This is a genomic window from Kitasatospora sp. NPDC085879 (assembly GCF_040686255.1).
Taxonomy (GTDB): domain Bacteria; phylum Actinomycetota; class Actinomycetes; order Streptomycetales; family Streptomycetaceae; genus Kitasatospora.
The window spans coordinates 1-57,671 of sequence record NZ_JBFBJZ010000006.1 but is presented as its reverse complement, the minus strand read 5'-3'; the positions used below and the strand labels follow the sequence as shown (position 1 = coordinate 57,671).

Genomic DNA, 57,671 nt, shown 5'->3' with positions numbered 1-57,671 from the left:
CGCCGACCTCGTCCGCGATGCGGCGGAACTCGGCGAAGTCCAGCTGGCGCGGGTAGGCGGACCAGCCGGCGATGATCAGCTTGGGCTGGTGCTCCTTGGCGAGGCGCTCGACCTCGGCCATGTCGACCTGGCCGGTCTTCTCGTCCACGTGGTACGCGGCCACGTTGTAGAGCTTGCCGGAGAAGTTGATCTTCATGCCGTGGGTGAGGTGGCCGCCGTGCGCCAGGCTCAGGCCCAGGATGGTGTCACCCGGCTGGATCAGCGCGAACATCGCCGCGGCGTTCGCCTGCGCGCCGGAGTGCGGCTGCACGTTGGCGTGCTCGGCCCCGAACAGCGCCTTCACCCGGTCGATGGCGATCTGCTCGGCGACGTCGACGTGCTCGCAGCCGCCGTAGTAGCGCTTGCCGGGGTAGCCCTCGGCGTACTTGTTGGTCAGGACCGAACCCTGGGCCTCCATGACCGCCACCGGGGCGAAGTTCTCGGAGGCGATCATTTCGAGGGTGGTCTGCTGGCGGTGCAGCTCGGCGTCGACCGCGGCCGCGATCTCCGGGTCGAGCGCGTGCAGGGACTGGTTCAGAACCGTCATGAGGTGGGGTCTCCCCGTCGAGCGAAGGGCTGGGGCGGGGCGGCCGCAGCGCTGCGGCCGCCCCGAGGAGCGGGCGGTCAGCCGCCGATGAACGCGGTGTACGCCTCGGCGTCGAGCAGCTCGTCGGTGGCCTCGACGCGGACCTTGAACAGCCAGCCATCCTCGAACGGGGAGCTGTTCACCAGCGCGTTGTCGTCGAGGACGGCCTGGTTGACCTCCACGACCTCGCCGGTGACGGGCGAGAACAGGTCGCTGACCGACTTGGTGGACTCGAGCTCGCCACAGGTCTCACCGGCGGTGACGGTGTCACCGACCTCCGGGAGCTGGACGTAGACGATGTCACCGAGGGCGTCGGCCGCGTGCGCGGTGATGCCGACCGTCGACACCCCGTCCTCGGCGGCGGTCAGCCACTCGTGCTCCTTGGTGTAGTGCAGGTGCGTGGGGTTGCTCATGGCGTCATTCTCCAGGATCGCAAGAGAGAGGGGCGCGGCCGTCCGCTGAGCGGACCGCTGGGAAAAGGGCGTGAGAAGAGGATTCTGGGGCGTTCAGCGGGCGCGCTTGTAGAACGGCAGCGCCACGACCTCGACCGGCTCGGCCTTGCCGCGCACGTCGACCGCGACGGCGGTGCCCGGCTCGGCGTGCGCCGCGTCCAGGTAGGCGATGGCGATCGGCTTCCCGAGGGTGGGGGAGGGCGCGCCCGAGGTGATCCGGCCGATCGGGTTGCCCCCGGCGTCGACCACCGCGTACTCGGCGCGCGGCACCCGCTTGCCCTCGGACACCAGGCCGACCAGCTTGCGCGGCGGCGCGGACTCGGCCTCGGCGGCCGCCTGCTCCAGCGCCTTGCGGCCCACGAAGGCGCCCTCGTTGGTGGTCTTGTCGAAGCGGACCACCCGGCCGAGGCCGGCGTCGAACGGGGTCAGGTCGGTGGACAGCTCGTGGCCGTACAGCGGCATGCCCGCCTCCAGGCGCAGCGTGTCGCGGCAGGACAGGCCGCAGGGCACCAGGCCCTTGTCCGCGCCGGCCTCGGTCAGTGCCTGCCACAGGTGCTCGGCGTCGGCCGGGGCGCAGAAGACCTCGAAGCCGTCCTCGCCGGTGTAGCCGGTGCGGGCCAGCCAGACCTGCCGGCCGGCGACGGTGGCGGGCAGCAGCGCGTAGTACTTCAGGCCGGGCAGGTCGGCGTCGGTGAGGGAGGCGAGGATGCCGTTGGCCTCCGGGCCCTGGACGGCGATCAGCGCGTAGGCGTCGCGGTCGTCGCGGACGACCGCGTCGAAGCCGGCGGCGCGCTCGGTCAGCGCGTCCAGCACGACCTGGGCGTTGGAGGCGTTGGCGACCACCATGTACTCGTCCTCCGCGGTGCGGTAGACGATCAGGTCGTCGAGGATGCCGCCGTCCTCGCGGCAGATCATCGTGTAGCGGGCGCGCAGCACGCCCAGCGCCGAGATGAAGCCGACCAGCGCGTGGTCCAGCATCTCGCCGGCCTGCGGGCCGGAGACGGTGAGCTCGCCCATGTGCGAGAGGTCGAACAGGCCCGCCTTCGTGCGGACGGCGAGGTGCTCCTCGCGCTCGCTGCCGTAGCGCAGCGGCATGTCCCAGCCGGCGAAGTCGGTCATGGTGGCACCGAGCGAGCGGTGCAGCGCGTCGAGCGCGGTGAGGCGGAGGGACATGACGGCAGGACTCCTTGGCTGCAGGCAGACGCATGGGCGACCCTCCCGCCCGGAAGAGGGCAGGGTGGGCTGGTGGAGTCTCCCCGTCTGTCGTCAACAACCTGAGAGCTTCACCGCCACCCCAAGGATGGCGGCTTGCACCGTGGGTGGGCGCACGGCGCGGCCGTGTCCACTTTCCAGATGTGCCTCGCCCGTGCGGTATGGGTGCCTGAGAGATTCCGGGGAGGACTTGCTCCTTCGGCGCCGGCCTCGCCCCTGGGGGCGTTCCGGACTCTCCCGCGCGGGTTCGAGCGGCCAGTATGAACTTGTCGGAGGGTCGAGCGCGCTCATCATGGCATGCCGCCGGGCCTGATGGGAGAGGGGGCGGCCCGCTAGGCTCTGTACAGGGGACGAGCGAAGGGGCGGTACATGGGGTATCCGGCGGGCGAGGCACAGGCGTGGGCCGCACCCGGCACGCCGCCGGAGGGCGGCAACTGGCCGGCCAACGAACTGGAGCAGGTGCTCACCGCCGCGCTCGGCGACCCCGGCGCCACGCCGCGGGTGATCGAGGTGCTCGCCCGCAGCCAGGTGTGGATCCCGCTGCCGGCCGGCGCCGACCCGCAGGGCACCTCGCTGGACCTGCCGACCATCGAACTCGCCGGCGCACCGTACGTGCCGGTGTTCTCCTCGCAGGAGCAGTTCCTGCAGCACGCCCCCGGCATGGCCTTCGCCGTCGCCCCGGTGTGGGAGTTCGCCCGCGGCCTGCCGCTGGGTATCGGCATCGCCGTCAACCCGGAGGCGCCGGTGGGCATCCCGGTGCCGCCGGAGGGCGTCGGCGAACTGCGCCGCGGCCCGCAGGGCGACCGGGTGCACGGCGAGGCCGTCTCCGAGGGCGCCGCGGTCGCGCTGCGTGAGCCCGAGCCGCACCAGGAGCCGTACGCCTTCCTCGCCGCGGCCACCGCCGAACTCGCCCAACTGCCCGGCGTCCTGACGGCCCGTCGGGCGCTCGCCCGGGTGGAGGCGGACGCCCCGCAGCTGTACGTCGGCGTGCAGCTCGACCCGGCCTGGCCGGCCGATCCGACGCAGGTCAACGAGGCCCTCGGCCGGGCGCTCGGAACCGCGCCGCCACCGTGGGGCGTCCACCTGGTGCTGCTGGACCTGGCCGACGACCCCGTCGTGGAGTGGCTGCTGTCCCGCGTGGCCCCGTTCTACGTCCGGGCGTGACCTCCCGCCGGGGCGGCCCGCCCGCGCGGGCCGGCGGGGGACGCGCAGAGCGGCGCGGCGAGGGGTATCCGGCATGACGCCTGTCGGCCGCGCGCAATAGGGTGCTGCCCGGCAGTGGGCACGAGCGGCGGAAGACGGAACAAGACGGGGCACGGCGACGTGAGCGAGCGGAGCGAGGCGGGCGCATGAGCGCGGCAGCGGCAGGCGGTGGGCCCGGCCCGTGGGGCCAGGCCCCCGTGGCACGGCCGGTCGGTGACCCGGGCGCCATCGAGCGCGCCCTCGGCGCGGTCGCCCCGGAGCGCTACGACGCCTACGAGGACCTGCTGCGGGCGCTCGCCCAGGGGCAGGTCTGGATGCTGCTCTGGCACGGCACCCCCGGCAGCCCGGACGCCCAGTACGGGAACATGGACATCGGCGGGCACGGCTACGCCCCCGCCGTCACCTCCGCCGAGCAGCTCGCCGCCAGCGGCTGGGCCCGCGCCCACGAGGTCGTCTCCGGCGCCGAGATCGCCGCCGCGCTGTTCCGCACCCGCTGGGGCCTGTGGCTGAATCCGCACGCACCGGGCGGCGGCGTCGGCATCCCGTGGGCGGACCTGAGACGCATCGCGGTGGGTCTGGACCGGCTGCCGGCCGGGCCGCTGCGGATCTCCGAGCCCCGGCTGAACGCGCCGCAGTTCTACGGCCTGCTGGAGCAGCAGGCGGCGCAGATCCGCCCGCTGCGCTCGCTCCGCCAGGCGTGGGTGCAGCCCGCGCTGGGCGAGGCGTACCTGGCGGTCGGCCTGGACCTGTACGACACCTCGCCGCCGTCGGTGGAGGCCGCCCGCGCCCTGGTGCAGCGGGCCGCCCAGCTGGCCCCGGAGGGGCTGGCGGTGTCGACGGTCGCGCTGGCCGACGAGTTCGACCCGGTGGCGATGTGGATGCGGGCGAACGCCCGCCCGTTCTTCGACCGCGACACCCAGTACGGGCGTCCGCAGGGTACGGCCCCCTACCCGGCTTTTGGTTACTCTCCGCAGTCGGCGCCGGGGCAGCAGCCCTGGCCCCAGCAGCCCTGGCCCGGCTACCCCGGCCGTTGATCAACTCCTTTTTTCCTCCTTTTTGCACAATCGGGTGGCGGTGATCCGCCAGTGGCGGGTCATGCCCAGGTGATGGCGGTTTCCCGCCGTTGGCGGGCTTCCGTCAGTACCCGTCTTGACAGGCTTGTTTCAGCCGTGTGAAGAGCCGTATTCGGGGCCGCGCAGGCCTGCATGCCGGCAGATCACAGTTAGGCATCCTTCGGTTGCCCCCTCTGGCGGAACGTCGCTCCGATGACAGAGAGTGCTGCCCAACGCAGTGCGCGAGCCGACCCCCACAAAGGTGATCGCGTCCTGGTCCGCCGAACCGCGCGATGTGCATGCCGCGCACCCCGGCACCACGTAGGACCCGCAGTACCCCCGCAAATGCCGCGAACCGTCGCCCCGGCCCCGTGCCGGACGGCAGGCTCCGGTACCTCGAAACGAACTCTGCACCGCCGCACCGGCGTACGGAACCACCGCACCGCTCTGCACCGCACCTGTCGCGAATTCCGGACCGTCCGGGGTCCGGGCCCTGATCGGGCCCGGGTCGCCCCGCCGGACCGGGCCGTGGGCCGGCCACCGTCGGCGAGGGGAACGAACTGACTCATGACCACACCCACCGAGACCACCGGCTCCGCCCGGCCGGAGGCAGTAACTGCCGCACCGGCCAAGCGCATTCAGGGCCGCTCGCCGGGCCGGATCGCCTGGGACCGGCTCAAGCGCGACAAGGTCGCCCTCGCGGGCGGCACCGTGGTGCTGCTGCTGATCCTCGCCGCGATCTTCGCGCCGGTGCTGACGGCACTGTTCGGCCACCCGGTCGACGAGCCCCACCCGGACCAGATCAACCCGGACCTCGGCCTCCCCAGGGGCGCGTACGGCGGCATGAGCGGTGACTTCCTGCTCGGCGTCGACCCGACCTTCGGCCGCGACGTCTTCAGCCGGATCCTCTACGGCGCCCAGATCTCGCTCACCGTGGCCTTCCTGGCCGCCGCCGTCTCCGTGGTGATCGGCGTGGTGCTCGGCGCCGCGGCCGGCTACTTCGGCGGCTGGGTCGACGCGGCGATCAGCCGGGTGATGGACGTCCTGCTGGCCTTCCCGCAGCTGCTGTTCTCCATCGCGCTCGTCTCGGTGATGCCGAACTCGCTGCTGGGCCTCGGCGGCACCGCCCTGCGCATGGGCATCCTGGTGCTGGTCATCGGCTTCTTCGGCTGGCCGTACATCGGCCGCATCGTCCGCGGCCAGGCCCTGTCGCTGCGCGAGCGGGAGTTCGTGGACGCCGCCCGCAGCCTCGGCGCCGGCAGCATCCACATCCTCTTCCGTGAGCTGCTGCCGAACCTGGTCGCGCCGATCCTCGTCTACACGACGCTGATCATCCCCACCAACATCCTCAGCGAGGCGGCGCTCAGCTTCCTGGGCGCGGGCGTGAAGCCGCCGACGCCGTCCTGGGGCCAGATGCTCTCCGAGGCGACCCGGATCTACCAGGCCGACCCGACCTACATGGTCGTCCCCGGTCTCGCGATCTTCGTCACGGTGCTCGCGTTCAACCTGTTCGGCGACGGCCTCCGGGACGCGCTCGACCCCAAGGGCAACTAGCCCTCCCTCCCCCCACAGACCAGGCAGGTCCCTCTCAGCCTGCCCACCCCCGGCGGACCGTTCGTGCCCGCACATCACCAGGAGGACTCCGTACCCATGAAGCGCAACAGGACACTTGCCGCAGCCTCCCTCGTGGCTGCGCTCGCCCTGACCACCGCGGCCTGCGGCGGCACCAAGGGCGGTGGCACGAGCGACAGCGCGGGCAAGACCTCGGCCAGTGGCTTCAACGCCGCCGTTGACAAGGTGCTGAACCCCTCCGACAAGAAGGGCGGCACGCTCAACCTCTGGACGAGCACCGACGTCGACTCCCTCGACCCGGGCCGCGCCTACTACGCCTCGGTGTGGAACTTCGAGCGCTACTACGCCCGCACCCTCCTGGCCTTCGACGGCAAGCCGGGCAAGGACGGCCTCAAGCTCGTTCCGGACCTCGCGGCGAACCAGCCGGCCGTGTCCTCCGACGGCAAGACCTACACCTTCCACCTGAAGCAGGGTCTGAAGTTCGAGGACGGCTCGCCGATCACCTCGAAGGACATCAAGTACGGCATCGAGCGCATCTTCGCGCAGGACGTCGTCTCCGGTGGCCCGACCTACCTGATCCAGTCCCTGGACCAGGGCCAGGACTACAAGGGTCCCTACACCGACACCGACCCCAACAAGCTGGGTCTGAAGTCGGTCGAGACCCCCACCGACACCACCATCGTCTTCAAGCTGGCGAAGGCGGACTCGTCCTTCCCGTTCCTGCTCGCCATGGGCTCGGCCTCGCCCGTCCCGCAGAAGCTGGACACCGGCGCGAAGTACGGTGACAAGCCGGTCTCCTCCGGCCCCTACAAGTTCGCCAAGGTCGAGCCGGGCAAGGGCTACGAGCTCGTCCGCAACGAGAACTGGGACCCGGCCACCGACCCGTTCCGCAAGGCGCTGCCGGACAGCGTCAAGCTGACCGTCACCTCCAACGCCGACGACATGGACGCCCGCCTGCTGGCCGGCTCCGTCGACATCGACTTCGGCCAGACCGGTCTCTCCCAGGCCGCCCAGGTCAAGGTCCTGCAGGACGAGAAGCTGAAGGCCAACACGGACGACCCGTACAACGGCTTCATCCGCTTCATCGCGCTGAACCAGAAGGTCGCGCCCTTCGACAACATCCACTGCCGCAAGGCGGTGCTGTTCGCGGCCGACACCACCGCGCTGCAGACCGCCCGCGGCGGTTCGGTCGCCGGCTCCACCTACGGCAACATGCTGCCCCCGAACATCCTCGGCTCGGACGACTACGACCCGTTCGGTCTGACCAAGGGGAAGCCGGACCTGGAGAAGGCCAAGGCCGAGCTCAAGGAGTGCGGCAAGGCGGACGGCTTCACCACCACGATCGCCGTCCGTGGCAACAAGGCCAAGGAGGTCAACTCGGCCGTCGCGCTGCAGACCGCCCTCAAGGCCATCAACGTGACCGTCAACGTCGACCAGTACGACGGCAAGCTGCTCGCCTCCGTCGCCGGTGCGCCGGACGTCGTCCACCAGAAGGGCTACGGCCTGATCGTGGCCGGCTGGGGCGCCGACTACCCGAACGGCGCGGGCTACATGCAGCCCCTGATGGACAGCCGCTTCATCACCAAGAACGGCAACAGCAACTACCCGGAGACCTCGGACCCGGCGATCGACAAGCTCTTCGACGAGGCCGCCGCCCAGACGGACCCGGCCAAGGCCGCCGACCTCTACAAGCAGATCAACCACAAGGTCGTCGACACCGCGGTGTGGCTGCCGATCGTGGCTGACAAGGCCCTCAACTACCGCAACCCGCGCCTGACCAACGTCTTCATCAACGACGCGTTCGGTGAGGTCGACTTCCAGGCCCTGGGCGTCTCCGACGGCAAGTGACCTGCCCCGCCCGCACCCGTAGTTCGCACAGCTAGTCCGAAGGGCAGGTGAAGGCTCCGCCCGGGTCGGCCGGCGTCCCCACAGGGACGCGGCCGGCCCGGGGCGGGGCCGACCGCAGTGCTCGTATATCTCATCCGACGGCTCGTCAATGTCGTCGCCATGCTGCTGGTGGTCTCCGCGGTCACCTTCGGCATCTTCTTCATGGTGCCGAAACTGACCGGGACCGACCCCGCGCTGCTCTACGTCGGCAAGATCGCCGACAAGGTGGCCGTCGAGGGTATCCGACACAAGATGGGCCTCGACAAGTCCATCGTCGAGCAGTACTTCCTGTTCCTGAAGGGCCTGTTCGTCGGGCGCGACTACAGCACAGGCGTGGACATCACCCACTGCTCCGCGCCGTGCTTCGGTTACTCCTTCAAGACCGAGCAGGAGGTGTGGCCCGTCCTTCTCGACCGGCTGGGCGTCACCGCCTCGCTCGCCGCGGGCGCGGCCACCCTGTGGCTGGTGTTCGGCACCGCGACCGGTGTCGTCTCCGCCCTGCGCCGCCGCACCCTGCTCGACCGCTTCACCATGACGACCGCCCTGGCCGGCGTCTCGCTGCCGATCTACTTCACCGGCATGCTCGCCAGCGCGATCTTCGTGTACCAGCTCGGCTGGTTCCCGCACGACTACGTGAACCTGGGCGACGACCCGGTCGCGTGGTTCCAGAACCTGGTGCTGCCGTGGGTCACCCTGGCGTTCCTCTACGCCGCGACCTACGCCCGCCTCACCCGCGCCACCCTGCTCGAGGTGCTCGGCGAGGACTACATCCGCACCGCCCGGGCCAAGGGCCTCGGCGAGCGGACGGTCATCGGCAAGCACGCCATGCGCTCCACCCTCACCCCGATCCTCACCGTCTTCGGCATGGACCTGGGAGCCCTGATCGGCGGCGCGGTGCTCACCGAGTCGACCTTCAACTTCCGTGGGCTCGGCTACGAGGCGGTCTCCGCGGTCAGCTCCAGCGACCTTCCGGTGATCATGGGTGTCACGCTCTTCGCCGGCTTCTTCATCATCATCGCCAACCTGATGGTTGACGTGCTGTACGCCGTTGTCGATCCTCGGGTGAGGCTGGCATGAGCAAGACCCTGAACACCACCAAGCCCTCCGCCTACCTCTCGGTGCGCGACCTGCGGGTGCACTTCCCCACCGAGGACGGACTGGTCAAGTCGGTCGACGGCCTGACCTTCGACCTGGAGAAGGGCAAGACCCTCGGCATCGTCGGCGAGTCCGGCTCCGGGAAGTCCGTCACCTCGCTGTCGATCATGGGCCTGCACCGCATGGGCACCAAGCGCGGCGCCCCGCGGATCACCGGCGAGGTCTGGCTGGACGGCGAGGAGCTCGTCGCCGCCGACCCCGAGCGGGTCCGCAAGCTCCGCGGCCAGAAGATGGCGATGATCTTCCAGGACCCGCTGACCGCGATGCACCCGTACTACTCGGTCGGCGCGCAGATCATCGAGGGCTACCGGGCGCACCACCCGGGCGCCAGCAAGAAGCAGGCGCGCACCCGCGCCATCGAGATGCTCGACCGGGTCGGCATCCCGCAGCCGGACAAGCGGGTGGACGCCTACCCGCACGAGTTCTCCGGCGGCATGCGCCAGCGCGCCATGATCGCGATGGCGCTGGTCAACGACCCGTCGCTGCTGATCGCCGACGAGCCCACCACCGCCCTGGACGTCACCGTCCAGGCGCAGATCCTGGACCTCATCCGGGACCTGCAGAAGGAGTTCGGCTCGGCGGTCATCATCATCACGCACGACCTCGGCGTGGTGGCCGAACTCGCCGACGACATCCTGGTGATGTACGGCGGCAAGTCCGTCGAGCGCGGCCCCGCCGCGTCTCTCTTCGAGGCACCCGAGCACCCCTACACCTGGGGTCTGCTCGGCTCGATGCCCCGGCTCGACCGGGAGCTCCAGGACCGGCTGATCCCGGTCAAGGGCACCCCGCCGAGCCTGATCAACGTGCCGTCCGGCTGCGCCTTCCACCCGCGCTGCCCGTACGCCGAGCTGACCGGCGGGCGCTCCTCCTCCGAGGTGCCCGTGCTGGCCGAGGCCGCCCCCCGGCACCTCGCGGCCTGCCACCTGCCGATCGCCGAACGGCAGCGGATCTTCGCCGAAGAGATCGCGCCCCGGCTGTGACCCGGCCGCCAGTACCACACTCAGGAGACAACCGATGACGGACTCGAAGACGGCGGCGATCCCCGCACCCGCGCCCGCCTCCGACCGTCAGCCCCTGCTCAAGGTGACCGGGCTGACCAAGCACTTCCCGATCACCAAGGGGCTGCTGCGCCGCCAGGCCGGCGCCGTGCGCGCCGTGGACGGCCTCGACTTCGAGGTCAGGGCCGGCGAGACCCTCGGCGTGGTCGGCGAGTCCGGCTGCGGCAAGTCCACCATGGGCCGCCTGGTGACCCGCCTGGACGAGCCGACCGGTGGAAAGATCGAGTTCGAGGGCCACGACATCACGCACCTCGGGGTCTCGGCGATGCGCCCGCTGCGCCGGGACATCCAGATGATCTTCCAGGACCCGTACTCGTCGCTGAACCCGCGGCACACCGTCGGCACCATCGTCGGCGCGCCGTTCCGGCTGCAGAAGGTGGCGACCGAGGGCGGCGTCAAGAAGGCCGTCCAGGAGCTGCTGGAGCTCTGCGGTCTGAGCCCGGAGCACTACAACCGCTACCCGCACGAGTTCTCCGGCGGCCAGCGCCAGCGCATCGGCATCGCCCGCGCGCTGGCACTCAAGCCGAAGATGATCGTCGCGGACGAGCCGGTCTCCGCGCTGGACGTGTCGATCCAGGCGCAGGTGGTCAACCTGCTGGACGACCTGCAGAACGAGCTGGGCCTGACCTACCTGATCATCGCGCACGACCTGTCGGTCGTCCGGCACGTGTCGGACCGCGTCGCGGTGATGTACCTCGGCAAGATCGTCGAGATCGCGGACCGGGACTCGCTGTACAGCGCGCCCATGCACCCGTACACCAACGCGCTGATGTCCGCGGTGCCGACGCCGGACCCGCGCCGCAAGGAGCGCCGCGAGCGCATCCTGCTCACCGGTGACGTGCCCTCGCCGCTCAACCCGCCGAGCGGCTGCCGCTTCCGCACCCGCTGCTGGAAGGCGCAGGACGTCTGCGCCACCCAGGAGCCGCCGCTGGTCGCGGCGCGGTCGGGCCACCAGGTGGCCTGCCACTTCCCGGAGAACGACGGGGACCAGCAGATCGGTCTGACGAAGCCGGGCATCCACGCCCAGCGGACCTTCGACCACCGCTGACCCGCACGGTCCACCGCCCGGCCCGGGTGCCTGTCTCAGGCACCCGGGCCGAGCCGTGCCAGGGCTCCGATCACCGCGGCCCAGTGCGCCCGCTGCCGCTCCCGCTCCTCGGCGTCGACGAGCCACTCCTGGTGGAAGCGGAGCACCGCGCCGCGCGGCACGGGGGAGACGGTCAGCTGCAGCACGGTGTCGGCGGCGCGCCCGGGCGGCCGCCAGGTGAGCCGCAGCCGGGATCCCGGGTGGTGGCTGCGCACCTCGCCGGTCGTGCCGTCCGCCGTCGCGTACCCGGTGCCGGGCCCGCCGAGCGGGTGGGCGCCCTCGCCGAGCCAGAGCGCCGTGCCCTCGGGTGAGGTGACGAGCCGCCAGAGTTCCTCGGGCGGGAGCGGCAGGGTGCGCGAGACGCCGATCTGCCAGCCGGTGTCGCGGGTGAGTCCGGTGGGCATCAGGCGCCTCCTGCGTCGGCCTGCCGGGCGCGCAGCGCCCGGACCTTCTGGCGGTTTCCGCAGCGCTCCATCGAGCACCAGCGCCGCCGGCCGGGCCGCGAGGTGTCGACGAAGTGCAACTGGCAGTCGTGGGCCCCGCAGGCCCGGATCCGGTCCGCGTACGGGCCGGTGAACAGTGCGACGGCGTCCCGGGCCACGGCGGAGAGCACCGCGGTGGCGGTGGTGGGCGCGGGGGCGGCGCGCCGCCCGTCCGGGCCGATCCGGGGGACGGGCGGGGGCGCGGCGGCGGCCCGGTTGACGGCCTCGTAGTCCCCGGGCGCGCCCGGGGCGCCGTCCGTCCGGGCCTCGGTGAGTCGCCAGAGTGCGTCGCGCAGCTCCCGTGCGGCGGCCACCTCCGCCGGGCCGACCGCGACCTCGCCGGTGTCCAGCCGGCAGGCGGCGATCCAGTCCGCGAGGTCGGCCGGCCGGTGCAGCACCTCGTAGCGGGCGTAGGCGCCGGGCCCGCCGGTGGGCAGCAGCTCCAGGCAGAGCGCGCCCGGGTCGAAGCGGTAGGCGGTGCCTTCGGGGGAGTGCAGCACGAGTCCGGTTGCGGCGTCGTCCATGTAACCACTATAACCGGTTGTATGACTCTCGACTGGAAGATCGTCGTGGACTGCGCGGACCCGCACCGGCAGACCGCGTTCTGGAGCGAGGCCCTCGGCTACCTCGTCGAGGACAACAGCGTGCTGGTGGAGCGGCTGATCGGCCAGCGGGTGCTGCCCGCCGAGGCCTGGACCGAGGTCGGCGGCCGCAAGGCCTTCCGGACGATGGCCGCCGTCCGCCACCCCGACGACCCGTTCGACCCGGACACCGGCATCGGTCACGGCCGGCGGCTGCTCTTCCAGGCCGTCCCCGAGCCCAAGACCGTCAAGAACCGGCTCCACCTCGACCTGCACGCCGGGCCCGAGCGCCGCGAGGCCGAGGTGGACCGGCTGGTCGCCCTCGGCGCCACCGTGCTCGCCCGGATCGACGAGCCCGGCAGCCGGCACGTCACCCTGGCCGACCCCGAGGGCAACGAGTTCTGCGTCCAGTGAGCGGCGGCGACGCGGCGGACTTCGCCGCCTTCGAACGGCGCGGCTGGGCCGCCCGCAGCACCACCTACGGCGAGGGCTTCGGCGCGATGACCGCGGGGGTGCACCCGGCCCTGCTCGACGCGGTCGGCGCCGCCCCGGGCACCCGGCTGCTGGAGGTCGGCTGCGGCACCGGCCGGCTCGCCGCCCTGGCACTGGAGCGCGGCGCCGAGGTGACCGCCACCGACGCCGTCCCGGAGATGGTCCGGGCCGCCGCCGCGGCGCTGCCCGGCGCCCGGGTCGAACAGGCCGCGCTGCCCGGACTCCCGTACCCGGACGGCCGGTTCGACGCCGTGGTCGGCGCCTTCGTGATCAACCACGTGCCCGACCCGCCGGCCGCCGCGGCCGACCTCCACCGGGTGCTCGCCCCCGGTGGCCGGCTCGCCCTCTCCTGCTGGGACGCGCTCGCCGCCAACCGGGCGCAGGGCCTGGTCTTCGACGCCGTCCGCGCGGTCGGCGGCCCGGCACCGACCGGGCTGCCCGGCGCCCCCTTCACCCGGTACGCCTCCCCGGAGGGCCTCGGCGCGCTGCTCGGCGCGGCCGGCTTCACCGGCGTGCGCGTCGAGCGGGCCCGCTGGCGGCACCGGGTGGAGCCCGCCGCCTGGTGGCGGCACGTCCTCGGCGGCACCGTGCTCACCGCCGCCCTGATCGAGGGCCGCCCGGCCGAGGAGGTGGCGCGGATCCGCGCCGAGTACCTGCGCCTGGCCGCTCCGTACACCGCCGACGGCCTGCCCGTCGCCGCCCTCGTCGCCACCGGCGCCCGCGGCTGACCGACCGCGGGCGGCGCCGGGTCCTTCGTCCGGACCAGTGCCGCCCGGCCTGCTGTTGCGGGTGCCGCGGAGGCTGCGTTCACTGACGGTGTTCGGATCCGATCGACAACGGCGCCTGCCCGGGCGGCCGGGGGAGGTGGGCCTGATGCTCTCCGCACGCAGCCTGTTCCAGGAGATCCACGACAACGACGACTCGTTCCGGCTGTTCTGCAGCATCGCCGCCAAGGGCGAGGACCAGGGCGGCTGGGAGAACGGGCGGATCTCCTCGCTGGTCACCGACCAGGTCCTCGCCCCGAAGATCGCCCGGCACGGCGCGGACGAGGACAAGCACGGGCGGATCTTCAACGCCCTGCTGCACAAGCGCGGACTGACGCCGGTCGACGTCCCCGACGACACCGACTACACGATGATGCTGGAGCGCCAGGGCATCGGCCTCGCCCACACCCGGCTGCGCCGGGACGAGCCGCTCACCGAGCAGGACGTCATCACCTACCTCGCGCACAGCCGGGTCACCGAGCAGCGCGCCGCCGAGCAGATGCAGCTGTTGAAGAAGGTGTTCGGCGACCACCCGGTGGTCGGCCGCGCGGTCCGGATGATCTCCAGCGACGAGGACAACCACCTCGCCTTCTGCCACGAGGAGCTGCTCCGCCTCGCCGCCCAGGGCCACGGCCGGGCGATCCTGGACACCCTGCAGGAGAGCGCCCGCGCCGAGATCCGCACCTACCGCGACGTCAGCCTCGCCGTGATGGCGCACATGGGCGCGATCCTGCGCTGGCCGCGCGCCAAGTCGGCGGCGCTCGCGGCCGGCATCCACGCCGTCTACCTCTACGAACGGGCCGTCGGCTGGCGGCGGATGACCACGCTGGCGATGCCGGAGCGGCTCAACGCCCTCGGCGGGCCGGCCCCGCAGGAGTCCTTCGCCTGACGCACCGGCCCGTCCGACGGGCCGTCACCGCCCGACGGCGGGGTGTCGCGATCCGCGCCGAGCGGCCGGAGGTGCACCCCGCCGTCGGCGTTCCCGCGCCGGACGGCACGCGTGCGCCCGGGCGCCCGGTGATCCGCCGACCGGGCGTACGCCCCCCAGGGTGGTGCAAGATCGGACAATCCGACCAGGGAGGATGGGGCGGTGAGTTCGCAAATCTTCCCCTCGGCGCTGCAGCAGGCCCTGGACCTGGTCGGCATCTTCGTCTTCGCCCTGTCCGGCGGCCTGCTGGCCGTCCGCAAGAACATGGACATCTTCGGCATCTGCGTCCTCGCCGAGGCGACCGCCCTCGGCGGCGGCATCATGCGCGACCTGGTCATCGGGGCCACCCCGGTGGCGGCCTTCAGCAACCTCGGCTACTTCTCCACCCCGCTCGCCGCCGGGCTCGTCGTCTTCTTCCTGCACCCGCAGGTCGAGCGGATCAACACCGCCGTGCAGACCCTGGACGCCGCCGGCCTCGGACTGTTCTGCGTCACCGGCACCATCAAGGCGCACGACTACGGCCTCGGCTTCGTCGCCTCCGTCGCCCTCGGCATGCTCACCGCCGCCGGCGGCGGCGTCATCCGCGACCTGCTCGCCCTCGAACCGCCCTCCCTGCTGCGCTGGGACCGCGAGATCTACGCCGTGCCCGCCCTGGTCGGCGCCACCGTCGTCGCCCTGCTCATCGCCGGCGACCGGCTCTCCCCGCTCAACGCCACCGCCGCCGCACTCAGCGCCTTCGCCATCCGGATGCTCGCGCTCAAGTACGGCTGGCGCGCTCCACGTGCCTGGCACCGCAACGATTCTCGCACCAGCGAGGAGTAGGCGAACCGCCGTACGCCAGCGAGATCGCCTCCGCCGTGCACAGCAGCTCCGGCAGCAGCTTGCTCAGATCCGCCTCCGGCGCGAGCCGGGCCGGCGCGGAGATCGTGCACACCGCGATCGACCGGCCCTCGGCGCCCACGATCGGCGCGGCCAGGCAGTCCACCGACTCCCGGTACCCGCCCTGGCCCGCCGCCCAGCCCCGCCGCCGCACCGCCGCCAGCTCCGCCCGCAGCCCCTCGGCCGGCGCCGCGCCCGGCCCGCCGTCCAGGTCCTCCAGAAAGGCCGTCAGCTGCTCCTCCGGCAGATCGGCCAGCAGCACCTTCCCGGCCGGGCCGGCCGCCGCCGGAACCCGGGTGCCGATCCGGCCGGCCGCCTCCGGCGCCCCGCTCGGCGGGGCCGGGTACCGGCCCTCCACCCGGTCCAGGTACAGCACCGAACCGTCCTCCAGCACCGCCAGCTGCACCGTGTGCCCGTACCGTTCGCACAGCGAGGCCAGGTACGGCGCGGCGACCTGCCGGATGTCGATGCACTCCAGCGCCTGCTGCGCCAGCCCGAACAGCCGCCCGCCCAGGCGGTAGCGGTGGTCCGGCTGGCGGTGCACGAAGCCGTGCTCCTGGAGGGTCCGCAGCAGCCGCAGCGCCGTCGACTTGTGCACGCCGATCCGGGCCGCCGCCTGCTCCAGCGAGGCAGGGCCCTCGCCGAGCGAGGCGAGGATCGTCAGCGCCCGGTCCACCGTCTGCGACATCCGTCCACCCCTCGACACGCGGCAGTGAGCCAGGAGGCTAACGGCGCGTTGCACACCCTGCAATGGCCAAATCGTGACCCCGGCCGACCTCCCGCCCGGCGCACCCGGTGACGGCCCCTACACTGGGAGCCGCCATGCCATACCTCGACCACGCGGCCACCACGCCGATGCTGCCCGAGGCGGTCGCCGCCATGACCGCCCACCTCGGCGTCACGGGCAACGCCTCCTCGCTGCACGCGGCCGGCCGCCGCGCCCGCCGGGTGGTCGAGGAGTCCCGCGAGTCCCTCGCCGAGTCCCTCGGCGCCCGCCCCAGCGAGATCGTCCTCACCGGCGGCGGCACCGAGTCGGACAACCTCGCCGTCAAGGGCCTCTACTGGGCCCGCCGCGACGCCGACCCGGCCCGCCGCCGCATCCTGTGCAGCCCCGTCGAGCACCACGCCGTCCTCGACGCCGTCCACTGGCTCTCCGAGCACGAGGGCGCCGAGGTCGACTACCTGCCCGTCGACCACCACGGGCGGGTCCACCCGGACGCGCTGCGCGAGGCGATCGGGCGCAACCCCGCCGACGTCGCCCTGATCACCGTCATGTGGGCCAACAACGAGGTCGGCACCCTACAGCCCGTTCTCGAACTCGCCGCGATCGCGCGCGAGTTCGACATCCCCATGCACGCCGACGCGGTCCAGGCGCTCGGCCAGGTCCCGGTCTCCTTCGCCGACTCCGGGCTCACCGCGCTCACCGTCACCGGACACAAGATCGGCGGCCCCTACGGCGTCGGCGCCCTGCTGCTCGCCCGCAACGCCGCCCCCGTCCCGCTGCTGCACGGCGGCGGCCAGGAACGCGACGTCCGCTCCGGCACCCTCGACGTGCCCGCCGCGGCCGGCTTCGCCGCCGCGGCCGCCCTCGCCGTCGAACGGCGCACCGAGTTCGCCACCGGCGTCGGCGCCCTCCGCGACGAACTCCTCGCCGCCGTCACCGCGGCCGTCCCCGACGCCGTCCTCAACGGCGACCCCGACCCGGCCGGACGACTCCCCGCCAACGCCCACTTCTCCTTCCCGGGCTGCGAGGGCGACGCCCTGCTCATGCTGCTCGACGCCCGGGGCGTCGAATGCTCGACCGGCTCCGCCTGTTCGGCCGGTGTCCCGCAGCCCAGCCACGTCCTGCTCGCCATGGGCGCCGACCCGCTGCTCGCCCGCGCCAGCCTGCGCTTCTCGCTCGGACACACCTCCACCCGCGAGGACGTCGCCGCCCTCACCGAGGCCATCACCCCGGCGGTGGAGCGCGCCCGCAACGCGGGGCTGGCCACGGCGCGTCGCTGAGCGTTCCCTCCGGGGGAGGCACGTCAGGGAGGTGCCCCCACGCGCCCCCGATGTGCTGCACCTCCGAGTTGCGCCCGGGTGACCCCGTACGCTTGGGGCATCATGAGTGACTTCGCCGGTGTCCCGAACGCCCCCCGCCTCCGTGTGCTCGCCGCCATGTCCGGCGGTGTGGACTCCGCCGTCGCCGCGGCCCGTGCGGCCGAGGCCGGCCACGACGTGACCGGCGTGCACCTGGCGCTGTCGTCGAACCCGCAGTCGTTCCGGACCGGCGCCCGCGGCTGCTGCACCATCGAGGACTCCCGCGACGCCCGCCGTGCCGCGGACGTCATCGGCATCCCGTTCTACGTCTGGGACCTCGCCGAGCGCTTCCGCGAGGACGTCATCGACGACTTCGTCGCCGAGTACGCGGCGGGCCGCACCCCCAACCCCTGCCTGCGCTGCAACGAGAAGATCAAGTTCGCCGCGCTGCTGGACAAGGCGGTCGCCCTCGGCTTCGACGCGGTCTGCACCGGCCACTACGCCCGGATCGTCGACCTCCCCCAGGGCGGCCGCGAGCTGCACCGCGCGGTGGACGCCGCGAAGGACCAGTCGTACGTCCTCGGGGTGCTGGACGCCGACCAGCTGGCGCACTCGCTGTTCCCGCTCGGCGACACCACCAAGGACGAGATCCGGCTGGAGGCCGAGCGCCGCGGGCTGGCCGTGGCGAAGAAGCCGGACAGCCACGACATCTGCTTCATCGCCGACGGCGACACCCAGGGCTTCCTGGCCAAGCACCTCGGCACCGCCACCGGCGACATCGTGGACACCGACGGCACCAAGCTGGGCGAGCACGAGGGCGCGTACGGCTTCACCATCGGCCAGCGCAAGGGCCTGCGGATCGGCCGCCCCGCCGCGGACGGCAAGCCGCGGTACGTGCTGGACATCTCGCCGGTGACCAACACCGTCACCGTCGGGCCGGCCGAGGGCCTGGACGTGCTGGCGCTGACCGCCGTCAAGCCGCGCTGGTGCGGCGAGCCCGCAGCGGGGGAGGGCCGGTACACCGCGCAGCTGCGCGCGCACGGCGAGGAGGTGCCCGTCACCGCCGAGCTCGACGGCGAGGTGCTGCGCGTCCGGCTGGACGCCCCGGCCCGCGGCATCGCCCCCGGCCAGGCCGTGGTGCTCTACGACGGCACCCGGGTGGTCGGCTCGGCGACCATCGCCGCCACCGAGCGCCGCCCCGTCACCGTCTGAGCGCCGCCCGGGCGCGGTCCGGCGCCCGGAATCGCGGTGAAGCCGATCGTCCGCCCGTGGTAGACCTGGGGCCCTATGAACATCACCGTCTTCTGCTCCGCGTACTCGCTCGACGAGCGCTACACCGCACCCGCCGCCGACTTCGCCCGGCTGCTCGGCGAGCGCGGCCACACCCTGGTCTGGGGCGGTTCGCACGCCGGCCTGATGGGCCTGCTGGCCGACGGCGTGAAGGAGGCAGGCGGCCGGCTCGTCGGCATCTCCGTCGAACTGCTCGCGCACAAGGCCTACGAGGGCGCGGACGAGCTCGTCACCGCACCCGACCTGGCCGTCCGCAAGGCCCAGCTGCTGGAGCGGGCGGACGCCGTGGTCGTCCTGGTCGGCGGGCTCGGCACCCTGGACGAGGTCACCGAGGTGCTGGAGCTCAAGAAGCACGCGCTGCACGACAAGCCGGTGGTGTTCCTCGACACCGAGGGCTTCTACGCGGGCCTGCGCACCCAGCTGGAGCGGATGGAGACCGAGGGCTTCCTGCCGCGTCCGCTGGACGAGCTCGTCGTGTTCGCCACCACCCCGGCCGAGGCCTTCGCCGCCCTCGACCGCCTCGGCCGATAGGACCGCCCCCATGGGAACCCACCTGATCACCGGCGCCGGCTCCGGCATCGGCGCCGTCGTCGCCGAGAAGCTGCTCGCCCGCGGCGAGGACGTCCTGCTGCTGGCCCGCGACGCCCGGCGCGCCGCCGAGCTGCGCGGGCGCCACCCCGGCGCCGCCACCCTGGTCGGCGACCTCGCCGACCCGGCGAAGCTCTCCTGGGCGTTCGGCCACCAGAGCCTGCCCGTCGAACTCGACTCGCTGCTGCACATCGCCGGCGTGGTCGAGCTCGGTCGGGTCGGCGACCTCCCGGTCAAGGCCTGGCAGGAGCAGCTGAACGTCAACGCGGTCGCGCCCGCCGAGATCACCCGGCTGCTGCTGCCGTCGCTGCGACTGGCCCGCGGCCACGTGGTCTTCGTCAACTCCGGCGCCGGGCTGCGCGCGGACGCCGACTGGAGCGCCTACGCGGCCAGCAAGTTCGCCGTCCGGGCGCTCGCCGACGCGCTGCGCGCCGAGGAGCACGGCAACGGCGTCCGGGTCACCACCGTCTACCCCGGCCGCACCGCCACCGCGATGCAGGAGAAGGTGCACCGCCAGGAGGGCCGCGAGTACGACCCCGCGCAGTGGATCGCCCCCGAGTCGGTCGCCACCGCGATCCTCACCGCGATCGACCTCCCGCGGGACGCCGAACTCACCGAGATCACCGTCCGCCCGGGCCGGTAGCCGCAGGGGCCGCCCGGGCTGACTAGGCTCGGGCGGTGTGAGCACTGAATTCCCCTTCCCCGAGCTGTCCGGCGCCGCCACGGGTGTCGGGTCGATGCCCGGCACCGACGCCCGCGAGGCGGCCCGGACGGCGGTCGGCGCCCTGGAGCGGCTGCCCCACCTGCCGGAGCTGCCGGCCCGTGGGCCCGGCGCCGACATGATCGGCCGCGGGGCCGGCCTGCTGACCGAGTTGTTCGCGCAGGTCGAGCCGAGCGGCTGGCGGTTCGCCGACCGGCCCGGCCGCGACACCCGGCGCGCCCACTCCTGGCTCGGCGAGGACCTGGACGCCCTGGAGGAGTTCACCCAGGACTACCGGGGCCCGCTCAAGCTGCAGGCCGTCGGCCCGTGGACCCTCGCCGCCTCGATCGAGCTCAGGCACGGCGAGAAGGCACTGGCCGACCCCGGCGCCTGCCGGGACATCGCCGAGTCGCTCACCGAGGGCCTGCGCCGCCACCTCGCGGACGTCCGCCGTCGGATGCCCGGCGCACAGCCGGTGCTCCAACTGGACGAGCCCTCGCTGCCCGCCGTGCTGGCCGGCGCGGTGAAGACCGCCAGCGGCTTCCAGCGGCTGCGCTCGGTGGACCGCCAGGTCGCCGAGGAGGCGCTGCGTTCGGTGATCCGCGCCCTGGACGTCCCCGTCGTCGTGCACAGCTGCGCCCCCGGCGTGCCGCTGCCGCTGCTGCGCCGGGCCGGCGTTGCCGGAGTGTCGCTGGACTTCTCGCTGCTGACGGAGCGTGAGGACGACGACCTCGGCGAGGCCGTCGAGGCGGGCACGGTGATCCTCGCCGGTGTCGTGCCCTCCACCGACCGGGTGGTGTCCGACCCGGCCGGTAGTGTCCAGGGTGTCAGGACGCTGTGGAAGCGGCTCGGCCTGGGCCCGGAGCTGCTGGCCCGGCGCGTGGTCGTGACACCGACCTGCGGGCTGGCGGGGGCGTCCCCCGCGTACGCGCGCCGGGCGCTGTCGCACAGCGTCAGGGCGGCACAGAGCCTGGTGGACAACCCGGAGTGAGACGGTAGGAGGCGCACGGTGGCGGCGGTCGAGGGCTGGGAGGACGTTCCCGCGGAGGTCCGGAGGCGGCACGCGGAGCTGGCGGCCGAGATCGAGGACCACCGCGTCCGCTACTACGAGCAGGACGCGCCGGTCGTCAGCGACGCCGAGTTCGACGCCCTGATGCGCGAGTTGGAGGCGATCGAGGCCGGGCACCCGGTGCTGCGCACCCCCGAGTCGCCCACCCAGAAGGTGGGCGGCGCGGTCACCGAGCTGTTCGCATCGGTCGAGCACCGGGAGCGCCTGCTCAGCCTCGACAACGCGATGGACGACGAGGAGCTCGCCGCCTGGGCCGAGCGCGTCGCCCGCGAACTCGACGGCGTCGACTACCACTACCTGTGCGAGCTGAAGGTGGACGGCCTGGCCGTCAACCTCACCTACGAGAACGGCCGGCTCGTCCAGGCCGCCACCCGCGGCGACGGCCGGGTCGGCGAGGACATCACCCCCAACGTCCGCACCATCAAGGAGATCCCGCACCAGCTGCAGGGCGAGGACATCCCCGAGCTGGTCGAGATCCGCGGCGAGGTGTACTTCCCGACCGAGGCCTTCGAGGCGCTGAACGCCTCGTTCGCCGCCGAGAACGAGCGCCGCCGGCAGGAGAACGAGGAGCGTGCCAAGGAGGGCCGGCGTCCGCACGCGCTGATCCGGCTGTTCATGAACCCGCGGAACGCCGCGGCCGGCTCGCTCCGCCAGAAGGACCCGCACGTCACCGCCTCCCGCCCGCTGCACATGGTGGTGCACGGCATCGGCGCCCGGGTCGGCTTCGACATCGACTGCCAGTCGCACGCCTACGACCTGCTGCGCGCGTGGGGCCTGCCCACCGCCCGGCACAACCGGGTGGTCGGCACCCTCGACGAGGTCCGCGCCTTCGTCAAGCAGTACGGCGAGCAGCGGCACTCCGTCGAGCACGAGATCGACGGCGTGGTCGTCAAGGTCGACGAGATCGCCCTGCAGGGCCGGCTCGGCGCCACCTCGAAGTCCCCGCGCTGGGCGATCGCCTGGAAGTACCCGCCGGAGGAGGTCACCGCCAAGCTGGCCAGCATCAAGGTCGGCATCGGCCGCACCGGCCGGGCCACCCCGTACGCGGTGCTGGCCGAGCCGGTGAAGGTGGCCGGCTCGATGGTGCAGTACGCCACCCTGCACAACCAGCAGGTCGTCAAGGCCAAGGGCGTGCTGCTCGGCGACACCGTGGTGCTGCGCAAGGCCGGCGACGTCATCCCGGAGATCCTCGGCCCGGTCGAGGACCTGCGGGACGGCACCGAGCAGGAGTTCGTGATGCCGACGCACTGCCACGAGTGCGGCACCGAACTGCGCCCGATGTCCGAGGGCGACATCGACCTGCGCTGCCCCAACGCCCGGTACTGCCCCGCCCAGGTGCGCGAGCGCCTGGCGTACCTCGGCGGCCGCGAGTCGCTGGACATCGAGGGCCTCGGCTACGTCGCCGCCACCGCGCTCACCCAGCCGCTGGAGCCCGCCGAGCCGCCTGTCAAGAACGAGGGGGACATCTTCGGCCTGTCCGAGGACCAGCTGCTACCGATCAAGGTGCTGGTGCGCGACCCCAAGACCGGCATGCCCAAGCCGGACGACCGCACCGGCAAGGAGAAGGTGGTGACCTTCTTCGCCACCACCAAGGGCGAGCCGAAGAAGTCGCTGGCCGCCCTGCTGGAGAACCTCGCCGCGGCAACCGACCGCCCGCTGTGGCGGTACCTGAACGGCCTGTCGATCCGCCATGTCGGCCCGGTCGCCGCCCAGGCGCTGGCCCGCGAGTTCCGCGACCTGGACCGGATCTTCGAGGCCACCGAGGAGGAGCTGGCCGCCGCCGAGGGCGTCGGCCCGATCATCGCCCGCGCCGTCAAGGAGTGGCACGCCGAGGAGTGGCACCGGGAGATCCTGGAGAAGTGGCGGGCCGCCGGTGTGCGGTTCACCGAGGCCGGCACCGAGGAGGAGGGCGAGCGGCCGCTGGAGGGCCTGACGGTGGTGGTCACCGGCACCCTCGCCGGCCACACCCGGGACGGCGCCAAGGAGGCGCTGACCTCGCGCGGCGCCAAGGTGACCGGCTCGGTCTCCAAGAAGACGCACTTCGTGGTGGTCGGCGACAACCCCGGTTCCAAGTACGACAAGGCCGTCCAGCTGGGCGTGCCCGTCCTGGACGACGCCGGGTTCGCCGTCCTGCTGGAGCGGGGCGCCGACGCCGCCCGGGCCCACCTCGGCCTGGACACGGCGGAGGAGTCCGCGCCGGCGGCCGAGGAGCCCGTCGAGGAGCCCGCCGAGGGCTGACGGCCCGATCCTGTTATCGTCCTGACACCGCGTCACGGGGTGTACCGGTCGGAAATCGGGCATTGTGTCACTGTCCGGCATCGGTCTGCCGGTGGCGCGCCCAGGGTTGTCCGAAAGTCCGCCCTGTCGGCGGACTCCGGCTTACCCTTGGCGCAACAGAGTGTCAGCAGGGGTGAGTGGCGGCGGCTTCGGCCGCCGCTCGTGGGGCGCCCCGATACCTGACGTCCACCGGCACCGCACGGTGCCTCACCGTAAGGCGGCCTGACGGGGCGGGCCCGACGGAGGACAGGGCATATGGATCGTACGACCGGCGGTGCGCCCACACGCCCGCCGCAGGGGGTGGCAGGGGCGGTCCTGCTGCTCGGCGTGCTGCTGGCCGGGGCCGCGCCGCTCATCCCGCTGGCCGTGCTGGTCTACCGGTACGAACCGGAGCTGCTGCCGCTGTTCGCCGTCCCGCTCGCGGTGCTGGTCGCCGCCTGGCGGATCGCCCGGGACCGGGCGCGCGACCAGCTCACCGACCCGCTCACCGACCTGCCGAACCGTCAGGCCCTGCTCCTCGCCGCCCAGGACGCCATCGCCCGGCACGACGGCGAGGAGGCCTACAGCGTCGGCGTCGTGCTGCTCGACCTCGACCGTTTCCGGTCGCTCAACGACGCGCTCGGCCACACCGCCGGCGACCGGCTGCTGGTGCACATCGCCCGCCGGCTCCACCGGGCGCTGCGCACCGGCCACTCCCGGCAGTCGACCGCGCCCGACCACACCGACGAGGTGGCCGCGGCGCTGCCCACCCCGCTGCACCGCGGCGGCCGGCCCGTGGTCGCCCGGATGGGCGGCGACGAGTTCGCCGTCCTGCTGCCCGGCGTCGGCCGCCCGGAGACCCTGGAGCGGATCGCCAAGGCGCTGATCGCCGAACTGGCCGCCCCGATCCGGCTGGACGGCCTGCTGCTCGTCCTGGAGGCCAGCGCCGGCGTCTGCGTCTACCCGGCGCACGCCCGGGACGCCGAATCGCTTCTGCGCCGCGCCGACGTCGCCATGGGCCACGCCCAGCGCGGCCGCAGCGGCGTCGAGGTCTACCACGAGGCCCAGGACACCGACACCCCGTACCGGATCGGCCTGCTCGGCGACCTGCGGCGCGCCCTGGAGACCGGCGAGGTGCAGCTGCACTACCAGCCGAAGGTCGCCTTCGACGGCCGGGTGGTCGGCCTGGAGGCGCTGCTGCGCTGGGAGCGACCCGGCCAGGGCCGCGTCCCCCCGGACGAGTTCATCGGCCTCGCCGAGTCCAGCGGCCTGATGCCGCGGCTCACCGACTACGTGCTGGAGGCGGCGGTCGGCCAGCTCGCCGCCTGGCGCGACCAGGGCCTGCAGGTGCCGGTCGCCGTCAACGTCTCCCCGCGGGACGTCCTCAACCCGGGCTTCGCCACCCGGGTCGCCGGCCATCTCACCCGGCACCGGGTGCCCGCGCACGCCCTCCAGCTGGAGATCACCGAGCGGCTGCTGCTCGACGACTCGCGGCGCGCCGCCGACACCCTGGCCGAACTGCGCCGCTACGGCGTCGGCATGTCCCTGGACGACTTCGGCACCGGGCACTCCTCGATGGCCCGGCTGCGCAGCCTTCCGGTGGGCGAGCTGAAGATCGACCGCTCGTTCGTCTCCCGGATGGTCGCCGACGACCACGACGCCGCGGTGGTCCGCTGCTCGGTCGAGCTCGCGCACTCGCTGGGGCTGACCGTCGTCGCCGAGGGCGTCGAGGACGACGAGACCTGGGAGCGGCTGCACAGCATGGGCGTGGACGCCGTCCAGGGCTGGCTGGTCTCCGCGGCGCTGCCCGCCGACCAGGCCACCGCCTGGCTGATGGTCCGGCAGACCGGCACCGCCCGGGTCGAGCGGCTCGCGCCGCAGCAGCAGCCGCTGGCCCCGCCCGTCCCGCAGCCCCGCTCGCTGCCCACCGTCGCGGCCCAGGCCGAGCTGCCCGCGCCCACGACGCCGCTGCCCGCCCCGACGACCCAGCAGTAGCCCGCCCGGCGGCGGGCGGCGACCTCGGGCCCCGACGGGGCGGCGGGGCGATCCTGCCGGGCCCGCGGTGGCGGGCGGTGCGGGTTCCTTCGCAGGCGGCCCTTGTTGCGGATGCGGTGGTTCCGGTTGAGTGTGACCCTCTGAGCACACACCGGACCGTCGAAGGAGAGAGCCGTGAGCGAGCAGCGGACGGCCGCCGTCCTGGCCGGGCTCGTCCTGCTGACCGGCGCCGCGGCCTGCGCCGGCACCGGGGGAGGGGCGCCGGGCGCGGTCCCCGGCTCCGGCGGCGCCACTGCGGCCCGGTCCTCCACCGCCGCGTCGGCGGCCTCCGCGGAGCCGGAGAACGGCGTGGCGGCGCTGCCCGCCCAGGAGATCGTGCAGCGCTCGGTGGCGGCGCTCAAGGAGGCCGGATCGGTGCGGATCACCGGCCGCGGCAGCAGCCAGGGGCAGACCGTCACCTTCGACCTCTCCGCCGACACCGCCGGCAACTGCGCGGGCACCATGGGCCTCAGCGGCCAGGGAACGTTCCGCCTGGTCAAGCTGGGCACCCAGCTGTGGGTCAAGCCGGACGAGGTGTTCTGGCGCGCCCACGGCGGGGCCGCCGCCGAGCAGCTGGTCGGCGAGAAGTACCTGAAGACCACCACCGACAACACCGACTTCTCCGAGATCGGCACCGTCTGCGACCTGGACGCCCTGGGCAGCACCCTCGCCGAGCAGACCCCGGCCGCCCTGGCGGTCGGGAAACCGGTCACCGTGGACGGCACCCCCGCGGTCACCGTCACCGGGACCGCCGAGGGCGGCACCAGCACGCTCACCGTGGCCACCCGGGGCCGGCCGTACCCGCTGCGGATGGAGCGCACCGGCGGCGAGGAGAGCGGCCGGGTGGAGCTCAAGGAGTTCGGCGCGCCGGTGCCGACCGAGACGCCGTCCCCGGCCGAGACCATCGACCTCGACCGCCTGAACGGCGGGGCCGACGAGCCCACCGACGCGTCCTCGATGGCTCTCTGACGGGCTGGTCGTCGCCCGCTCGCCTCCGGGCCCTCCTGACCTCGCGGAAACGGGGGCGCACGGCTTCTCGCGGTGCGCCCGGGCCCGTGCGTCGCGGGGCCCGGCCGTGCGCGCCATAGGATGTGTCCCTAGACCAAGAGGACGGGCAAGCCCCCGGTCTCACCCGAACCCGAACCTGAGGATCGCTGCATGCCTGGCATCACGCGCGAGGAGGTCGCCCACCTCGCTCGGCTGTCGCGTCTCGAATTGCAGGCCGAAGAGCTGGACCACTTCGCCGAGCAGCTCGACGTGATCATCGGCGCGGTCGCCCGCGTTTCCGAGGTCGCCGGACAGGACGTCCCGCCGACCTCCCACCCGCTGCCGCTGACCAACGTCATGCGCGCCGACGAGGTGCGGCCGTCGCTCGCCCCGGAGCAGGCGCTGTCCGGCGCCCCGGCCTCCGAGGAGCAGCGTTTCCGTGTGCCCCAGATCCTCGGGGAGGACTGAGCGATGACCGAACTGATCAAGTTCACCGCTGCGGAGACCGCCGCCGCGGTCGCCAAGGGCGAGGTGTCGGCCGTCGAGGTCGCCCAGGCCCACCTGGACCGCATCAACGCCGTCGACAAGAAGGTCAACGCCTTCCTGCACGTCGACACCGAGGGCGCGCTGAAGGCCGCCCGCGCGGTCGACGACAGGCGTGCCCGCGGCGAGGAGCTCGGCCCGCTGGCCGGCGTCCCGCTCGCGCTCAAGGACGTCTTCACCACGAACGGCGTCCCGACCACCTGCGGCTCGAAGATCCTCGAAGGCTGGATCCCGCCGTACGACGCCACCCTGACGTCCCGTCTGAAGGACGCGGGCGTGGTCATCCTCGGCAAGACCAACATGGACGAGTTCGCGATGGGCTCCTCCACCGAGAACTCCGCCTACGGCCCGACCGGCAACCCGTGGGACCTCACCCGGATCCCCGGCGGCTCCGGCGGCGGCTCCGCGGCCGCGCTGGCCGCCTTCGAGGCCCCGCTGGCCATCGGCACCGACACCGGCGGCTCGATCCGCCAGCCCGGCGCCGTCACCGGCACCGTCGGCGTGAAGCCGACCTACGGCGCGGTCTCCCGCTACGGCCTGGTCGCCTTCTCCTCCTCGCTCGACCAGGGCGGCCCCTGCGCCCGCACCGTGCTGGACGCGGCCCTGCTGCACGAGGCCATCGCCGGCTACGACCCGCTGGACTCCACCTCCATCGCCGCGCCGGTGCCGGCCGTCGTCGAGGCCGCCCGGATGCGCGACATCCGCGGCATGCGGATCGGCGTCGTCAAGGAGTTCGCCGGCGAGGGCTACCAGGCCGGCGTGATGCAGCGCTTCAACGAGTCCGTGGAACTGCTCCGCGAGCTCGGTGCCGAGGTCGTCGAGGTCTCCTGCCCGTCGTTCACCCTGGCGCTGCCCGCGTACTACCTGATCGCGCCCAGCGAGGCCTCCTCCAACCTGGCCCGCTTCGACGCCATGCGCTACGGCCTGCGCGTCGGCGACGACGGCAGCCGCGGCGCCGAGGAGGTCACCGCCCTCACCCGCGAGGCCGGCTTCGGCCCCGAGGTGAAGCGCCGGATCATGCTCGGCACCTACGCCCTCTCCTCGGGCTACTACGACGCCTACTACGGCTCGGCGCAGAAGGTCCGCACGCTCATCTCGCGCGACTTCGACGCCGCCTTCGCCGGGGTCGACGTGCTGGTCTCCCCGACCACGCCGACCACCGCCTTCCCGATCGGCGAGCGCGCCGACGACCCGATGGCGATGTACCTGGCAGATCTGTGCACCATCCCGTCGAACCTGGCGGGCAACGCGGCCATGTCGCTGCCCTGCGGCCTGGCCCCGGAGGACAATCTCCCGGTCGGCCTGCAGATCATCGCCCCCGCGATGGCGGACGACCGCCTGTACCGCGTGGGCGGCGCCGTCGAGGCCGCTCTCATCGAGAAGTGGGGACACTCCCTGCTGGAGGAGGCACCGGCACTGTGAGCAGGATCGAGAAGGCCAAGGGCTTCAAGCACTCGAAGCCCGGCCTGTGGCTGTCCATCGGCACCAGCGCGTTCGGGGCGATCACGATCTACAAGGACGTCAAGAAGGCCAAGACCGACAACGACACGCTCAAGCTGATCAACGCCCTGGTCGGCGCCGCCGCCCTGATCACCGGCACCGCGCTCCTCGTCCGCGAGCTCCGCCAGCTCGGCGACGACGACGTGCTGCTCGGCTGACGGACCTCGAAGAAGAAGTGAAGGAAACGCTGTGAGCGTCATCAGTCTGGTCTCCTACGAGGACGCGCTGGCCTCGTACGACCCGGTGATGGGCCTTGAGGTCCACGTCGAGCTGGGTACCAGGACCAAGATGTTCTGCGGGTGCTCGACCGAACTCGGTGCCGAGCCCAACACGCAGACCTGCCCCACCTGCCTCGGCCTGCCCGGCTCGCTGCCGGTCGTCAACGCGGTCGGCGTGGAGTCGGCGATCCGCATCGGCCTCGCCCTCAACTGCGAGATCGCCGAGTGGTGCCGGTTCGCCCGGAAGAACTACTTCTACCCGGACATGCCGAAGAACTTCCAGACCTCCCAGTACGACGAGCCGATCGCCTTCAACGGCTACCTCGACGTGCAGCTGGAGGACGGCGAGGTCTTCCGCGTGGACATCGAGCGCGCCCACATGGAGGAGGACACCGGCAAGTCGACCCACATCGGCGGTGCCACCGGCCGCATCCACGGCGCCGAGTACTCGCTGCTCGACTACAACCGGGCCGGCATCCCGCTGATCGAGATCGTCACCAAGCCGATCGTCGGCGCCGGCGCCCGCGCCCCCGAGGTCGCCAAGGCCTACGTCACCGAGCTGCGCGAGCTCATCCGTACCCTCGGCGTCTCCGAGGCCCGGATGGACAAGGGCCAGATGCGCTGCGACGTCAACCTGTCGCTGCGCCCGATCGGCCGGGAGAAGTTCGGCACCCGCAGCGAGACCAAGAACGTCAACTCGCTGCGCAGCGTCGAGCGGGCCGCCCGGTTCGAGATCCAGCGGCACGCCACCGTCCTCGCCGACGGCGGCACCATCGTCCAGGAGACCCGCCACTTCCACGAGGACAACGGCAGCACCACCTCGGGCCGGATCAAGGAGGAGGCGGAGGACTACCGCTACTTCCCCGAGCCCGACCTGGTGCCGATCGCCCCCTCCCGGGAGTGGGTCGAGGAGCTGCGGGCCTCGCTGCCCGAGCTGCCCCGCGTCCGCCGGGCCCGGCTGCAGGCCGAGTGGGGCCTGTCCGACCAGGACATGCAGGCCGTGCTGAACGCCGGCGCGGTCGAGCCGATCCTGGAGACCGTGGCCGCCGGCGCCCCCGCCGACCAGGCCCGCAAGTGGTGGCTGGGCGAGCTCGCCCGCCGCGCCAACGAGGCCGGCACCGAGCTCTCCGAGCAGCCGATCACCCCGGCCCAGGTCGCCCGGGTCTGCGCGCTGGTCGCCGAGGGCAAGCTCAACGACAAGCTCGCCCGCCAGGTCATCGAGGGCGTGCTGGCCGGCGAGGGCGAGCCGGACGAGGTCGTCGCGAAGCGCGGCCTCGCCGTGGTCTCCGACGACTCCGCGCTCGGCGCCGCCGTCGACCAGGCGATCGCCGACAACCCGGACGTCGCCGCGAAGATCCGCGACGGCAAGGTGCAGGCCGTCGGCGCCCTGGTCGGCGCCGTCATGAAGGCCACCCGTGGCCAGGCCGACGCCGCCCGTGCCAAGGACCTCATCCTGGAGCGCCTCGGCGCCTGAGGCCCCCGCCGCCCGGTCTGAGGTACCTCAGACCGGCAGCAGGCCCGTGCCCGCCCCGACTAAGGGGCGGACACGGGCCTTCTCCGTCCCCGGCACCCGGCGTCTGAGCCCGCCGCCCCCGGAAGATCCGGCAGCCTCCCGATGTGCCCCCCACCCCTCACGGCGGAGTCTCGGTAGCAGAACCACAGAGGACCGGGACAGAACGAGGTGAACCGCCGTGATGGAGTACGAGCTCTTCCTGCAGCGCCAGCGGGAACTCGAGCACCGTGCCGGACTGGAGCGGCTGGCCCACGAGGCCGCACGGGCCGGCGGACCGCAGGCCGGCAGACTGCGCCGGTTCGCCCGGAGCCTGCGGCACGCCCCGGCGGCGCCGCTGCGCACCGCCGGACCGGCCGGATGCTGATGGCCCGCGGCGCCGCGGAGCCGACCGGGGAGGACGCCCGTGGCGTCCTCCCTCTCGGCCGTCCACTCCCTGGGACCGCATCTCAGTTCGTGTCCGAATCCTGTGCCATGCTCGCCAGCATGGAGCAGATTTCGGTCAGCCCTGTCATGGTCGGCCGCGGCCGCGAGAGCGAGTTCCTCCATGCCGCGCTGGCCCGCGCCGCCGCGGGCGAACCACGGGCCGTGCTGGTCGGCGGCGAGGCCGGTATCGGCAAGACCCGGCTCGTCGAGGAGTTCCTGCACGGCGTCGCCGCACCGGCCGTCGCCGCGGTCGGCGGCTGCCTGGAGGTCGGCGCCGAGGGCCTGCCGTACGGCCCGCTGGCCACCGCCCTGCGCCGGCTGCACAGCGAGCTCGGCCCGGCCTTCGAAGAGGCAGCGGCCGGCATGGAGGGGCACCTGGCCCGCCTGCTGCCCGAGTTCGGCGAGGCCGACGCCGGCCCCAACGACGAGTTCGGCCGCGCCCGGCTGTTCGACCACACCGCGCGCCTGGTCGAGCGCCTCGCCGAGGACCGCACCCTCGTCCTGGTGGTCGAGGACCTGCACTGGTCCGACCGCTCCACCCGGGACCTGCTCGCCTACCTGATCCGCACCCTGCACCGCGCCCGGGTGCTCGTGGTCGCCACCTACCGCAGCGACGACCTGCACCGGCGCCACCCGCTCCGGCCCTACCTCGCCGAACTCGAGCGGCTGCGCACCGTCCGGCGGATCGACCTGGAGCGCTTCGGCCCCGCCGAGACCGCCGCCCAGCTGGCCGGCATCCTCGGCACCCCGACCCCCGACCGGGTCCTGGTCGACCGCATCCACCGGCGGGCCGAGGGCAACCCGTTCTTCGTCGAGCAGCTCGCCGCCGCCCAGCGCGAGGGATGCACCGTCGGCATCCCCGACAGCCTCCGCGACATCCTGCTCGTCCGCGTGGAGACCCTGCCCGACGAGGCCCAGCAGGTGCTGCGGCTCGCCGCCGAGGGCGGTACCAGGGTCGAGCACGACCTGCTCGCCGCCGTCCTCGACGACCCCGAGGAAGCGCTCATCGAGGCGCTGCGCACCGCCGTCGGCGCCGGCGTGCTGCGGCCCGACACCGACGGCGACGGCTACTGCTTCCGGCACGCCCTCGTCCGCGAGGCGGTCTCCGACGACCTGCTGCCCGGCGAGCGGCACCGCATCAACCGCCGCTTCGCCGCCGTCCTGGCGGCCGAGCCCGGCCTCGTCCGAGGCGAGGCGCTCGACGCCCGGCTGGCCGACTACTGGTACCACGCGCACGAACCGGACCGGGCGCTGCCCACCGCCCTGGACGCCGCCCTGCAGGCCCACCGCCGCAACGCCTTCGCCGAGCAGCTGCGCATGCTGGAGCGCGTCCTCGAACTCTGGGACGAGGTGCCGGAGACCGTCCGCAGCACGCCCGTCCGCCCCCACGACCGGGCCGAGACCTACCCCTCCTGCGGCTGCGCCGGCGACCGGCACGAGCAGGACTGCGCCGGCCTGCAACTCGTCGACGTGCTGGCCGAGGCGGTCGTCGCGGCCCGCCGCAGCGGCGACTGGGACCGCGCGATCGGCCTCGTCAAGCAGGCCCTCGCACGGCTCGACGAGGACACCGACCCGGCCCGCGCCGCCTGGTTCCGGGTGCAGCTCGCCAAGACCTGCGGCCACCTGGAGCGGCCCGACGGCGGCGAGATCCAGTACGCCTACCGGCTGGTCTCCGGACTCGGGCCGTCCGCCGTGCAGGCCGAGGTGCTCGCCATGGACGCCGCCCAGGGCATGCTCGGCAACCCGGGCCGGGAGCACATGGCCGTCGCCGAGCAGGCCGCCGACATCGCCCGCCGGGTCGGCGCCGACGCGGTCGAGCAGCACGCCCGGATCACCCTCGCCGGCCTCTACGGCGAGTTCGGCGAGCCGGACCGCGCGATCGCCCTGCTGCGGGACGCCATCGACCGCGCCCGCGAACTGGGCACCGCCGACGTGCTCTGCCGCGGCCTCAACAACCTGTCCTGCATGCTGCAGAGCCTCGGCCGCTCCGAGGAGGCCCTGGAGTGCTCCCGCGAAGGCCTCCAGGTGGCCGGGAGCACCGGGCTGCTCGGCACCGCCGGCGGCTGCCTCACCGGCAACCTGGTGGAGGCGCTCACCGCCCTCGGCCGCTGCGCCGAGGCCGCCGCGACCCTGGACTCCTGGGAGTACGGGCCGCCGCTCGACCCGTACCACGAGTTCCTCGACCGGCTCCGCGGCGAGCTGCGCTTCCTCGCGGGCGACCTGGACCGGGCCGCCGAGCTCAACCGCCGGGCCCGCGCCGCCGACCTCGCCCGCCAGCCGCAGAACGTCCTGCCGTCCGCGATGCTGGCCGTCCGGATCCACACCCGGCAGGGCCGGCCGCTCGACGCCCGGGCCGAGCTGCTCGCCGTGCTCGACATCGAGCTCACGGCCGGACACGAGGCGCTGCTGCTGCCGCTGCTCGCGCACGGCGCCGGCGCGGAGGCCGACTCGCGCGGCCTGCCCGCCGCCGACCTCGGCCGGCCGGTCGTGCTGAGGCGGATCGCCGAGACCGCCGCCCGGCTCGACCCGCTCGTCCCGCTGCACCGGGCCTGGGCCCGGCTGCTGGACGGCGAACTCGCCCGGGCCCGCGGCGAGGACCCCCGTGAGCACTGGGCCGCCGCGATCGCCGAGCTGCGGCCGGTCGGCCTGCCGGGCCCGCTGGCGCTGGCCCTGCTGCGGGCCGCCGAGAGCGCGGCCGCGGCGGGCGGCCGGGACGAGGCCCGCGCGCTGCTCAAGGAGGCCGCCGACACGGCCCGCGCCAGCGGCGACCGCTTCCTGCAGGAGGAGGCCGCGCACCTGGCCGAGCGCGCCCGGCTGACCGCGGAGAGCACGTCCGGCCGGCGCGCCGACGAGCCGGCCGCCGACGAGCCCGCGCTCGGCCTCACCCCGCGCGAGCGGGACGTCCTGCGGCTGCTCACCCTGGGCCGCACGAACCGGCAGATCGCCGAGGAGCTGTACATCTCGCCGAAGACCGCCAGCGTGCACGTCTCCAACATCCTCGCCAAGCTCGGGGTGAGCGGCCGCGGCGAGGCGGCGGCGGTCGCCCACCGGCTGCGGCTCTTCGAGGCCGAGAACGCCGTCTGACGGTCGCTTGAGCCGAACGGGGGGCGCGAGGGGCGCAAGCAAGCGCGCGCCTCTCGGCAGTGCGCCGCCGACACCCGCGGGAAGGACTGGACCAGCGCCTCCACAGCCCCTCCGATCATTACTCTAAGTTGAATGCACGTGCCGTTGCGTGACGGCAGTGGTGTAGTGTCCCGCGTGGGAACACCGGTACGGCACGGCGGAACGGGCCCCCCGCGACATGATGTTGACGAGGCGTCAGATCGCGAGCCGTGCCGCCGCACAGCCGAGGTCCGGGAGCGGACGAGCCCCGGGCCGGAGGGGGAGATGTCGAGTGAACTCCACCGATGCGGTGCTGCCCGCCGCGACCCCCGCCGCAGCCACGACCGCAGCGCCCGCCGAGTCCGCAGCGTCTGCGCCGCCCACGCCGGTCACGCCGGTCACGGAGAACGCCCCGTGCCGCCGCCGCGCCGGGTACACCGGCCGCATCGGCGTCCCGGCCGCCCTGCTCACCCTGCTCTGCGCCGGATACACCACCGGCGCCGCCGTCGGCTGGGGTGGCTCCCGCGAGGTCTCCCTCGTCATGGGTGACTTCGGCCTCGCCGCGGCCGCGGCCGCGGCCGCCCTCTCCTGCCTCGCGCACAGCCTCCGCGGCGGCGGCCCCGCCCGCTCGGCCTGGCTGCTCTTCGGCCTCGCCTCCGCCGTGGTGGCCTTCGGCAACGGCGCCTGGGGCTGGTACGAGGTGGTGCTGAAGACCCCAGTGCCGCAGGACTCGCCCGCCGACTACGCCTTCCTGCTCTTCGCCCCGCTCGCCATCACCGGCCTGCTGGTGCTCGCCCAGCGCCCCCGCACCCCGGCCGGCTGGTTCTGCCTGCTGCTCGACGGCTGGCTGGTCGCCGGCTCGCTGTTCACCCTCAGCTGGAGCCTCGCCCTCGGCCGCACCGCCCAGGGCCAGTCCGGCGACCCGATGGAGGTCGCGCTCGCCCTCGCCTACCCGGTGATGGACATCCTGCTGGTCAGCCTGGTCGTCGGCCTGCGCTTCCGGCGGCGGGACGGCAACCGGGCCGCCGTCCACACCGCGATGCTCGCCCTCGCCGTGACCGTGGTCTGCGACGCCCTGTTCACCTCGCCGGAGCTGCGCAGCAGCTACCACTCGGGCGAACTGCTCGACGCCGGCTGGTTCGCCGGCAGCCTGCTGCTCGCCTGGGCGCCGTGGTCCCCGGACGCCCGCCGCTCCTCCCGCGAGCACCCCTCCGCGGGCGGTGTGCCCCGCCGCCGGGTCGCCTCCACCTTCAGCGCCCTCACCCCGTACGCCGCGGCCGCCGTCTGCACCGCCGGCATCCTCAACAACGCCCTCGGCGACGACCACCCGGTCGACCGGGTGGTGCTCGCCGCCGCCTGCACGGTCGGCCTCGCCCTGATCGTCCGGCAGGGCGTGATGCTGCTCGACAACCTCTCCCTCGCCCAGGAGCTCGCCCACAAGGAGGCGCACTTCCGCTCCCTGGTCCAGGGCTCCAGCGACGTCATCATGATCGCCGCCGCCGACGGCGTGCTCTCCTACGTCAGCCCCGCCGCCCTCGGCGTCTACTCCCGGGACCCGGAGGAACTCGTCGGCGGCAACCTGCTCGACCTGGTGCACCCCGACGACGTCGGGCGGGTGCTCCGCGATGTCCGCCGCTTCCTCGCCCGCGGCCACCTGCCCGGCCTCGCCGAGAGCACCGAGCCCTCCGCCCGGGTCGAGTGCCGCATCCGCTCCGGCACCGGCGAGTGGCTGCACGTGGAGTCCACCCTCAACCGGCACCGCGACGGGCTCATCCTCAACAGCCGCGACGTCACCGAACGGGTCGCCCTCCAGGCCCAGCTCCAGCACAACGCCTTCCACGACCCGCTCACCGACCTGCCCAACCGGGCGCTGTTCGTCCAGCGGCTCGTCGCGGCCCTCGGTGGAGGCGGCGCGGAGGACGGCGGCCGGCGCGCCGGCGACCGGGACGGCGTCGCCGTCCTCTTCCTCGACCTGGACGGCTTCAAGGCGGTCAACGACAGCGTCGGCCACCAGGCCGGCGACGAGCTGCTCGTCCAGGCGGCCGGCCGGCTGCGCCGCGCGGTGCGGGCCGGCGACACCGTGGCCCGCTTCGGCGGCGACGAGTTCGCGGTGCTGGTCCGCGGCCGGCTCGGCCCGGACCGGGTCCGCGACCTCGCCGAGCGGGTCCGTGCCGCGCTCTCCGAGCCCTACTGGATCGGCGGCGTCGAACTCGGCGTCGCCGCCAGCATCGGCATCGCCTTCGCCGCCCCCGACCGCCGCCCCCATCGAGACTCCGGCCAGCGCTCCGACCAGGCACCCGGCCGGCACTCCGACCAGGGCCCCGAGCAGGGCTCCGACCGGGCGGGCCGGGGCGCCGACCCGAAGGCCGCCACCGACGAGCTGATGCGCAACGCCGACCTCGCGATGTACCGCGCCAAGTCCCAGGGCAAGGGCCGGGTGGTGCTCTACCGGCCCGGCATGCGGGCCGAGGTCGAGCGCCGTGGCGAGCTGGAGGCCCGGCTGCGCACCGCCGTCCGCGAGGGCGGCTTCACCCTGCTCCACCAGCCCGTCGTGGACCTCGCCACCGGCGTGGTGGTCGGCGTCGACGCCCAGCCCCGCTGGCGCTCCGCCCAGGGGCTGCTGCTCACCCCGTCCGAGTTCCTGCGCACCGCCGAGCACGGCGACGCGGCCGCCCGCTTCGCCCGCTGGCTGCTCCAGGAGGCGGTCGCCGCCGCCGCGGCCCGCCGCCGCGACCGGGCCGGCTCGGTCCCCGTCCGGATCCGGCTCACCGCCGAGCGGATCTGCGCCCCCGGTCTGTACGAGACGGTGGCCGGCGTCCTGCGCGAGACCGGCCTGCCCGCCGACCAGCTGGTGGTCGAGCTGGCCAGAACCGGCCCGGACCGCACCGCCGAGGATGTGGCCCGGCGGCTCGCCGCGCTCCGCCGGCTCGGCGTGTCCACCGCGGTCGGCGGCTTCGGCGCGGGCGGCGGTTCGCTCGGCGCGCTCGCCCGGCTGCCGCTGGACACCCTCGGGCTCGACCGCAGCCTCGTCCAGGAGGTCGCCGACTCGGCCCTCGCCCGGGCCCTGGTCGGGCACGCGCTGCGGCTCGGCCGGGACCTCGGCCTGGTGACCGCCGCCGAGGGCGTGGACCACCCCCGGCAGGTCGCCGTGCTGCAGGAGCTGGGCTGCCGGCAGGCCCAGGGCCCGGCCTTCGCCCCGCCGCTGGACGAGCCGCGGCTGCGCCGGGCGCTGGCCCGCCGTTCCTACCCGGTGCCGCGGCCTGCCGGGCCGTCGGCGGGGCGCCGCCCGCACCTCGCCGCGGACGTCCGACCGGGTGGCCGCGCCGAGGCGGCCCAGGGCCGGGCGGTTCCCCGGCACACCCCCTCCGACCTGCCGGAACGCCACGCCGTGGGGGGTCCGTCCGGGGGTCCGCATGGTGAGACCTCCGTCCCACCAGCTTGACACCCCCTGCCGCGGGGGAGGAAGGTCGGTGCCATGCGCACCCGAATTCTCGTACTTGGCGGGCGCGTCGGCTGAGTGGGCCCGTGTGCTCCACTTCAGACAGGCCGACGCGCCACCCCTCGCATGCCCTGGGCACGAGGGGTTTTTTGTTGCACGCGAACTGTTCCACCCCTGCAAGACCACTGGCCCCAAGCACCGTAAATCGGGACGATTGGGGCAGAGCCGGCTTACCGGTCCGACGCACGGCAGGACCCTCAACTGCCCGGGCCGGCAGAACCCGAGAAGAGACAGGCAGATGACTGAGCACGCCGCATCCCCCCGCCGCGGGGACACCCCGGCAGCCCACGCTCCGGGTCAGCAGACCACCGTCGAGACGATGACCGGAGCGCAGTCGCTCATCCGCTCCCTCGAGGCCGTAGGGGCCGACACCGTCTTCGGTATCCCCGGTGGCGCGATCCTCCCGGCGTACGACCCGCTGATGGACTCCACCAAGGTCCGCCACATCCTGGTCCGCCACGAGCAGGGCGCCGGCCACGCGGCCACCGGCTACGCGCAGGCCACCGGCCGCGTCGGCGTCTGCATGGCCACCTCCGGCCCCGGCGCCACCAACCTGGTCACCCCGATCGCCGACGCCTACATGGACTCCGTCCCGATCGTCGCGATCACCGGCCAGGTCGCCTCCAAGGCGATCGGCACCGACGCCTTCCAGGAGGCGGACATCTGCGGCATCACCATGCCGATCACCAAGCACAACTTCCTGGTGACCGACCCGGCCGAGATCCCCCGGGTCATCGCCGAGGCCTTCCACATCGCCGCCACCGGCCGCCCCGGCCCGGTCCTCGTCGACGTCGCCAAGGACGCCCTGCAGGCCACCACCACCTTCCGCTGGCCGGTCGAGACCTCGCTGCCCGGCTACCGCCCGGTCACCAAGCCGCACGCCAAGCAGATCCGCGAGGCCGCGCGGATGCTCGTCAACGCCAAGCGGCCGGTGCTCTACGTCGGCGGCGGCGTGCTCAAGGCCAGCGCCAGCGCCGAGCTGCGCATCCTCGCCGAGCTGACCGGCGCCCCGGTCGTCACCACCCTGATGGCGATCGGCGTCTTCCCCGACAGCCACCCGCAGCACCTGGGCATGCCCGGCATGCACGGCTCGGTGCCGGCCGTCACCGCCCTGCAGAAGGCCGACCTGCTCTTCACCCTGGGCGCCCGCTTCGACGACCGCGTCACCGGCAGGCTGGACAGCTTCGCCCCCAACGCCAAGGTCGTGCACGCCGACATCGACCCCGCCGAGATCGGCAAGAACCGCCCCGCCGACGTCCCGATCGTCGGCGACGCCCGCGAGGTCATCGCCGACCTGATCGTCGCCGTCCAGGCCGAGTACGACGCCGGCCACAAGGGCGACTACGCGGACTGGTGGGCCAAGCTCGACGAGTGGAAGCGCACCTACCCGCTCGGCTACGAGCCCGCCCCCACCGGCGAGCTGTCCCCCCAGCAGGTCATCGAGCGGATCGGCCAGTTGGTCGGTCCGGACGCCATCTACGCGGCCGGCGTCGGCCAGCACCAGATGTGGGCCAGCCAGTTCATCCGGTTCGAGAAGCCGGCCACCTGGCTCAACTCCGGCGGCGCGGGCACCATGGGCTACGCCGTTCCGGCCGCCATGGGCGCCAAGGCCGGCAAGCCCGACACCGCGGTCTGGGCGATCGACGGCGACGGCTGCTTCCAGATGACCAATCAGGAGCTCGTCACCTGCGCCCTGAACAACATCCCGATCAAGGTCGCGGTCATCAACAACGGCTCGCTCGGCATGGTCCGCCAGTGGCAGACGCTGTTCTACAACCAGCGCTACTCCAACACCGTGCTGCACGCCGGCCCGGAGCACGACGGCAAGGAGCCGCCGGCCCAGGGCACCCGGATCCCGGACTTCGTGCTGCTCTCCGAGGCGATGGGCTGCGTCGGACTGCGCTGCGAGCGCCCGGAGGACCTCGACGCCGTGATCAAGCAGGCGATGGAGATCAACGACCGCCCGGTCGTCATCGACTTCATCGTCCACCAGGACGCCATGGTCTGGCCGATGGTGGCCGCCGGCACCAGCAACGACGAGATCCTGTTCGCCCGGGGCGTCCGCCCCGACTTCGGCGACGACCTCGACTGACGGCCCCGACCAACCGATAGAGAGTCCATGACCACCATGTCCAAGCACACCCTCTCCGTCCTGGTCGAGAACAAGCCCGGCGTCCTCGCCCGGATCGCCTCGCTGTTCTCCCGTCGGGGCTTCAACATCGACTCCCTCGCCGTCGGCCCGACCGAGCACCCGGACATCTCCCGGATGACCATCGTGGTCAACGTCGAGGACCTGCCGCTGGAGCAGGTGACCAAGCAGCTCAACAAGCTGGTCAACGTGATAAAGATCGTCGAGCTCGACCAGAGCCAGGCCGTCCAGCGCGAGCTGGTCCTGGTCAAGGTCCGCGCGGACGCCGAGTCCCGCTCGCAGATCGTCGAGATCGTCCAGCTCTTCCGCGCCAAGACGGTCGACGTCTCGCCGGACGCGGTGACCATCGAGGCCACCGGCAGCTCCGACAAGCTGGAGGCCATGCTGCGCATGCTGGAGCCGTACGGCGTCAAGGAGCTCGTGCAGTCCGGTCTGGTGGCCATCGGGCGGGGCGCCCGATCGATCACCGACCGCTCGCTGCGCGCCCTCGACCGCAGCGCGTAGCAGGGCTGTCTCACCCCCTGAAGCACCGCCCCCGAACCCCCGCCGGGTCACCTACGGTGGAGAACGCACCACCCGGCATCACCATCACTGCAAGGAGATGTGCCCCCGTGGCCGAGCTGTTCTACGAAGACGACGCCGACCTGTCCATCATCCAGGGCCGCAAGGTCGCGGTGATCGGCTACGGCAGCCAGGGCCACGCCCACGCGCTGTCGCTGCGCGACTCGGGCGTGGACGTCCGGGTCGGCCTGAAGGAGGGCTCGAAGTCCAAGGCCGTCGCGGAGGAGGCCGGCCTGCGCGTCGTGACTCCGGCCGAGGCCGCCGCCGAGGCCGACGTCATCATGATCCTCGTGCCGGACCCGATCCAGGCCGACGTCTACGAGGAGTCCATCGCGCCGAACCTGAAGGCGGGCGACGCCCTGTTCTTCGGCCACGGCCTGAACATCCGCTTCGGCTTCATCAAGCCCCCGGCGGACGTCGACGTCTGCATGGTCGCCCCGAAGGGCCCGGGCCACCTGGTCCGCCGCCAGTACGAGGAGGGCCGCGGCGTCCCGTGCATCGTGGCCGTCGAGCAGGACGCCACCGGCAACGGCTTCGCGCTGGCCCTGTCCTACGCCAAGGGCATCGGCGGCACCAAGGCCGGCGTCATCAAGACCACCTTCACCGAGGAGACCGAGACCGACCTGTTCGGTGAGCAGGCCGTCCTCTGCGGTGGCACCGCCGCCCTGGTCAAGGCCGGTTTCGAGACCCTGGTCGAGGCCGGCTACCAGCCGGAGATCGCCTACTTCGAGTGCCTGCACGAGCTGAAGCTCATCGTCGACCTGATGTACGAGGGCGGCCTGGAGAAGATGCGCTGGTCGGTCTCCGAGACCGCCGAGTGGGGCGACTACGTGACCGGCCCCCGCATCATCACCGCCGACACCAAGGCCGAGATGAAGAAGGTCCTCACGGAGATCCAGGACGGCACCTTCGCCAACACCTGGATCGCCGAGTACAAGGCCGGCCTGCCGAAGTACAACGAGTACAAGAACGCCGACGCCGACCACCTGCTGGAGACCACCGGCAAGAAGCTGCGCAAGCTGATGAGCTGGGTCGACGAGGAGGCGTAAGCACCTCCGGGGGTCCATCCCCCTTGTACAAGTCGGCTGTTCCCGTCCGGGTGATTTCTCCGGACGGGAGCAGCCCGGCCATTAGCCCGCCGATACACTTCCGAGTGCGCGTCAGGCCCACAGCGTCGTGCGTCTAGCTACGCGGCATGCCACTTTCCCCCGCTGGTCACGCCACCTTCGTGCCGGGGCGAACCGGACAGTTAAGGACACACTGTCGTGAGCAAATCCGTAGTACTCATCGCCGAAGAGCTGTCGCCCGCCACCGTCGACGCCCTTGGCCCCGACTTCGAGATCCGCCACTGCAACGGCGCGGACCGCACCGAGCTGCTGACCGCCATCACCGACGTGGACGCGATCCTCATCCGCTCCGCCACCAAGGTGGACGCGGAGGCGCTGACCGCGGCGAAGCGGCTGAAGGTCGTCGCCCGCGCAGGTGTCGGCCTGGACAACGTCGACGTCTCCGCCGCCACCAAGGCCGGCGTGATGGTCGTGAACGCGCCGACCTCCAACATCGTCACCGCCGCCGAGCTCGCCTGCGGTCTGCTGATCGCCAGCGCCCGGCACATCGCGCCGGCCAACGCCGCGCTCAAGCAGGGCGAGTGGAAGCGCAACAAGTACACCGGCGTCGAGCTCTCCGAGAAGGTGCTCGGCGTCGTCGGCCTCGGCCGCATCGGTGTCCTGGTCGCGCAGCGCATGTCGGCCTTCGGCATGAAGATCGTCGCGTACGACCCCTACATCCAGGCCGCCCGCGCGGCCCAGATGGGCGTCAAGCTGGTCTCGCTCGAGGAGCTGCTGGAGGTGTCGGACTTCATCACCGTCCACCTCCCGAAGACCCCCGAGACGATCGGCCTGATCGGCGACGAGGCGCTGCACAAGGTCAAGCCGACCGTGCGCATCGTCAACGCCGCCCGCGGCGGCATCGTCGACGAGGCCGCGCTCGCGAGCGCCCTGCGCGACGGCCGGGTGGCCGGCGCCGGCCTGGACGTGTACGCCAAGGAGCCGTGCACCGACTCGCCGCTGTTCGCCTTCGACAACGTGGTCGCCACCCCGCACCTGGGCGCCTCCACCGACGAGGCCCAGGAGAAGGCCGGCATCGCCGTCGCCAGGTCGGTGCGCCTCGCGCTCGCCGGCGAACTGGTGCCGGACGCGGTCAACGTCCAGGGCGGTGTCATCGCCGAGGACGTCCGCCCGGGCCTGCCGCTCGCCGAGAAGCTCGGCCGGATCTTCACCGCGCTGGCCGGCGAGGTGGCCGTCCGTCTCGACGTCGAGGTCCGCGGCGAGATCACCCAGCACGACGTCAAGGTGCTCGAACTCTCCGCCCTGAAGGGTGTGTTCGAGGACGTGGTGGCGGAGACGGTGTCCTACGTCAACGCCCCGCTGTTCGCCCAGGAGCGCGGTGTGGAGGTCCGGCTGACGACCTCCAGCGAGTCGCCCGAGCACCGCAACGTCATCACCGTCCGCGGCACCCTGGCCAACGGCGAGGAGGTGGCCATCTCGGGCACGCTCTCCGGTCCGAAGCAGACCCAGAAGATCGTCGGCGTCGACGGCTTCGACGTGGACGTGGCGCTCACCGACCACATGGCCTTCTTCACCTACGAGGACCGCCCCGGCGTGGTCGGCACCCTCGGCCGCATCCTCGGCGACGCCGGCATCAACATCGCCGGCATGCAGGTCGCCCGGGACGGCTCCGGCGCGCTCGCCTCGATCACCGTCGACAGCGAGATCTCGCAGGACGTGCTGAACGCCATCGCCGCGGAGATCGGCGCCAAGTTCGCCCGCGCGGTGAACCTCGGCTGAGCCTCCGTCAAGGCTGTGACCTGGGCCCGGACCGCCACGGCGGTCCGGGCCCGGGCGTTTTCCGGGGCCCGGACACCGTGTTAGCCGGCGTTCGCGTCTCAGATACTAGGAAATCCAACTATTCGTGCAGACATCCCGGGCCCGGCGTCGTACCGTGAAAGGGCCATACGGTGAGCCACCCCTGCAAGCCCAGGGTGTCGGCCCGTGTGCGCCTGTACGCGCATCGGCAGGCGATCCCTGCCCGGCGTACCCACCCTCCCCCGTTCTTCGCGCCCTGTTGCGGGCGCACGCACCAAGGAGCCGGTATGCCCCACACCGCCCCCGCCCCCACCGCCCCCGCCCCCCGTGCCCCGCGCCGCCGCCGGCGCACCGAGCAGACGCCGCGCTTCGCCGCCGACGCCCTGCAGCGCTCCCTGGACCGCCGCGACAACGGCGGGGTGACGGGCCACCACCTGGGCTGACGCCCGATTGGGCCGAAAGACTGACGCACCGTCACCCGGTCGAGTGCACAGTCGGCCCCGACGAGCGAAACGGCTCGCCCCACCCGGCGCGATGATCCTAATTTGGGGCGTCTGGAGGGGGATCGACGTCCGCGCGGTGCGGGCGGCCGCACGATCAGGCCACCCCTGCCGGGGAGACCGCTCCCGTGCGTACGTCCGCAGCTCTCGCGCTCGCCCTCGTCACCTTCGCCGCCCCCGCCGCCTGGGCCTCACCCGAGGCCGGGCGGGCCCCCACCCCGCCCGGCCGCCCGGTGACCGTCCTGCTCGAACTCGGCACCGAGGCCGTGGCGCCCGCCTGGCAGCGGGCCGCCACCGACGCCCGGCGGCAGCGGCGCTCCCCGGACGCCGTCCGGGCCGCCGCGGCCGCGGCCGGCGCCGAACAGCGGGCCCGCGCCGCGCAGGCCGTCGACCGGCTGGCGGACGGCGTCCGCCGGGCCGTCCCCGGGGCGCAGGTGGTCTACCGCACCCGGACACTGCTCAGCGGCGTCGCCGTCACCGTGCCGGCCGGCGCGCTGCCGGCCCTCGCCGCGCTGCCCGGGGTGCGCGCCGTCCACCCGGTGACCCTCAAGCGGCGGGCCAACGCCCACTCCGTCCCGCTGACCGGCGCCCCCGAGGTCTGGTCCGGGCCGAGCGGCAACACCGGCGCCGGCGTGCGGATCGGCATCGTCGACTCCGGCATCGACTACACCCACGCCGACTTCGGCGGCCCCGGCACCCCCGAGGCGTTCGCCGCCGTCGACGGCGCCAAGCCCGCCCCCGCCGCGCTCTTCCCGAACGCCAAGGTGATCGGCGGCCGCGACCTGGTCGGCGACGACTACAACCCGGACCCGTCCTCCCCGCACCACCAGCCCGTCCCGCACCCGGACGCCAACCCGATCGACTGCGCCGCCAACGGCCACGGCACCCATGTCGCCGGCACCGCCGCCGGCCTCGGCGTCACCAAGGACGGCAAGCCCTACCGCGGCCCCTACCGGGCCGGCCTCGACCCGGCCGCGTTCGCCGTCGGCCCCGGTGCCGCCCCCGGCGCCGCCCTGTACGCGCTGCGCGTCTTCGGCTGCGACGGCTCCACCGACCAGCTCGCCCAGGCCTTCGACCTGGCCGCCGACCCGAACGGCGACGGCGACCTCTCCGACCGACTCGACGTGGTCAACCTCTCGCTCGGCAGCGCCTTCGGCAGCCCCGACGACGCCGACTCGCTGGCCGCCGACCGGCTCTCCGCGCTGGGCACCGTGGTGGTCGCCTCGGCCGGCAACGAGGGCGACCTGTACGGGATCGGCGGCAGCCCCGGCACCGCCGCCCGGGTGCTCACCGTCGCCGCCTCCGTCGACGCGCACGGGGACGGGGACGGCATCCGGGTGCTCGCCCCCGAGTCGGCCGCGGGGGTCGTCCCCGGCCACTGGAGCGCCGAGTACACCGGCTGGTCCACCCGGGACGTCACCGCCGACCTCGCGCGGCCCGCCGACCAGGAGGACGGCTGCACCGCCTTCAGTGCGGCCGACGCCGCCCGGCTCAAGGGCAGGATCGCCGTCCTCGGCTGGCGCAGCAAGGACGCCGACCGGGCCTGCGGCTCCGCCCCGCGTGCCGACCACGCCGCCGACGCCGGCGCGGTCGGCACGCTGTTCGCCGCGGACGGCGAGTCGCTCGCCGAGATCGCCGGCGACGACCGGATCCCCGCCGTTCTGCTGGCCCGCAGCGACGCCGAGCGGCTCACCGCGGCGATGGCCGACGGCCCCGTCCGGGTACAGCTGGCCGCCCCCGGCAACACCCTGCACGGCGCGGTCTCCCAGGACCGGCCGGAGCGCACCGACACCCTCACCCCGTTCACCTCCCGCGGCATCGGGGAGCCGGGCATCGTCAAGCCCGACCTCGCGGCCCCCGGCGAGACAATCTGGTCGGCCAAGGCGGGCAGCGGCAGCGGCGGCATGCGCGAGGACGGCACCTCGATGGCCGCCCCGCACGCCTCCGGCCTCGCCGCCCTCGCCCGGGCCGCCCACCCCGACTGGCCGGTCGCCGAGATCAAGGCCGCGCTGATGAACACGGCCGTCGACACCCGGCTCGCCGCCGACCCGGACAGCCCCGTGCACGGGCCGGAGCGCACCGGCGCCGGCCGGGCCCGGGTGGACGGCGCCGTCACCACCCCGGCGGTCGCCTACGCGGCGGGCGAGGGCGCGGTCGACGGCGCGGTCGGCCTCTCCTTCGGCCCGGTCGAGGTCACCGGGCCCCTCGCGCTCGAACGCCAGGTGGAGATCCGCAACCACGGCGACGCCCCGCTCACCTACGCCACCGGCTACGCCGCCGCGACCGAGCTGCCCGGCGCCTCCTTCGGGATCAGCCCGGCGCAGGTCACCGTCGAGCCCGGCGGCACCGCCCGGGTCACCGTCACCCTGCGGGTGCCGGGCAGCCTCGACCGCGCCCCCGACCCGACCCTCGACCTCGTCCAGGCCGGCCGTGCCCGCAGCTACCGCGGCGAGCTCTCCGGCCGGCTGCTGCTGACCCCGGTCGGCGCCGAGGTGCCGCAGCTGCGGGTGCCGCTGTTCGCCGCCCCCCGGGCCGCCTCGCAGTACACCGCCGGGCCGCAGCTCGCCGCCGGCCGGGCCGGCGCGACCATGCTCGCGCTGGCCGGCTCGGCCGCCTCGGCCACCGACGGCGCCGGCCTGCTCAGCGCCTTCGTGTACGGCGGCGACGCCGCCCGCTGGCCGGACTGCGCGGACGGCGGCGACGCGGACGACATCTGCGTGGAGCGGCCCGGCGAGCGCGCCGCCAACCTGCGGTACGCGGGCGCGGCCAGCGACGCCCCGGCGCACGGCGACCCGCTCGCCGAGGGCACCCTCTACCTGGCCGCCGCACTGTGGGGCCCGGCCGCGAGCCCGGTCGGCATGTTCGGGGTGCGCGCCTCGCTGGACACCGACGGCGACGGCAGGACGGACGCGATCGTCGCCGCCGACCGCCTGCGCGGCAGCGACGTCCTGGTGGCCCGCACCCGGGACGCCCGCACCGGCAAGGAGCTGGACGTCCAGCCGCTGAACGCCCGCTGGGGCGACACCGACACCGGCCTGCTCGACGGCGACGCGCTGGTGCTGCCCGTCCGGCTCTCCGTGCTGCCGGGGCTGAAGCCCGGCGCGAGCACCGTCCACTACGCGCTGTGGACGGGCCAGGTGCTGCCGGGCGCGCCGAGCGAGCAGGACGCGCTCGGCTCGATCGGCCTCACCGGCGGCCGGCCGACCCTGGCCCTGGACGTGCTGCACCCCGCACTGGACGTCCGTGACGGCACCGACGGCACGGACGGCCCGGCCGCCCTCGCCGTTCCGGAACACCCGGGCAGCGTCCTGCGGGTGGCCCGGGCGGACGGTGCGGCCCGGCTGCTACTGCTCCACCACCTCAACCCGGACGGGCGCCGGGCCGAGGTCGTCACCCTGCGCTGACCCGGCGGCGGGGCCCGGGCCCCGCCCCGTCAGCACCATCCGCGACAGCACGAAGGTGATCGGGATCGCGACCGCCGCAGCCAGCAGCGGCGCGATCCGGTCGTCCACCCGCACCCACTCCACCAGCGCGAACACGCCGCCGCTCTGCACCAGGTAGTTGGTGATGTTCGGCAGCGGGAAGAGCAGGAACTTCCGCAAGGTCGGCCGGGTGCGGTAGGTGAAGTACGTGTTCAGGAAGAACGAGCCGACCATGCTCAGGAAGAACGCCGCGCTGAACGCCGCGAAGTACGGCAGGTACGGGTGGAACGCCAGGTACAGCAGGTAGAAGGTGCCCGTGTTGACGACACCGACCAGGCCGAACCTGACGACCTGCCACAGCTGCTGCCTCACACCGGCTCCCCGGCGCGGTGGCTCTCGGCGCGGAACGCGGCCCGCGGCACATTGGTCTCCTTGACCAGGAAGTGCGGCCGCCGCTTGGTCTCGTAGTAGATCCGGCCGATGTACTCGCCGATCAGACCGAGCATCACCATCTGCAGGCCGCCCAGACCCACGATGGCCACGATCAGGGTGACGTAGCCGGGGGAGTCCACACCGTCCACCAGGGCCACGCCGGTGATCCACGCCGCGTACAGAGCCGCGACGCCGACCAGCGCCAGGCCCAGGTAGATGGCGATCCGCAGCGGCCGGTTGTTGAACGAGATCAGGCCGTCCATGCCGTAGTTGAGCAGGGCGCCGAACCGCCACTTGGTCTCGCCGGCCTCGCGGGCCACGTTCTCGTAGTCGAAGGTGACGGTGTCGAAGCCGATCCAGGAGAACAGGCCCTTGGAGAACCGGTTGTACTCCGGCAGCGACAGCAGCGCGTCCACCGCCGCCCGCGACAGCAGACGGAAGTCGCCGACGCCGTCCTGGAGTTCGACGTCCACCCAGCGGTTGACGAGCCGGTAGTAGAGCCGGCTGACCGCCGAGCGGACGGGGCGGTCGCCCTCCCGGGTGCGGCGCGCGATCACCTGGTCGTGGCCGCGGTCGTACAGCTCCAGCATCCGCTCGATCAGCTCCGGCGGGTGCTGCAGGTCGGCGTCCATCAGGACCACCGCGTCACCGGTCGCCTCGCGCAGACCGGCGAGCATGCCCGCCTCCTTGCCGAAGTTCCGGCTGAAGGAGACGTAGCGGGTGGTGTCGGGGTACTCCGCGGCGATCTTGCGCAGCCGCTCCAGGGTGCCGTCCGCGCTGCCGTCGTCGACGTAGCAGAGCTCGTACTCGACGGGCAGGGCGTCCAGGCTCGCGCGGATCGCGGTGTCGAAGAGCTCGACCACCGCCTCCTCGTTGTAACAGGGCACCACCACGGACAGCCGCACCAGTCCACCTCCGGCCTCGACGCAGTCGGCGGCCGAAAGCACGGACCCCTCAACCCTGCCTGTCTGATTTCACACAGATGGTACCGGTCCGCCGTCGGCCGCCCGGCCGTTCCGGCGCCGCAGCCGCGTGAGCAGCACCACGCCCAGCAGCACCGCCGCGGCCGCTCCGCTCGCCGCCAGACCCGGCAGCAGACCCGGCGGGCGGTAGCCGCAGGAGATCTCGGAGGCGCCCGTGCCCAGGTCGACGCCCATCATGCCGAGCACCGACCGGGGGGCCCTCGCCGGACCGCCGTCCACCGAGCAGCGCCAGCCGTCCACGGCCGGCACCGAGATCAGCGCGGTGCCGGTGGACCCGGCCGGCAGCGCGGCGGTGAGCGTGTGCCCGCCCGCGGTGACCTCCGTCGCCCCGCGCAGGCCGTGCAGCGCGGAGTCCAGCGCGGCGCGGTCCAGGCAGCCGAGCGGCAGCTCGGGGATCTCCGCCCCGGCCGCAGCCCGCAGCTGGACGGTCACCCGCCCGTCGGCGGGCACCGGACCGAGCTCGCGGATCGGCATCGCGGTCATCGGCTGCCGGCCCCAACTGGTGTACTTGCCGCCCGCGCCCATCACCGTGCCGCCCAGCCACGGCGCGTACAGGTAGGCGGTGCGCCCGGGGGTGCAGGCGGCGGTGAAGGTCGTCCAGGTGCCGCCCTTCGGCGTCGCCGGGACGCGCCAGCCGCCCGCGGAACGGACCGGCCGCGGCCCCGCCGTCCACTCGGGGGCCGGGGTCTCGTACACCCGGGCGCCGAGCAGCGACTCCTGGCGGCTCCACACCGAGCGGGTGTCCGGGGCCGCCGTCGGGTGCACGGTGACCAGCGGAGCCGCCGGGGCGTGCTTCACCGCGAAGCCGTCCTGGCCGCCGGTGGAGTCCAGGTACGTGGTGACACCGAACAGCGCCCGCCCGACCGGGTCGGCCGGACTGAGCGTGTGCCGCCCCTGGATGTACCAGCCGGCGCCGAGCCCCTGCAGCATCCCTGCGGTCACCGCGGGCAGGTAGCTGCTGTAGTACGAGCCGCCCTGGCCGCCCAGCAGCAGCGGGTCGTTGTTGGCGAACTCGTGCGGGCCCGGGTCGGTGCGGCTGTGCGGCCAGTCGTCCTCCGCGCGCAGCGCCCCGGCGGCGGCCAGCGACTGCGCGGACATCGTGGTGCGCGGCTGGTAGAACGGCAGCCGGTCGCGGATCTCCGTCACCGCGGCCGCGGTGTGCACCGCCCCGGCGAAGACGGTGAGCACCAGCACCGCGCCCGCCGACCGGCGCACGAGCGGGCGCGTGCGCCACCGGGCGAGCGCCAGCAGCGCACCCAGCAGCAGGGCGCCGCCCGCCCCGACCTCGATCCAGGTCGACCAGCGGACCGAGCTCTGCCCGTGCCCGGCCAGCGCCAGCAGGGCGACCAGCCCGGCGCCGCCCAGCAGCGCCCGCACGTCCGGCCGCCGGGCGAGCGAGGCCCAGGCCGCCATCACCAGCAGCCCGCTCAGCACGAACGACGCCCGGTACGGGCTGCCGTTGGGGATCGCCAGCCCGTGCCACAGCAGGATGGTCGGCTCCCAGACGAAGCTCGCCCCGACCAGCACCAGCAGGACGTACCAGCCGATCCGCTCGGCCGGGCGGACCTTCCGGTTGAACGGCAGCGAGGCCACCAGCAGCAGGCCGAGCACGCCGACGAACAGGTTCGGCACCGAGTGGTCCGAGCGCCCGCCGGGCAGCAGCTGAGCCAGGTAGTCGGTGAGGCCCGGCGCGCCCTCGTAGGTCGCGGGCGGGGCCGGCTGCGAGGCCTTGCTGGCCTTCAGCGAGACCGTCATCGCCGGCGCCGCCAGCAGCACCCCGACGGTGAGCATCCCGGCCGCCCGGCCGGCCGCGCGCAGCCGCTCCCGCCACGGGGTGCCGGCCAGCGCGAGACGCAGCAGCAGCACCAGGCCGGCGGCGATGGTCGCCATCGCCGCGGTGTAGAAGTTGCCCGCCCAGGCGACGGCGACCAGCAGCGTGCCGAGCGCCCAGCGGCGGCCGCGCAGGCACCAGTCGCAGGCCAGGCCGATCGACGGCAGCGAGACCAGGCCCCACATCCACATCGGATCGGGCGAGCCGTCGTTCAGCACCCAGGCGCAGAGCCCGTAGCCGACCGCGAGCAGCGCGCGCAGCCACGGGTTGCCCGGCACCAGGCGGCCGAGCAGCACCGTCATCGTGGCGGAGCCGAGGCCGATGCTCAGCAGGGTGACGAGGAACACGGGGAGGTTGACGGCGTCCCGGGGGAAGAGCCCGACCAGCCAGGAGAACGGGTTCGTCAGGTAGGTGACGAAGTCCCCCAGGAAGGGCGAGCCGTAACCGCTGTTCCAGTTGAACAGCAGGTCGCCGCCGCCCCGGCCGTGCACCAGGTCCCACAGGTGGGTGTGGAACGGCACGAACTGGTTGCCGAGGTCGTTCACCGCCCGCGACCGGGCGCCGAACGGGTACGTCCCGCGCACCGCCGCGGCCAGGCAGAACGCCGCCATGGACAGCACGGCGGCGAGCAGGGCGGCGCCCGCCTCGCGGCCGGGGGCGCGTCCGGCGGGCGGCGCCGCGGCCTGGTCCGGTGCCGTCGCCTCGCGGCCGCGCGAGCGGGTCGGGGCCGTCTGCTGGCTCACTGCGGGGTGCTCCTGCCTGGCCCGGGCGGGCCGAAGGGGTCGTACGGGGCCGGCCGGCGGGCATGCGGCGGCCGGCCGGGACGCGGGGGGTGCCCACCGAGCATAGGCAACGGCTCAGCCCGCCTGGCTCCAGGCGCCGAAGGGGGCGCCCGGCACCGGCTGGCGGGCGGTGTAGAGGTGGCCGTCGCAGCCGATCGCGGCGGCCACCACCCGGCCCTCCCCGTCGGCGGTCAGGGCGGGGGTGTGGACCAGCAGCGGGCCGTCGTGCTGCCAGTCCCGGCCGTCGGCGCGCAGTGCGGTGCGGCCGCGGTCGTCGCGGACGGCCAGCGCACCGGCCGCGGTGGCGACCCGTCCGAATCCGCCGGGCGGCGTCGACTCGGCGACCACCTTCCACGCCTCGGAGCCGGGCGCCCGCTCCGCGGTGAGCACCCGGGCGCTCCTCGGCTCCCGGAAGCGCACCCGCAGGGCGCCCTCCTCGCCGAGCTCCGCGGTGACCGGGCCGGCCGGCACCGGCAGACCGGTCGGCGCCGCCGGCCGCAGCGGGCCGCCGGGCTCGTCCGAGGCCCAGTGCACGACGGTGCGCGGGCCGGGCGCGAACAGGTGCGTGTTGCCGTAGCCGTCGACGACCGCGCCCAGGCCGTCCTGGACGGGCCCGCCGGCGTGCGGCGGCAGCGTCAGCGCCGTCCACGGGCCGTCCGGAGTGCCGACGGCGAGGGTGCCGCCCCAGGTGCGGGCGGCGACCTGCACGGTGCCGTCCGACAGGGCCAGGCCGATCGGGTAGCCGAACTCCATCGACCGCACCGGGTCCCCGCCGTCCGGCGCGCCCAGGCTCTGCCACGGGCCGAAGGACTCCGGCCCGGTCTGTACGGCGGTGACGATCTCGCGTCTGTGCTCGGCGGCGGCGTACCGGAGGAGGGTGCGCACCCCGAGCAGGCGTATCAGCCCGTCACTCTGCCGGAAGGCCTGCAGCTGGCCCTCCAGCCCGGTGCCGGCGATCCGGCGCGGGCCGGCCCAGCCGCGCTTCGACTGCGTCCACTGCACCGCCGAGCCGTTCAGCAGGCCGAACGCGGCCAGCCGGCCGTCGGCGAGCGACACCAGCCAGGCACCGCTGCCGGGGGCGCGGTAGCGCGTGGACTGCGCCCAGCCGTTGCGCAGCGCGCCCGCCCCGACCTTGCGGTCGCCGCAGCCGGCCGGGTCGCCGCAGCGGCGGTTGTCGGCCCAGCCGTAGCTGTTGAGGGCCAGCACCTTGCGGCCGACGGCGGCCTGGTCGAGGTTGTGCGGCAGGGCGGCGTTCACATAGCCGAGGTAGTGCTCGACGGTGCCGTTCCTGGCCTGCTCGCCGGCCCAGTGCCGGGCCAGCGCGGACTGCGCGAAGTACGCCGAGTAGGTGTGGTCCTGGTGGTCCAGGTAGACGTGGCCGCCGTGCGGGTCCTTCGACGGCTTGGGGGAGTGGTCCGGGTTCGGGTCCAGCGTGCGGACCACGGTCGGACGGAAGTGGTCGAGGACCGCGTGCAGGGTGGCGATCAGCTGCTCGCGGCTGTAGCCGGCGCCCGGGGGCAGCCCGCTGCGGACCGGCGGCAGGATGTCCAGGGTGTCGGTCTCGCCGAGCCACAGGCCGCGCAGGCTCTCGGCGCGCGCAAGGCTGACCGAGCGGGCCTCGACCAGGGCGAGCAGGATCAGCTGGACCTGCGGGGCGGCCCGCAGGGTGTGCTGCTCGACCGTGCGGCCGTCCAGGTAGCTGACCAGCGACACGTCCCACGGGCTGCTCTCGTCGCCGGTGGCGAGCAGGGCGAGGGCGGCGGTCAGTCCGTTGATCCGGGCCCGGGTGTAGGCGGGCCGGTCGGCCCGGGTGACCCGGCCGAGTTCGGAGTGCAGCACGTTCCGGCCGTCCGACTCGCCGTCGGTGAGGCAGACCGTGACACAGGCGGCGCCGGAGGCGAGCGCATGGTCGAGATCCGGATTCATGAAGTAGAGGTTGTCGTCCGGATGCGCGATGACGTGCACGAACGACTGTGTGATGCTGTGATGTGCGGCACCGGCCACCCGGGTCGGCCCGGACGGCTCCGGTGCGGGCCGCCGATCCTCCCGAACCCCCAGCCAGGCCCCGCAGCCGACGGCGGGCAGGGCGAGCGCGCCACCGGCCAGCCAGAGCGCGCGGCGTCTGCCGATCCTTCCCCCCATGGTGCTTTCCCCCGTGAATTCCCCGTGCAGATCTGTCGGATTTTAACGGAGGGGTCCGGTACGGCTCCGTGCCCCCCTTTGCCGCCGCCCCGTCCCCGAATGTCCGGATACTGGACACAAGATGTCAGTGGCTGGGACGCGGAGTAGGGTCCTGAGCATGTCTCGCAGCCTTCGTCTCGCAGTGATCCCCGGTGACGGCATCGGCCAGGAAGTGGTGGCCGAGGGCCTGAAGGTGCTCAGCGCCGCCCTGCCCGCCGACGTGAAGCTGGAGACCACCGAGTACGACCTCGGCGCCCGTCTCTACCACCGCACCGGCGAGACCCTGCCGGACGCCGTGCTGGAGGAGCTCAAGGACCGCGACGCGATCCTGCTCGGTGCGATCGGCGACCCGAGCGTCCCGTCCGGCGTGCTGGAGCGCGGCCTGCTGCTCAAGCTGCGCTTCGCCTTCGACCACCACATCAACCTCCGCCCGGGCAAGCTCTTCCCCGGCGTGAAGTCCCCGCTGGCCGGCGACCCCGACATCGACTTCGTGGTCGTCCGCGAGGGCACCGAGGGCCCGTACGTCGGCAACGGCGGCACCCTGCGCGCCGGCACCGAGCAGGAGGTGGCGACCGAGGTCAGCCTCAACACCGCCTTCGGCATCGAGCGGGTCGTCCGCGACGCCTACCGCCGCGCCCAGGCCCGACCGCGCAAGAAGCTCACCCTCGTCCACAAGAACAACGTGCTGGTCCACGCCGGCCACCTGTGGACGCGGATCTTCCAGGAGGTCGGCCGGGAGTTCCCCGAGGTCACCACCGACTACCTGCACGTCGACGCGGCGACCATCTTCTTCGTCACCCAGCCCGAGCGCTTCGACGTGATCGTCACCGACAACCTCTTCGGCGACATCCTGACCGACCTCGCCGCGGCCGTCACCGGCGGCATCGGCCTCGCCGCCTCCGGCAACATCAACCCCACCGGCGCGTTCCCGTCGATGTTCGAGCCCGTCCACGGCTCCGCCCCCGACATCGCCGGCCAGGGCAAGGCCGACCCGACCGCCACCGTGCTGTCCGTCGCCATGCTGCTGGAGCACCTCGGCTACACCGAGGAGGCCGCCCGGGTCGAGGCCGCCGTCACGGCCGACCTGGCCGAGCGCACCGGCGCCCGCTCCACCTCCGAGGTCGGCGACGCGATCGCCGCCCGAGTATCCGGCTGAGCGGCCGGAACCAGCAGCACGGTTCCGGCCCGAGGGCCCGAACCCGCACAGTACAGCAGCCGACCGGCTGTTCGGCACGGCCCTCTGGATGCGAGTATCGACAGTGGGCCGTGCCGTCGTGCGTTCTCTCACCGGCGGAGGCGGCCCGGACCAACCCCACGGTGAAGGACAGACAGTCATGAGTACGCCCACCCAGGCGCCCATCACGTTCGAGCTCAAGCCCTCCGCGCACCCGCTGTCCGACGCGGAGCGCGAGGCCCGGCTGGCCAACCCCGGCTTCGGCCGGATCTTCACCGACCACATGGTCACCATCCGGTGGACGGAAGGCCTCGGCTGGCACGACGCCCAGCTCACCCCGTACGCGCCGCTGGAGATCGACCCGGCCAACATGACGCTGCACTACGGCCAGTCGATCTTCGAGGGCCTCAAGGCCTACCGGCAGGCCGACGGCTCGATCGCCACCTTCCGCCCGGAGGCCAACGCCGCCCGCTTCCGGGCCTCCGCCCGCCGCCTCGCCATGCCCGAGCTGCCGATCGAGACCTTCGTCGAGGCCGTCGAGCTGCTCGTCCAGCAGGAGCAGGCCTGGGTGCCGAACCAGCCCGAGCAGAGCCTCTACCTGCGGCCGTTCATGTTCGCCACCGAGGTCGGCCTGGGCGTCCGCCCGGCCAACTCCTACCTCTTCATGATCATCGCCTCGCCGGCCGGCGCCTACTTCCCCGGCGGCATCAAGCCGGTCTCCGTCTGGCTCTCCGAGGAGTACGTCCGCGCGGCTCCGGGCGGCACCGGCGCCGCCAAGTGCGCGGGCAACTACGCCGCCTCGCTGATCGCCCAGGCCCAGGCCGCCGAGAAGGGCTGCGACCAGGTCGTCTGGCTCGACGCCGCCGAGCACCGGTGGATCGAGGAGATGGGCGGCATGAACCTCTACTTCGTCTTCGGCGAGGGCGAGGACGCGAAGATCGTCACCCCCGAGCTCTCCGGCGCCCTGCTGCCCGGCATCACCCGCGACTCGCTGCTGCAGCTCGCCTCCGACCTCGGCTACGCGGTCGAGGAGCGGCGGATCTCCACCGACGAGTGGAAGCAGGGCAACGCCGACGGCACCCTCACCGAGGTGTTCGCCTGCGGTACCGCCGCCGTCATCACCCCGGTCGGGTCGGTGAAGTCCGCCCGCGGCGACTGGACGGTCGGCAAGGGTGAGCCCGGCCCGACCACCATGGAGCTCCGCAAGGCCCTCCTCGCCATCCAGGGCGGCCAGGCCCCCGACACCCACAACTGGCTCCACAAGATCGTCTGATCCTTCGGGAGCGGTGCACCACAACAGGGACGCGTGAGGGCACCTCCCGGCCGAAGGCTGGGGGAGTGCCCCCACGCGCCCCTGATTTCACACGGCCGTACACGTCGGGCAACCCGGACCATGCGTCCCTGGTCTCGCCCCCGCCCATCGCCGGACCAGCGGTGTCTCGGGATGCGGATGGTGCGGGCCGGAATGCGGGCGGTGTGCCAGACTGCCAGTGTGTCCTCGCTTCCGCTGATCATTAGCAGCAGGCGCGCCGGTCCGCAGTGACCGCCCCGCACCACCCCGTTGCGGAGCGACCACGAGCGTCCAGACCCGCGCGCAGACCTCTCGCACCCGCGAGGGGTCTTTTGTTTTGCCCCCGACCGGCCCCGGCCCCCACGAGGAGCTCGGAGACACCGGGGAGCGCGCGGGATGCTGGACAGTGGAGCCGGATCCACCACCGGCAACAGCAGTACTCCACCGAACGGAGAACCCAGGGCCATGACCGAGGCCAGCAGCCACCCCAACGACAGCTTCCACGTCTTCGACACGACGCTGCGCGACGGCGCCCAGCGCGAGGGCATCAACCTCACCGTCGCGGACAAGCTGACCATCGCCCGGCACCTGGACGAGTTCGGCGTCGGCTTCATCGAGGGCGGCTGGCCCGGCGCCAACCCCCGCGACACCGAGTTCTTCGCCCGTGCCGCGGCCGAACTTGACCTGAAGAACGCCCAGTTGGTCGCCTTCGGCGCGACCCGCCGGGCCGGCGGCCGCGCGGCGGACGACCCGCAGCTCGCCGCCCTGGTCAACTCCGGCGCCCCGGTGGTGACCCTGGTCGCCAAGTCGCACGACCGCCACGTGGAGCTGGCCCTGCGCACCACCCTGGACGAGAACCTGGAGATGGTCCGCGACAGCGTCGAGCACCTCCGCGCCCAGGGCCGCCGGGTGTTCATCGACTGCGAGCACTTCTTCGACGGCTACAAGGCCAACCCGGAGTACGCCCTCGCGGTGGTCTTCACCGCGCACCGGGCCGGCGCCGACGTGGTGGTGCTCTGCGACACCAACGGCGGCATGCTGCCCTCCGGCGTCCGCGAGATCGTCGCCGAGGTGCTCGCGAGGACCGGCGCCCGGCTCGGCATCCACGCCCAGGACGACACCGGCTGCGCGGTCGCCAACACCCTGGCCGCGGTGGACGCCGGCGCGACCCACGTGCAGTGCACCGCCAACGGCTACGGCGAGCGGGTCGGCAACGCCAACCTCTTCCCGGTGGTCGGCGCGCTGGAGATCAAGTACGACCGCCGGGTCCTCCCCGAGGGCCGGCTGGCCGAGATGACCCGGATCTCGCACGCCATCGCCGAGGTGGTCAACCTGGCACCCTCCACCCACCAGCCCTACGTGGGCTTCTCGGCCTTCGCGCACAAGGCGGGCCTGCACGCCTCCGCGATCAAGGTGGACCCGGACCTCTACCAGCACATCGACCCGGAGCTGGTCGGCAACACCATGCGGATGCTGGTCTCCGACATGGCAGGCCGGGCCTCCGTCGAGCTCAAGGGCAAGGAGCTCGGCTACGACCTCTCCGAGGACCGCGACCTGGTCGGCCGGGTGGTCGCCAAGGTCAAGGAGCAGGAGAACCAGGGCTACACCTACGAGGCCGCCGACGCCTCCTTCGAGTTGCTGCTCCGCGACGAGGTGCGCGGCCGCCGCGAGCGCTTCTTCGCGCTGGAGTCCTGGCGGACCATCAGCGAGCAGCGCGCCGACGGCACCCCGGGGAACGAGGCCACGGTGAAGCTGTGGGCCAAGGGCGAGCGCAGGATCGCCACCGGTGAGGGCAACGGCCCGGTCGACGCGCTGGACAGGGCGCTGCGCACCGCGCTGGAGCGGATCTACCCGCAGCTCGCCAAGCTGGAGCTGGTGGACTACAAGGTCCGCATCCTGGAGGGCGAGCACGGCACCGGCTCCAAGACCCGGGTGCTGGTGGAGTCCGGGGACGGGGTGGCCTCCTGGTCCACCGTCGGGGTGGCCGACAACGTCATCGCGGCCTCCTGGCACGCCCTGGAGGACGCCTACACCTACGGGCTGCTGCGGGCCGGCCTGGTGCCGGACCAGACGGACCAGACGGCCGGGACGGACGAGGCGGACCAGTAGGACCGAGCCTCCCGGGACGCCCGGGACGGTCGGGGCGGTCGAAGCACAAGGGGGCGTGAAAACGCCGGAGGGGGCGCGGTGTTCCGCGCCCCCTCCGGGGTGTCCGGCCTGTCCGTACCCCGTTCCTAGCGGAGGCGGGCCAGGAGGGCGTGCTCGACGAGGGTGATGAGGGCGCTCTTGGCGCTGTCCCGGCGTCGGGCGTCGAGGGTGATGATGGGG

Annotated in this window: 45 protein-coding genes, 1 pseudogene and 1 riboswitch (1 of these 47 running past the window's edge); of the genes and pseudogenes, 35 read left to right on the top strand and 11 right to left on the bottom strand. The window is 73.4% G+C overall.

Translation table 11 applies throughout. From position 1 onward, the window contains the following. The 3 genes from glyA to gcvT form a co-directional block, all read right to left on the bottom strand. Nucleotides 1–586, bottom strand: the start of a protein-coding gene (gene glyA / locus AB0P35_RS06835; protein ID WP_363507468.1) for a serine hydroxymethyltransferase. Its footprint begins 683 nt before the window's first position; the window shows 586 of its 1,269 coding nt (coding positions 1–586); it begins with the start codon at nucleotides 584–586; the stop codon falls past the left edge of the window. Between the two features lie 77 nt (nucleotides 587–663). After that, nucleotides 664–1,038, bottom strand: coding sequence for a glycine cleavage system protein GcvH (gene gcvH, locus AB0P35_RS06830; RefSeq protein WP_095873090.1), 375 nt, complete (start codon nucleotides 1,036–1,038; stop codon nucleotides 664–666). Nucleotides 1,039–1,131: 93 nt separating this feature from the next. Continuing rightward, nucleotides 1,132–2,250: a glycine cleavage system aminomethyltransferase GcvT gene (gene gcvT, locus AB0P35_RS06825; RefSeq protein WP_363507465.1), complete on the bottom strand. Its 1,119-nt coding sequence runs from the start codon at nucleotides 2,248–2,250 to the stop codon at nucleotides 1,132–1,134. Between the two features lie 186 nt (nucleotides 2,251–2,436). After that, a riboswitch (glycine riboswitch) is annotated at nucleotides 2,437–2,539 on the bottom strand. A gap of 119 nt (nucleotides 2,540–2,658) precedes the next feature. On the opposite strand from gcvT, the gene AB0P35_RS06820 reads away from it, so the two are divergent. The 7 genes from AB0P35_RS06820 to AB0P35_RS06790 all read left to right on the top strand — a co-directional run bounded on the left by AB0P35_RS06820 (nucleotide 2,659) and on the right by AB0P35_RS06790 (nucleotide 11,264). After that, nucleotides 2,659–3,453: an enhanced serine sensitivity protein SseB gene (locus tag AB0P35_RS06820; RefSeq protein WP_363507462.1), complete on the top strand. Its 795-nt coding sequence runs from the start codon at nucleotides 2,659–2,661 to the stop codon at nucleotides 3,451–3,453. Nucleotides 3,454–3,638: 185 nt separating this feature from the next. After that, complete coding sequence (locus tag AB0P35_RS06815) at nucleotides 3,639–4,526, top strand: enhanced serine sensitivity protein SseB C-terminal domain-containing protein (RefSeq protein WP_363507459.1); 888 nt, start codon at nucleotides 3,639–3,641, stop codon at nucleotides 4,524–4,526. 585 nt (nucleotides 4,527–5,111) lie between these two features. After that, the gene (locus tag AB0P35_RS06810; RefSeq protein WP_095873086.1) at nucleotides 5,112–6,098 is read left to right on the top strand and encodes an ABC transporter permease; all 987 of its coding nucleotides are present in this window, start codon (nucleotides 5,112–5,114) and stop codon (nucleotides 6,096–6,098) included. A gap of 96 nt (nucleotides 6,099–6,194) precedes the next feature. Further along, complete coding sequence (locus tag AB0P35_RS06805; RefSeq protein ID WP_363507456.1) at nucleotides 6,195–7,964, top strand: ABC transporter substrate-binding protein; 1,770 nt, start codon at nucleotides 6,195–6,197, stop codon at nucleotides 7,962–7,964. A gap of 117 nt (nucleotides 7,965–8,081) precedes the next feature. Continuing rightward, entirely contained in the window at nucleotides 8,082–9,080 is a 999-nt protein-coding gene (locus tag AB0P35_RS06800) for an ABC transporter permease (protein ID WP_179419362.1), read from the top strand. Then, a complete protein-coding gene (locus tag AB0P35_RS06795) occupies nucleotides 9,077–10,138 on the top strand; it encodes an ABC transporter ATP-binding protein (RefSeq protein WP_095873083.1) in 1,062 nt (353 codons plus the stop codon). Before AB0P35_RS06800 ends, AB0P35_RS06795 begins: the two co-directional genes overlap by 4 nt. Nucleotides 10,139–10,172: 34 nt before the next feature. Continuing rightward, nucleotides 10,173–11,264 (top strand): dipeptide ABC transporter ATP-binding protein, encoded by a 1,092-nt coding sequence (locus AB0P35_RS06790; RefSeq protein WP_095873082.1) that lies wholly within the window; start codon nucleotides 10,173–10,175, stop codon nucleotides 11,262–11,264. A 35-nt stretch (nucleotides 11,265–11,299) separates the two neighbouring features. Here the strand turns inward: AB0P35_RS06790 and AB0P35_RS06785 are convergent, their stop codons facing one another. Both AB0P35_RS06785 and AB0P35_RS06780 read right to left on the bottom strand, forming a co-directional pair. After that, complete coding sequence (locus AB0P35_RS06785; protein WP_363507452.1) at nucleotides 11,300–11,707, bottom strand: SRPBCC domain-containing protein; 408 nt, start codon at nucleotides 11,705–11,707, stop codon at nucleotides 11,300–11,302. Then, on the bottom strand, nucleotides 11,707–12,309 hold the full coding sequence (locus tag AB0P35_RS06780; protein WP_363507449.1) for a CGNR zinc finger domain-containing protein: 603 nt from the start codon (nucleotides 12,307–12,309) through the stop codon (nucleotides 11,707–11,709). Before AB0P35_RS06780 ends, AB0P35_RS06785 begins: the two co-directional genes overlap by 1 nt. Before the next feature lie 21 nt (nucleotides 12,310–12,330). On the opposite strand from AB0P35_RS06780, the gene AB0P35_RS06775 reads away from it, so the two are divergent. The 4 genes from AB0P35_RS06775 to AB0P35_RS06760 all read left to right on the top strand — a co-directional run bounded on the left by AB0P35_RS06775 (nucleotide 12,331) and on the right by AB0P35_RS06760 (nucleotide 15,372). Continuing rightward, on the top strand, nucleotides 12,331–12,780 hold the full coding sequence (locus AB0P35_RS06775; protein ID WP_363507446.1) for a VOC family protein: 450 nt from the start codon (nucleotides 12,331–12,333) through the stop codon (nucleotides 12,778–12,780). Then, entirely contained in the window at nucleotides 12,777–13,586 is an 810-nt protein-coding gene (locus tag AB0P35_RS06770) for a class I SAM-dependent methyltransferase (RefSeq protein ID WP_363507443.1), read from the top strand. The genes AB0P35_RS06775 and AB0P35_RS06770 overlap by 4 nt, the downstream gene beginning before the upstream one ends. Before the next feature lie 145 nt (nucleotides 13,587–13,731). After that, on the top strand, nucleotides 13,732–14,511 hold the full coding sequence (locus tag AB0P35_RS06765) for a ferritin-like domain-containing protein (protein WP_095873078.1): 780 nt from the start codon (nucleotides 13,732–13,734) through the stop codon (nucleotides 14,509–14,511). 201 nt (nucleotides 14,512–14,712) lie between these two features. Further along, nucleotides 14,713–15,372, top strand: coding sequence for a trimeric intracellular cation channel family protein (locus tag AB0P35_RS06760; protein ID WP_095873077.1), 660 nt, complete (start codon nucleotides 14,713–14,715; stop codon nucleotides 15,370–15,372). Here AB0P35_RS06760 and AB0P35_RS06755 read toward each other — a convergent pair. Then, nucleotides 15,308–16,117, bottom strand: a complete 810-nt coding sequence (locus tag AB0P35_RS06755) for an IclR family transcriptional regulator (RefSeq protein ID WP_095873076.1) — start codon at nucleotides 16,115–16,117, stop codon at nucleotides 15,308–15,310. The two genes, AB0P35_RS06760 and AB0P35_RS06755, sit on opposite strands and share 65 nt — an antisense overlap. A 134-nt stretch (nucleotides 16,118–16,251) precedes the next feature. On the opposite strand from AB0P35_RS06755, the gene AB0P35_RS06750 reads away from it, so the two are divergent. From AB0P35_RS06750 to AB0P35_RS06650, 21 genes are all read left to right on the top strand, one after another. Further along, complete coding sequence (locus AB0P35_RS06750; RefSeq protein WP_095873075.1) at nucleotides 16,252–17,433, top strand: cysteine desulfurase family protein; 1,182 nt, start codon at nucleotides 16,252–16,254, stop codon at nucleotides 17,431–17,433. A 102-nt stretch (nucleotides 17,434–17,535) separates the two neighbouring features. Further along, entirely contained in the window at nucleotides 17,536–18,663 is a 1,128-nt protein-coding gene (gene mnmA, locus AB0P35_RS06745; protein ID WP_363507438.1) for a tRNA 2-thiouridine(34) synthase MnmA, read from the top strand. 75 nt (nucleotides 18,664–18,738) lie between these two features. Beyond that, on the top strand, nucleotides 18,739–19,272 hold the full coding sequence (locus tag AB0P35_RS06740) for a TIGR00730 family Rossman fold protein (protein WP_363507435.1): 534 nt from the start codon (nucleotides 18,739–18,741) through the stop codon (nucleotides 19,270–19,272). Between the two features lie 10 nt (nucleotides 19,273–19,282). Continuing rightward, nucleotides 19,283–19,972, top strand: a complete 690-nt coding sequence (locus AB0P35_RS06735) for an SDR family oxidoreductase (protein ID WP_095873072.1) — start codon at nucleotides 19,283–19,285, stop codon at nucleotides 19,970–19,972. 37 nt (nucleotides 19,973–20,009) lie between these two features. Beyond that, nucleotides 20,010–21,020, top strand: a complete 1,011-nt coding sequence (locus AB0P35_RS06730; RefSeq protein ID WP_363507432.1) for a methionine synthase — start codon at nucleotides 20,010–20,012, stop codon at nucleotides 21,018–21,020. 18 nt (nucleotides 21,021–21,038) lie between these two features. Further along, nucleotides 21,039–23,336, top strand: a complete 2,298-nt coding sequence (ligA, locus tag AB0P35_RS06725; RefSeq protein WP_363507429.1) for an NAD-dependent DNA ligase LigA — start codon at nucleotides 21,039–21,041, stop codon at nucleotides 23,334–23,336. 294 nt (nucleotides 23,337–23,630) lie between these two features. Next, nucleotides 23,631–25,349, top strand: coding sequence for a bifunctional diguanylate cyclase/phosphodiesterase (locus AB0P35_RS06720; protein ID WP_095873069.1), 1,719 nt, complete (start codon nucleotides 23,631–23,633; stop codon nucleotides 25,347–25,349). A 174-nt stretch (nucleotides 25,350–25,523) separates the two neighbouring features. Then, the gene (locus AB0P35_RS06715) at nucleotides 25,524–26,357 is read left to right on the top strand and encodes a hypothetical protein (RefSeq protein WP_363507426.1); all 834 of its coding nucleotides are present in this window, start codon (nucleotides 25,524–25,526) and stop codon (nucleotides 26,355–26,357) included. Nucleotides 26,358–26,546: 189 nt separating this feature from the next. Next, the gene (gene gatC, locus AB0P35_RS06710) at nucleotides 26,547–26,843 is read left to right on the top strand and encodes an Asp-tRNA(Asn)/Glu-tRNA(Gln) amidotransferase subunit GatC (protein ID WP_095873067.1); all 297 of its coding nucleotides are present in this window, start codon (nucleotides 26,547–26,549) and stop codon (nucleotides 26,841–26,843) included. A 3-nt stretch (nucleotides 26,844–26,846) separates the two neighbouring features. Further along, a complete protein-coding gene (gene gatA, locus AB0P35_RS06705) occupies nucleotides 26,847–28,340 on the top strand; it encodes an Asp-tRNA(Asn)/Glu-tRNA(Gln) amidotransferase subunit GatA (protein ID WP_363507423.1) in 1,494 nt (497 codons plus the stop codon). Continuing rightward, entirely contained in the window at nucleotides 28,337–28,576 is a 240-nt protein-coding gene (locus AB0P35_RS06700; RefSeq protein WP_363507420.1) for a hypothetical protein, read from the top strand. Before gatA ends, AB0P35_RS06700 begins: the two co-directional genes overlap by 4 nt. Before the next feature lie 31 nt (nucleotides 28,577–28,607). Further along, the gene (gene gatB / locus AB0P35_RS06695) at nucleotides 28,608–30,110 is read left to right on the top strand and encodes an Asp-tRNA(Asn)/Glu-tRNA(Gln) amidotransferase subunit GatB (RefSeq protein ID WP_363507417.1); all 1,503 of its coding nucleotides are present in this window, start codon (nucleotides 28,608–28,610) and stop codon (nucleotides 30,108–30,110) included. Between the two features lie 220 nt (nucleotides 30,111–30,330). Then, a complete protein-coding gene (locus AB0P35_RS06690; RefSeq protein ID WP_095873063.1) occupies nucleotides 30,331–30,513 on the top strand; it encodes a hypothetical protein in 183 nt (60 codons plus the stop codon). Between the two features lie 119 nt (nucleotides 30,514–30,632). Then, nucleotides 30,633–33,656 carry an AAA family ATPase gene (locus AB0P35_RS06685; protein ID WP_363507414.1) on the top strand — a complete coding sequence of 1,008 codons (3,024 nt, stop codon included), beginning with the start codon at nucleotides 30,633–30,635 and terminating at the stop codon, nucleotides 33,654–33,656. A 463-nt stretch (nucleotides 33,657–34,119) separates the two neighbouring features. Further along, complete coding sequence (locus tag AB0P35_RS06680; protein WP_363507723.1) at nucleotides 34,120–37,116, top strand: EAL domain-containing protein; 2,997 nt, start codon at nucleotides 34,120–34,122, stop codon at nucleotides 37,114–37,116. A 295-nt stretch (nucleotides 37,117–37,411) separates the two neighbouring features. Next, nucleotides 37,412–39,265 (top strand): acetolactate synthase large subunit, encoded by a 1,854-nt coding sequence (locus AB0P35_RS06675; protein WP_363507411.1) that lies wholly within the window; start codon nucleotides 37,412–37,414, stop codon nucleotides 39,263–39,265. 36 nt (nucleotides 39,266–39,301) lie between these two features. Next, nucleotides 39,302–39,826, top strand: coding sequence for an acetolactate synthase small subunit (ilvN, locus tag AB0P35_RS06670; RefSeq protein ID WP_030272414.1), 525 nt, complete (start codon nucleotides 39,302–39,304; stop codon nucleotides 39,824–39,826). Nucleotides 39,827–39,933: 107 nt separating this feature from the next. Beyond that, nucleotides 39,934–40,932 (top strand): ketol-acid reductoisomerase, encoded by a 999-nt coding sequence (ilvC, locus tag AB0P35_RS06665; protein WP_095873060.1) that lies wholly within the window; start codon nucleotides 39,934–39,936, stop codon nucleotides 40,930–40,932. 216 nt (nucleotides 40,933–41,148) lie between these two features. Next, nucleotides 41,149–42,729 carry a phosphoglycerate dehydrogenase gene (serA, locus tag AB0P35_RS06660; protein ID WP_095873059.1) on the top strand — a complete coding sequence of 527 codons (1,581 nt, stop codon included), beginning with the start codon at nucleotides 41,149–41,151 and terminating at the stop codon, nucleotides 42,727–42,729. Between the two features lie 305 nt (nucleotides 42,730–43,034). Further along, nucleotides 43,035–43,190: a hypothetical protein gene (locus AB0P35_RS06655; RefSeq protein WP_095873058.1), complete on the top strand. Its 156-nt coding sequence runs from the start codon at nucleotides 43,035–43,037 to the stop codon at nucleotides 43,188–43,190. A 185-nt stretch (nucleotides 43,191–43,375) separates the two neighbouring features. Beyond that, nucleotides 43,376–46,651: a S8 family serine peptidase gene (locus tag AB0P35_RS06650; protein ID WP_363507407.1), complete on the top strand. Its 3,276-nt coding sequence runs from the start codon at nucleotides 43,376–43,378 to the stop codon at nucleotides 46,649–46,651. Here AB0P35_RS06650 and AB0P35_RS06645 read toward each other — a convergent pair. From AB0P35_RS06645 to AB0P35_RS06630, 4 genes are all read right to left on the bottom strand, one after another. Then, nucleotides 46,592–47,041 carry a GtrA family protein gene (locus AB0P35_RS06645; protein WP_363507404.1) on the bottom strand — a complete coding sequence of 150 codons (450 nt, stop codon included), beginning with the start codon at nucleotides 47,039–47,041 and terminating at the stop codon, nucleotides 46,592–46,594. The genes AB0P35_RS06650 and AB0P35_RS06645 overlap by 60 nt on opposite strands. After that, on the bottom strand, nucleotides 47,038–48,006 hold the full coding sequence (locus AB0P35_RS06640) for a glycosyltransferase family 2 protein (protein ID WP_363507719.1): 969 nt from the start codon (nucleotides 48,004–48,006) through the stop codon (nucleotides 47,038–47,040). Before AB0P35_RS06640 ends, AB0P35_RS06645 begins: the two co-directional genes overlap by 4 nt. A 69-nt stretch (nucleotides 48,007–48,075) precedes the next feature. Continuing rightward, nucleotides 48,076–50,658 (bottom strand): YfhO family protein, encoded by a 2,583-nt coding sequence (locus AB0P35_RS06635; RefSeq protein ID WP_363507401.1) that lies wholly within the window; start codon nucleotides 50,656–50,658, stop codon nucleotides 48,076–48,078. Nucleotides 50,659–50,772: 114 nt separating this feature from the next. Then, complete coding sequence (locus AB0P35_RS06630) at nucleotides 50,773–52,839, bottom strand: PIG-L family deacetylase (RefSeq protein ID WP_363507398.1); 2,067 nt, start codon at nucleotides 52,837–52,839, stop codon at nucleotides 50,773–50,775. Nucleotides 52,840–52,996: 157 nt separating this feature from the next. Between AB0P35_RS06630 and AB0P35_RS06625 the strand changes: the two genes are divergently transcribed. From AB0P35_RS06625 to cimA, 3 genes are all read left to right on the top strand, one after another. Next, nucleotides 52,997–54,034 (top strand): 3-isopropylmalate dehydrogenase, encoded by a 1,038-nt coding sequence (locus tag AB0P35_RS06625; RefSeq protein ID WP_095873053.1) that lies wholly within the window; start codon nucleotides 52,997–52,999, stop codon nucleotides 54,032–54,034. A gap of 178 nt (nucleotides 54,035–54,212) precedes the next feature. Continuing rightward, a complete protein-coding gene (locus AB0P35_RS06620) occupies nucleotides 54,213–55,325 on the top strand; it encodes a branched-chain amino acid aminotransferase (protein ID WP_363507395.1) in 1,113 nt (370 codons plus the stop codon). Between the two features lie 483 nt (nucleotides 55,326–55,808). Next, nucleotides 55,809–57,452, top strand: a complete 1,644-nt coding sequence (gene cimA, locus AB0P35_RS06615) for a citramalate synthase (RefSeq protein ID WP_363507392.1) — start codon at nucleotides 55,809–55,811, stop codon at nucleotides 57,450–57,452. Between the two features lie 125 nt (nucleotides 57,453–57,577). On the opposite strand, the pseudogene AB0P35_RS06610 reads toward cimA, so the two are convergent. Then, a pseudogene (locus tag AB0P35_RS06610) lies at nucleotides 57,578–57,671 on the bottom strand (ATP-binding protein); the annotation flags it as partial.

Bases quoted from the DNA above. Each gene is read 5' to 3' on its own strand.
- gcvH (WP_095873090.1), bottom strand. From the start codon at position 1,038: ATGAGCAACCCCACGCACCTGCACTACACCAAGGAGCACGAGTGGCTG.
- gcvT (WP_363507465.1), bottom strand. From the start codon at position 2,250: ATGTCCCTCCGCCTCACCGCGCTCGACGCGCTGCACCGCTCGCTCGGT.
- AB0P35_RS06820 (WP_363507462.1), top strand. From the start codon at position 2,659: ATGGGGTATCCGGCGGGCGAGGCACAGGCGTGGGCCGCACCCGGCACG.
- AB0P35_RS06815 (WP_363507459.1), top strand. From the start codon at position 3,639: ATGAGCGCGGCAGCGGCAGGCGGTGGGCCCGGCCCGTGGGGCCAGGCC.
- AB0P35_RS06810 (WP_095873086.1), top strand. From the start codon at position 5,112: ATGACCACACCCACCGAGACCACCGGCTCCGCCCGGCCGGAGGCAGTA.
- AB0P35_RS06805 (WP_363507456.1), top strand. From the start codon at position 6,195: ATGAAGCGCAACAGGACACTTGCCGCAGCCTCCCTCGTGGCTGCGCTC.
- AB0P35_RS06795 (WP_095873083.1), top strand. From the start codon at position 9,077: ATGAGCAAGACCCTGAACACCACCAAGCCCTCCGCCTACCTCTCGGTG.
- AB0P35_RS06790 (WP_095873082.1), top strand. From the start codon at position 10,173: ATGACGGACTCGAAGACGGCGGCGATCCCCGCACCCGCGCCCGCCTCC.
- AB0P35_RS06785 (WP_363507452.1), bottom strand. From the start codon at position 11,707: ATGCCCACCGGACTCACCCGCGACACCGGCTGGCAGATCGGCGTCTCG.
- AB0P35_RS06780 (WP_363507449.1), bottom strand. From the start codon at position 12,309: ATGGACGACGCCGCAACCGGACTCGTGCTGCACTCCCCCGAAGGCACC.
- AB0P35_RS06775 (WP_363507446.1), top strand. From the start codon at position 12,331: ATGACTCTCGACTGGAAGATCGTCGTGGACTGCGCGGACCCGCACCGG.
- AB0P35_RS06765 (WP_095873078.1), top strand. From the start codon at position 13,732: ATGCTCTCCGCACGCAGCCTGTTCCAGGAGATCCACGACAACGACGAC.
- AB0P35_RS06755 (WP_095873076.1), bottom strand. From the start codon at position 16,117: ATGTCGCAGACGGTGGACCGGGCGCTGACGATCCTCGCCTCGCTCGGC.
- AB0P35_RS06750 (WP_095873075.1), top strand. From the start codon at position 16,252: ATGCCATACCTCGACCACGCGGCCACCACGCCGATGCTGCCCGAGGCG.
- mnmA (WP_363507438.1), top strand. From the start codon at position 17,536: ATGAGTGACTTCGCCGGTGTCCCGAACGCCCCCCGCCTCCGTGTGCTC.
- AB0P35_RS06740 (WP_363507435.1), top strand. From the start codon at position 18,739: ATGAACATCACCGTCTTCTGCTCCGCGTACTCGCTCGACGAGCGCTAC.
- AB0P35_RS06735 (WP_095873072.1), top strand. From the start codon at position 19,283: ATGGGAACCCACCTGATCACCGGCGCCGGCTCCGGCATCGGCGCCGTC.
- AB0P35_RS06720 (WP_095873069.1), top strand. From the start codon at position 23,631: ATGGATCGTACGACCGGCGGTGCGCCCACACGCCCGCCGCAGGGGGTG.
- gatC (WP_095873067.1), top strand. From the start codon at position 26,547: ATGCCTGGCATCACGCGCGAGGAGGTCGCCCACCTCGCTCGGCTGTCG.
- gatA (WP_363507423.1), top strand. From the start codon at position 26,847: ATGACCGAACTGATCAAGTTCACCGCTGCGGAGACCGCCGCCGCGGTC.
- AB0P35_RS06690 (WP_095873063.1), top strand. From the start codon at position 30,331: ATGGAGTACGAGCTCTTCCTGCAGCGCCAGCGGGAACTCGAGCACCGT.
- AB0P35_RS06685 (WP_363507414.1), top strand. From the start codon at position 30,633: ATGGAGCAGATTTCGGTCAGCCCTGTCATGGTCGGCCGCGGCCGCGAG.
- AB0P35_RS06675 (WP_363507411.1), top strand. From the start codon at position 37,412: ATGACTGAGCACGCCGCATCCCCCCGCCGCGGGGACACCCCGGCAGCC.
- ilvN (WP_030272414.1), top strand. From the start codon at position 39,302: ATGTCCAAGCACACCCTCTCCGTCCTGGTCGAGAACAAGCCCGGCGTC.
- AB0P35_RS06655 (WP_095873058.1), top strand. From the start codon at position 43,035: ATGCCCCACACCGCCCCCGCCCCCACCGCCCCCGCCCCCCGTGCCCCG.
- AB0P35_RS06630 (WP_363507398.1), bottom strand. From the start codon at position 52,839: ATGGGGGGAAGGATCGGCAGACGCCGCGCGCTCTGGCTGGCCGGTGGC.
- AB0P35_RS06625 (WP_095873053.1), top strand. From the start codon at position 52,997: ATGTCTCGCAGCCTTCGTCTCGCAGTGATCCCCGGTGACGGCATCGGC.
- AB0P35_RS06620 (WP_363507395.1), top strand. From the start codon at position 54,213: ATGAGTACGCCCACCCAGGCGCCCATCACGTTCGAGCTCAAGCCCTCC.
- cimA (WP_363507392.1), top strand. From the start codon at position 55,809: ATGACCGAGGCCAGCAGCCACCCCAACGACAGCTTCCACGTCTTCGAC.